Annotated in this window: 48 protein-coding genes and 1 pseudogene (2 of these 49 cut by a window edge); 28 read left to right on the top strand and 21 right to left on the bottom strand. The window is 56.6% G+C overall.

Translation table 11 applies throughout. From position 1 onward, the window contains the following. Positions 1–361, top strand: the final stretch of a protein-coding gene (locus tag AB4Z35_RS07175; protein ID WP_442096454.1) for an 8-oxoguanine DNA glycosylase. Its footprint begins 473 nt before the window's first position; only the last 361 of its 834 coding nucleotides appear in the window; the start codon falls outside the window, past its left edge; the stop codon is at positions 359–361. Here the strand turns inward: AB4Z35_RS07175 and AB4Z35_RS07170 are convergent. The 4 genes from AB4Z35_RS07170 to AB4Z35_RS07155 are packed head-to-tail and all read right to left on the bottom strand — an operon-like array spanning position 296 to position 3,108. Next, on the bottom strand, positions 296–976 hold the full coding sequence (locus AB4Z35_RS07170) for a nitroreductase family protein (protein WP_442096453.1): 681 nt from the start codon (positions 974–976) through the stop codon (positions 296–298). The genes AB4Z35_RS07175 and AB4Z35_RS07170 overlap by 66 nt on opposite strands. After that, complete coding sequence (locus AB4Z35_RS07165; protein WP_103396095.1) at positions 954–1,559, bottom strand: 7-cyano-7-deazaguanine synthase; 606 nt, start codon at positions 1,557–1,559, stop codon at positions 954–956. Before AB4Z35_RS07165 ends, AB4Z35_RS07170 begins: the two co-directional genes overlap by 23 nt. After that, on the bottom strand, positions 1,556–2,767 hold the full coding sequence (locus AB4Z35_RS07160) for a PfkB family carbohydrate kinase (protein WP_442096452.1): 1,212 nt from the start codon (positions 2,765–2,767) through the stop codon (positions 1,556–1,558). Before AB4Z35_RS07160 ends, AB4Z35_RS07165 begins: the two co-directional genes overlap by 4 nt. A 20-nt stretch (positions 2,768–2,787) precedes the next feature. Next, complete coding sequence (locus tag AB4Z35_RS07155) at positions 2,788–3,108, bottom strand: hypothetical protein (protein WP_442096451.1); 321 nt, start codon at positions 3,106–3,108, stop codon at positions 2,788–2,790. A gap of 217 nt (positions 3,109–3,325) precedes the next feature. Between AB4Z35_RS07155 and AB4Z35_RS07150 the strand changes: the two genes are divergently transcribed. Continuing rightward, entirely contained in the window at positions 3,326–3,724 is a 399-nt protein-coding gene (locus AB4Z35_RS07150) for a hypothetical protein (protein WP_442096450.1), read from the top strand. A gap of 171 nt (positions 3,725–3,895) precedes the next feature. Here the strand turns inward: AB4Z35_RS07150 and AB4Z35_RS07145 are convergent, their stop codons facing one another. The 13 genes from AB4Z35_RS07145 to dnaA form a co-directional block, all read right to left on the bottom strand. Continuing rightward, positions 3,896–5,032, bottom strand: a complete 1,137-nt coding sequence (locus AB4Z35_RS07145) for a hypothetical protein (RefSeq protein WP_442096449.1) — start codon at positions 5,030–5,032, stop codon at positions 3,896–3,898. A gap of 192 nt (positions 5,033–5,224) precedes the next feature. After that, positions 5,225–6,310 carry a nuclease gene (locus tag AB4Z35_RS07140; protein WP_442096448.1) on the bottom strand — a complete coding sequence of 362 codons (1,086 nt, stop codon included), beginning with the start codon at positions 6,308–6,310 and terminating at the stop codon, positions 5,225–5,227. Positions 6,311–6,347: 37 nt separating this feature from the next. After that, positions 6,348–8,063, bottom strand: coding sequence for a restriction endonuclease subunit S (locus tag AB4Z35_RS07135; RefSeq protein WP_442096447.1), 1,716 nt, complete (start codon positions 8,061–8,063; stop codon positions 6,348–6,350). Next, the gene (locus tag AB4Z35_RS07130; RefSeq protein ID WP_442096446.1) at positions 8,060–9,529 is read right to left on the bottom strand and encodes an N-6 DNA methylase; all 1,470 of its coding nucleotides are present in this window, start codon (positions 9,527–9,529) and stop codon (positions 8,060–8,062) included. Before AB4Z35_RS07130 ends, AB4Z35_RS07135 begins: the two co-directional genes overlap by 4 nt. A gap of 88 nt (positions 9,530–9,617) precedes the next feature. Continuing rightward, positions 9,618–11,981 carry an EcoAI/FtnUII family type I restriction enzme subunit R gene (gene hsdR / locus AB4Z35_RS07125; RefSeq protein WP_442096445.1) on the bottom strand — a complete coding sequence of 788 codons (2,364 nt, stop codon included), beginning with the start codon at positions 11,979–11,981 and terminating at the stop codon, positions 9,618–9,620. Positions 11,982–12,713: 732 nt separating this feature from the next. Next, complete coding sequence (locus tag AB4Z35_RS07120; protein WP_442096444.1) at positions 12,714–14,513, bottom strand: helix-turn-helix domain-containing protein; 1,800 nt, start codon at positions 14,511–14,513, stop codon at positions 12,714–12,716. Between the two features lie 46 nt (positions 14,514–14,559). Then, complete coding sequence (locus AB4Z35_RS07115) at positions 14,560–15,489, bottom strand: TniB family NTP-binding protein (RefSeq protein ID WP_442096443.1); 930 nt, start codon at positions 15,487–15,489, stop codon at positions 14,560–14,562. A 1-nt stretch (position 15,490) separates the two neighbouring features. Further along, positions 15,491–17,452, bottom strand: a complete 1,962-nt coding sequence (locus AB4Z35_RS07110; RefSeq protein WP_442096442.1) for an integrase — start codon at positions 17,450–17,452, stop codon at positions 15,491–15,493. After that, on the bottom strand, positions 17,433–18,071 hold the full coding sequence (locus AB4Z35_RS07105; protein ID WP_442096441.1) for a TnsA endonuclease N-terminal domain-containing protein: 639 nt from the start codon (positions 18,069–18,071) through the stop codon (positions 17,433–17,435). Before AB4Z35_RS07105 ends, AB4Z35_RS07110 begins: the two co-directional genes overlap by 20 nt. Positions 18,072–19,109: 1,038 nt before the next feature. After that, positions 19,110–21,527 carry a DNA topoisomerase (ATP-hydrolyzing) subunit B gene (gyrB, locus tag AB4Z35_RS07100; RefSeq protein WP_007985070.1) on the bottom strand — a complete coding sequence of 806 codons (2,418 nt, stop codon included), beginning with the start codon at positions 21,525–21,527 and terminating at the stop codon, positions 19,110–19,112. Between the two features lie 5 nt (positions 21,528–21,532). Further along, entirely contained in the window at positions 21,533–22,636 is a 1,104-nt protein-coding gene (gene recF, locus AB4Z35_RS07095; protein ID WP_007985068.1) for a DNA replication/repair protein RecF, read from the bottom strand. A gap of 20 nt (positions 22,637–22,656) precedes the next feature. After that, the gene (gene dnaN / locus AB4Z35_RS07090; RefSeq protein ID WP_007969885.1) at positions 22,657–23,760 is read right to left on the bottom strand and encodes a DNA polymerase III subunit beta; all 1,104 of its coding nucleotides are present in this window, start codon (positions 23,758–23,760) and stop codon (positions 22,657–22,659) included. A gap of 39 nt (positions 23,761–23,799) precedes the next feature. Beyond that, positions 23,800–25,323, bottom strand: coding sequence for a chromosomal replication initiator protein DnaA (gene dnaA / locus AB4Z35_RS07085; RefSeq protein WP_008002312.1), 1,524 nt, complete (start codon positions 25,321–25,323; stop codon positions 23,800–23,802). Between the two features lie 566 nt (positions 25,324–25,889). Between dnaA and rpmH the strand changes: the two genes are divergently transcribed. The 21 genes from rpmH to glmS all read left to right on the top strand — a co-directional run bounded on the left by rpmH (position 25,890) and on the right by glmS (position 46,173). Next, positions 25,890–26,024, top strand: coding sequence for a 50S ribosomal protein L34 (rpmH, locus tag AB4Z35_RS07080; RefSeq protein ID WP_003213577.1), 135 nt, complete (start codon positions 25,890–25,892; stop codon positions 26,022–26,024). A 16-nt stretch (positions 26,025–26,040) separates the two neighbouring features. Then, positions 26,041–26,442 carry a ribonuclease P protein component gene (gene rnpA, locus AB4Z35_RS07075; RefSeq protein WP_015097448.1) on the top strand — a complete coding sequence of 134 codons (402 nt, stop codon included), beginning with the start codon at positions 26,041–26,043 and terminating at the stop codon, positions 26,440–26,442. Next, on the top strand, positions 26,435–26,680 hold the full coding sequence (yidD, locus tag AB4Z35_RS07070; protein ID WP_010207715.1) for a membrane protein insertion efficiency factor YidD: 246 nt from the start codon (positions 26,435–26,437) through the stop codon (positions 26,678–26,680). Before rnpA ends, yidD begins: the two co-directional genes overlap by 8 nt. Positions 26,681–26,682: 2 nt before the next feature. Then, positions 26,683–28,362, top strand: coding sequence for a membrane protein insertase YidC (gene yidC / locus AB4Z35_RS07065; RefSeq protein WP_008002313.1), 1,680 nt, complete (start codon positions 26,683–26,685; stop codon positions 28,360–28,362). Positions 28,363–28,441: 79 nt separating this feature from the next. Beyond that, positions 28,442–29,812, top strand: coding sequence for a tRNA uridine-5-carboxymethylaminomethyl(34) synthesis GTPase MnmE (gene mnmE, locus AB4Z35_RS07060; protein WP_442096440.1), 1,371 nt, complete (start codon positions 28,442–28,444; stop codon positions 29,810–29,812). A 550-nt stretch (positions 29,813–30,362) separates the two neighbouring features. Next, positions 30,363–32,261: a tRNA uridine-5-carboxymethylaminomethyl(34) synthesis enzyme MnmG gene (mnmG, locus tag AB4Z35_RS07055; protein ID WP_442096439.1), complete on the top strand. Its 1,899-nt coding sequence runs from the start codon at positions 30,363–30,365 to the stop codon at positions 32,259–32,261. Further along, on the top strand, positions 32,258–32,902 hold the full coding sequence (gene rsmG, locus AB4Z35_RS07050) for a 16S rRNA (guanine(527)-N(7))-methyltransferase RsmG (protein WP_007969895.1): 645 nt from the start codon (positions 32,258–32,260) through the stop codon (positions 32,900–32,902). The genes mnmG and rsmG overlap by 4 nt, the downstream gene beginning before the upstream one ends. Before the next feature lie 18 nt (positions 32,903–32,920). Next, positions 32,921–33,718 carry a ParA family protein gene (locus AB4Z35_RS07045; protein WP_008002319.1) on the top strand — a complete coding sequence of 266 codons (798 nt, stop codon included), beginning with the start codon at positions 32,921–32,923 and terminating at the stop codon, positions 33,716–33,718. 9 nt (positions 33,719–33,727) lie between these two features. Continuing rightward, positions 33,728–34,600 carry a ParB/RepB/Spo0J family partition protein gene (locus tag AB4Z35_RS07040; protein WP_102700984.1) on the top strand — a complete coding sequence of 291 codons (873 nt, stop codon included), beginning with the start codon at positions 33,728–33,730 and terminating at the stop codon, positions 34,598–34,600. Positions 34,601–34,748: 148 nt separating this feature from the next. After that, on the top strand, positions 34,749–35,156 hold the full coding sequence (locus tag AB4Z35_RS07035) for a F0F1 ATP synthase subunit I (protein WP_007985054.1): 408 nt from the start codon (positions 34,749–34,751) through the stop codon (positions 35,154–35,156). A gap of 16 nt (positions 35,157–35,172) precedes the next feature. Further along, positions 35,173–36,042 (top strand): F0F1 ATP synthase subunit A, encoded by an 870-nt coding sequence (gene atpB / locus AB4Z35_RS07030; RefSeq protein WP_442096438.1) that lies wholly within the window; start codon positions 35,173–35,175, stop codon positions 36,040–36,042. A 133-nt stretch (positions 36,043–36,175) separates the two neighbouring features. Continuing rightward, positions 36,176–36,433, top strand: a complete 258-nt coding sequence (gene atpE / locus AB4Z35_RS07025; RefSeq protein ID WP_003097235.1) for a F0F1 ATP synthase subunit C — start codon at positions 36,176–36,178, stop codon at positions 36,431–36,433. Positions 36,434–36,491: 58 nt separating this feature from the next. Then, a complete protein-coding gene (locus AB4Z35_RS07020) occupies positions 36,492–36,962 on the top strand; it encodes a F0F1 ATP synthase subunit B (RefSeq protein ID WP_007934339.1) in 471 nt (156 codons plus the stop codon). A gap of 12 nt (positions 36,963–36,974) precedes the next feature. Continuing rightward, a complete protein-coding gene (locus AB4Z35_RS07015; protein ID WP_008002325.1) occupies positions 36,975–37,511 on the top strand; it encodes a F0F1 ATP synthase subunit delta in 537 nt (178 codons plus the stop codon). A gap of 21 nt (positions 37,512–37,532) precedes the next feature. Continuing rightward, entirely contained in the window at positions 37,533–39,077 is a 1,545-nt protein-coding gene (gene atpA / locus AB4Z35_RS07010; protein WP_008045678.1) for a F0F1 ATP synthase subunit alpha, read from the top strand. A gap of 50 nt (positions 39,078–39,127) precedes the next feature. After that, positions 39,128–39,988, top strand: a complete 861-nt coding sequence (gene atpG, locus AB4Z35_RS07005) for a F0F1 ATP synthase subunit gamma (RefSeq protein ID WP_007934344.1) — start codon at positions 39,128–39,130, stop codon at positions 39,986–39,988. 27 nt (positions 39,989–40,015) lie between these two features. Beyond that, positions 40,016–41,395, top strand: a complete 1,380-nt coding sequence (gene atpD, locus AB4Z35_RS07000; protein WP_008002330.1) for a F0F1 ATP synthase subunit beta — start codon at positions 40,016–40,018, stop codon at positions 41,393–41,395. Positions 41,396–41,440: 45 nt separating this feature from the next. Continuing rightward, positions 41,441–41,866 carry a F0F1 ATP synthase subunit epsilon gene (locus AB4Z35_RS06995; RefSeq protein WP_007985046.1) on the top strand — a complete coding sequence of 142 codons (426 nt, stop codon included), beginning with the start codon at positions 41,441–41,443 and terminating at the stop codon, positions 41,864–41,866. Positions 41,867–41,979: 113 nt separating this feature from the next. Further along, complete coding sequence (gene glmU, locus AB4Z35_RS06990; protein ID WP_442096437.1) at positions 41,980–43,347, top strand: bifunctional UDP-N-acetylglucosamine diphosphorylase/glucosamine-1-phosphate N-acetyltransferase GlmU; 1,368 nt, start codon at positions 41,980–41,982, stop codon at positions 43,345–43,347. A gap of 215 nt (positions 43,348–43,562) precedes the next feature. After that, a complete protein-coding gene (locus AB4Z35_RS06985; RefSeq protein ID WP_442096436.1) occupies positions 43,563–44,339 on the top strand; it encodes a DeoR family transcriptional regulator in 777 nt (258 codons plus the stop codon). Between the two features lies 1 nt (position 44,340). After that, entirely contained in the window at positions 44,341–46,173 is a 1,833-nt protein-coding gene (glmS, locus tag AB4Z35_RS06980) for a glutamine--fructose-6-phosphate transaminase (isomerizing) (RefSeq protein WP_442096435.1), read from the top strand. 45 nt (positions 46,174–46,218) lie between these two features. Here the strand turns inward: glmS and AB4Z35_RS06975 are convergent, their stop codons facing one another. Genes AB4Z35_RS06975 through AB4Z35_RS06960 form a run of 4 tightly spaced genes read right to left on the bottom strand, consistent with a single transcriptional unit; the run spans position 46,219 to position 51,022 of the window. Continuing rightward, the gene (locus AB4Z35_RS06975) at positions 46,219–47,244 is read right to left on the bottom strand and encodes a DUF2955 domain-containing protein (RefSeq protein ID WP_442096434.1); all 1,026 of its coding nucleotides are present in this window, start codon (positions 47,242–47,244) and stop codon (positions 46,219–46,221) included. Beyond that, positions 47,234–48,346, bottom strand: coding sequence for an HlyD family secretion protein (locus AB4Z35_RS06970; RefSeq protein WP_442096433.1), 1,113 nt, complete (start codon positions 48,344–48,346; stop codon positions 47,234–47,236). The genes AB4Z35_RS06975 and AB4Z35_RS06970 overlap by 11 nt, the downstream gene beginning before the upstream one ends. Beyond that, complete coding sequence (locus tag AB4Z35_RS06965) at positions 48,339–49,850, bottom strand: efflux transporter outer membrane subunit (protein ID WP_442096432.1); 1,512 nt, start codon at positions 49,848–49,850, stop codon at positions 48,339–48,341. The genes AB4Z35_RS06970 and AB4Z35_RS06965 overlap by 8 nt, the downstream gene beginning before the upstream one ends. A gap of 14 nt (positions 49,851–49,864) precedes the next feature. Beyond that, the gene (locus AB4Z35_RS06960) at positions 49,865–51,022 is read right to left on the bottom strand and encodes an AI-2E family transporter (RefSeq protein ID WP_442096431.1); all 1,158 of its coding nucleotides are present in this window, start codon (positions 51,020–51,022) and stop codon (positions 49,865–49,867) included. Positions 51,023–51,607: 585 nt separating this feature from the next. On the opposite strand from AB4Z35_RS06960, the gene AB4Z35_RS06955 reads away from it, so the two are divergent. From AB4Z35_RS06955 to AB4Z35_RS06935, 5 genes and pseudogenes are all read left to right on the top strand, one after another. Beyond that, on the top strand, positions 51,608–52,510 hold the full coding sequence (locus tag AB4Z35_RS06955; RefSeq protein ID WP_442096430.1) for a LysR family transcriptional regulator: 903 nt from the start codon (positions 51,608–51,610) through the stop codon (positions 52,508–52,510). Between the two features lie 127 nt (positions 52,511–52,637). After that, the gene (locus AB4Z35_RS06950; RefSeq protein ID WP_442096429.1) at positions 52,638–53,264 is read left to right on the top strand and encodes a glutathione S-transferase family protein; all 627 of its coding nucleotides are present in this window, start codon (positions 52,638–52,640) and stop codon (positions 53,262–53,264) included. A gap of 63 nt (positions 53,265–53,327) precedes the next feature. Continuing rightward, a pseudogene (locus AB4Z35_RS06945) lies at positions 53,328–55,352 on the top strand (pyridoxamine 5'-phosphate oxidase family protein); the annotation flags it as partial. Between the two features lie 155 nt (positions 55,353–55,507). Then, positions 55,508–56,704: a DUF3142 domain-containing protein gene (locus tag AB4Z35_RS06940; protein ID WP_442096428.1), complete on the top strand. Its 1,197-nt coding sequence runs from the start codon at positions 55,508–55,510 to the stop codon at positions 56,702–56,704. Beyond that, positions 56,691–57,671: the beginning of a hypothetical protein gene (locus AB4Z35_RS06935; RefSeq protein ID WP_442096427.1), read on the top strand. Its footprint extends 1,134 nt past the window's final position; only the first 981 of its 2,115 coding nucleotides appear in the window; the start codon lies at positions 56,691–56,693; its stop codon lies off the right edge, out of view. The genes AB4Z35_RS06940 and AB4Z35_RS06935 overlap by 14 nt, the downstream gene beginning before the upstream one ends.

Raw genomic sequence — 57,671 nt, 5'->3', positions numbered from 1 at the left:
GGATATTCCAGGAATTGGTTACAAGACCGCATCGTGGGTTGCCCGTAACTGGCTGGATGCGGACGATGTGGCAATCCTGGACATCCACATTCTCCGTGCCGGGCTACTGGGTAGGTTCTTCGAGAGTAACTTGACCGTTGAGCGCCACTACTTGGAGCTCGAAGAGCAGTTCATCCGCTTCAGTAAAGGGCTTGGCGTCAGGGCATCGGAACTCGATGCCCTGATGTGGTTGGAGATGATGTCATCGCCCGCCACGGTGCACAGCATCATGGGCATGGGGCACCACGCACCTGAATCAGGTACTCGTAGCAGACCCAAGAAGAGCAAGGCCAACCCCGGCCAACTTTCCCTGATCGGCTAGGGCACTGGCCCAAGGCTCACCGGTGATACCCAGCGGACAGAAGTTGAGTCCCTGGGCTGTCGCAGTTAATGCCATGACCGCGAGTAGCGCCCCCGCGTCACGCCAAACAAGGCTGCAACCATCCTGATATTTACCTAAGGTTTTTCCGGGCTCGGCCAGAAACAGAATGCGTGTTGCCTCATCACCGTCCAGAACCTGCAGACTGAATTCATAAAGGCCTGCAAGCTTGCCGGTCGCATGTCGGAGCTCCATCAATTGGTGGGCCCTGGGCTCATACATCCACCATCGATCATCTTCGGGCCGCTTAACGACGATGTGTATAGGGTGGATCGCGCCAGCCGAGGGGGCAGCTCGATGCTCCAGATCAAAACCCAGGTTTGACGTACCGGAACCTCGAGTTCTGCAGGCATGCCAGAGGAAGGCTCCGAGCTGCTGGTCATGGACGACGCCGAACTCGCGATGCGACGCACGCGCATCCAAAACCTCGCCGAACGGCCGGGCTAATGCCTCCGAGGAAGCAGGGAGCGGGCAGACATCACCCATTTCCCACTCGAGAGGCTCATACCGCTCAGGAGCCTGCCTTGGAATAGGGTCACCCAAGTCGATCCAAGTCATACCCCACCTCTTGGAACACTTCCATGTACTTGTTGCAGCCGCGGCAGTTGCCACATGCAACATGCGACTTGTGGCAGCTGTGCGCCCAGGCCAGGAGACTCGCAGGGATACCCGATTTGCGGACAAGCTCAGCAGTAGAAAGCTCAATTGCAGGAGCCTCCACCACCATTCCGCCCTCCTGCAGGGAAAGCAGATGGCTGATCGCCGACATGAACTCTGGGGAGCCATCCCTATGGAAGCCATCCGATTTCACGGTACCCAACCACAGGTGCGTCACACCGAACGAGATTGCCTTCATCGCCGCCAGCGTAACCAGCATCTGGTTCCGGTACGGCCACCAATCCGAGGCTGGAGCCAAGCTGTCGGCTTGGCTACCTGCCATGTCTCCCGAGCCCAGCTGGCGGCAGTCAATCTCAATCACATGATGAGGGATTTCCAACTGTTGGCAGATCGTCCTTGAAGCCTCGATTTCGGCCTGCGCCGCGAGCTGACCGTAGTTCAGGGTGAACGCGATGTCCGGCCGTTTCCACCAGGCAATCGTCAAGGAGTCCATCCCGCCGGACAACAATAATCCCGTCTTCATAGCACCACCGCTTCCCAGACCGTCTGATAGATCGCACTGACGTAGTCATCGGTGATGCGACAGTCGGAGCCCTCCATCATTTTCTTGTCCTGTTCGGACTCATTTTCCGCGTAGAAAACGACAGGTTTGTTCAATGCCCGAGCGTAGCCAATCTCGTAGATTGTGCCCGAGTCGAGCCCATCACCAATCGCAAAGAGAACGTCGCAATCACGCACCCCTTCAAGGTCCTTTTCGACCACGTCCTCAGCAGAGCCAAGACCGACGTCATGGTATGGGGAAAATACATCCAGCCCCATTGCCAGCAGGTCTCTGCGAGCCTGCCCGACCATCCACAGCTCTGCGAGGGTGAAGAATGGCCCTGCGAGGTACACCTTAGGGGCGTAGCCATCGCGATACCGAGCTGACAGTTGCAGTGGGTACGGCTTGAAGCCAGCAAGCAAAGCCTGGTCGGGGAAGCCTTGATTTTCGCAATAAAAGGCCGTCGCAATGGAGGCAACCGAGGCTGCATCGTGAGCCGAAAGACCTTTGTCCATCCAGCCCAGTGCGAAGTGGGCGGCGAAGGTATCTCCCGAGCCGATCTTCCATACCCGCTCAGTGCGGTATGCAGGTACCGTCGAGATTGCGCCGTTGTCATACACCAAGGCACCCAGCGGCCCCATCTTGATGACAACCACCTCCGCACTCTCTTGCTCGGCAAGCACGAATGCGAGCTCTTGTGCGGTCAACCCACTGGAAGAGGACACCAACAGATTGGCTTCGTGACGGTTCAGGACCAGAGCCAGGTGCTTTGCTTCAGAGCCATTGGCCCTGAAGGACTCCGTACCGTCGGCATTCTGTGGGTCAAACACCGCGTACTCAGCATCAACTACTGCCGTTCCATCGATCATGCCGAATCGAAGCACCTTCTCGGCGCTAACCTGCAGCTGCGATTTAACGTGAATGCCACGTCGAATATCTGGATTGGCGAGGCCATGGATGTACTCGAAAGTCACCCCCGCCGGCGCAACTGTGGCATTGAACTGGAAACCTTCCGCGGCTGCGCGGGCATCAACGACGATCTGGGTGTTGCTATCTACACAGGCGTGTAATTCCGCCTGCCCGCCGAAACGGGCAATCGCCGTTGCTGCCCGTCCTGCCGAACCATAAATATCGTCCCACGCCGGGCGCATGCACCGCTCTCGGTAGACCCCTCCTACAATGGTGATCATAGAGCTCTCCTTGCTCGCAATTAGATGTGATAAACCCGAAGGCGTACTTGCCCGCCACCAATGTGCAGCACGCGTGCCTGGTACTGTTCGCCCTGGCTCATGCAGCTTCGCAATTGGTTCAGATGTGGGTCGACAATCCCTCCTGCCTCAGCGCCGTTCCACAGTGCGGAGACGACCTGCTGATTGCCAGACTGCGAAAAGGCAATGTCGAGGATGTCGTTGATGCTCAACTGTCTAACCACCTGCGCTTTCGGTGAAGCAAGCTGGGTATCAAACTGCAGTGCTGTGCAGGAAGAGGTGGGTGTGGAGGGACCCAGATAGCTACCGCCAGAACCAGACATTCGCATTTCCTTTCGCTAGTCAAATTGAGAGCAAAGCAATATCACATCCGAAAGGCAAAAGGCCATGGTGAATCGCCCCTCGTTTTTCTGGGCACATCCACCAGCATGGCCAGCCCCCTTCAAAAACCCTCCCCAACTACTGGTTAAATATACAGATAGCCCCCATCTTGTGTTGAAGGGCCAGCGCACCGCTGTCACCCACAGTGAGGAAAGACCTATGCGTTTGATGCTTCAGGCTGTGTTTTCGTTGGCTGTTCCCCTGGCTATGCTCGCTGGCACCAGTGAAGCGAGCGAAATCGCACGTGTTGAGTTTCCATCGAATCAAGGGAATTACGTTCAGGCCTATGAGAGCGGTGGGACCAAATGGATCGAGCTCGTAACTATCGAGGCCAACGGCCACCGTCGTATTGCTAAAGGGACGGTTTCGCCCGAACAGGGTGCTGACTTCTCCAAGCGGCTTTACGAGGTCTCAGCTGATTTTGGTCCATGTGGTACAGGGAAACTGATGCAGCCGGACTACGTCGGTACAACTGTTTACTTTGAGGGCTTTAAGAATGGGACCGGTGAATGTGAGATCCAGAATCCTCCCTATGAACTCCAGCGGATCATCCGTTAAGTCGACTGAGAACTCCCCAGTTTCATTGACGAGAGTCGCTGACGGTCTGGTAACTTTCTAGTCAATAGCGACAAAGAGAAAGGGGCGCAGCTTATAGGCGAACTCTTTCTCCTCGAGGCACGTTAGGCGCACATCGGAGCGACTAACGTGCCTTGCAGAAACACACCTTGCCTATCGAGGAATCACAATTTCTTCGTCTAACACGTCCACCACACCCGGTTTGAGGGGATCAATCCAGTCCGCTTTGGCGTGTCCCCAACGGAGTAGTTCGAGTTGCTCCATAGAAAGCTCCTGCCGTTCGGCGCTTTGCTCCAGAGCATTGAGATACTCACGAATGGCTTGCGCACGCCGCCAGTTCTGCGCATCAACTTCAAGTTTCGCCAACCGCTGCTTTTCGGTGTCTTGTCGACGTTTTCGCTCCAACGCAATGTCGCGAACTCGCTGGCGCTCGGCATCTTCAACTGCCTGACGCTCTTTGCGGACTAAAAACTCCACCGCTCTGGCGGCCATTAGCCCAACCAGTTTATTGAGCTGCAACTCCACTGGCCGGCCGTCTGAGTCAACAATTTTCCCTCCGTAACCTTCATTGACCAAAACCTGCAGCCTGCCGGAGGGTATGAACTGCCATTTCGCCCAATAGCTCCATTCCCCTTTGGCCTGGGCCGCTAGTTCTTTGGCGGTGGGTTCATATGGGGAGCGCACTGACGCTTCAAACAACCGTAAATGCAGGACATGGTCAAACATCAGAATCTCAACACGGTGCTTGCCTTGTTGAACGGTATACCCCCGTTTCTCCAAGGCTTTTAGCAGCGTGTCCGCCACTTTCAGTGCGCGACTCTGTAACGCGGGAGAAACTGAAATATTCAACCCGTTGCCGCGCGTCTGCGGCATTCCGCGCTGATCGATGATCGGTCGAGCCAATGCCTCGCGAGCAGCAGTCACCACCGGATGCCACACCTTGATGCGCTCCGGTACCACAATCTGGTTTTCCGGCTGCTGCTCAAGACTCAGCACGCGCTGAAGTCGGCTGTCGACGACTTCAGCGACCGGATCCTGAACAGAGGGTTGTGCGGCGGGGCGATACAAATAACCGGGATGGCCGGTGTATTCGCACAGCTTGGGGCGCGGGGACACGCGCTTACCAGCCTTGACCTTGGCCCAATGACCCCGTGGCGGCGTGGCGAGTTGCAGGCGCGAGCAGAGCTTTTTCAGCCCCACGTCGGACAGCCCGTAGCGGGGCGCCACCACCTGCACGGGCTCGGACCAAACGTCCTCCAGCAGCTTTACCCGGTCATAGCGTTCCACCATTTAACCGATCCTCCGATTATGCGCAGCGCGGTTCGACTCCGCCTGGCCCCGAGCCCAGTGACTTATCGGAGTAGCGGTCAAGACCTTCGGGAAAGGCGCCAGGTTACAGGCGCTGTAATCGCAGGTAACCGACCTGGAGCGAGTGATGAGAATGCAATGACAAGTAGAGCCTTCCTTAGATCGTTACTCTACTCATAGTGATATTTGGAAACGCTCTTTCAACCGCTCAATCGTCCAGCGCCATTTTGGGGTGGTCGGGCGACAGACGGTGTTCTGGTTACCGAACATACCGACCTCCTTGATGGCTTGTTCGACCGGCACTGTACGTAGCCATTCTATCGGCACGAAATATTCGGACAGATCAGGGTCATTGATGTGCTCGACATGGTAGGTGCCATGTAGGGCCGCTTGCATAACCGGTACATCAATACCGTTCTGTTTCACGGTGAAGTCCGCCGCTGCGCTGGCCAAACCGGTTACTCGACCGACACCTACATAACCTTGCTGCGGAATGTTCACCCATACTCGGTCACCTGGTGCGAGCATCTTCAGGCTTTTGCTGTACCAGGTGCCGCCGCCACCACAGATAAAACCAAACGCCAAGGCATCCTGCCAAGCACGCGTGGTGCTGTGGCCGAAAGAGCAGTAGTACTCGCCATTCCAGGGTTCGCTTTGCCCGCCCCCACTACCACTACTGGCGTTGACCTGGGTTTCTGCCGGGTCGATCAACCATGAGCGGCTGATCAGCTGCTGTTCGCCAAGCTGGAACACCTGAAAACACAACACGTTGATCGCTACATCCCGCTCGCTGAGATAGGCCACGATACGCTCCGTACTTGCATCCAGCCCCGAGGCGACGATGATGATCTGATGGCTCTGGTTGAGTGCATCCTCATCCAGCGGCATGCCGAAGTGCATGCGAAAATCGGTAGCCAGATCCGCTCCTATATTGAAGCGCTTGTAGATAGCAGCAATGTCCTCGGCCTCCAAGCGTTCCACCCAGGAGGCATAATCCAGTGCCTGTGCCACCACATCACGAGGTGTACGGTCGCGTTTGAGTTCGATAACGACCAGCGAGGCATCCGGCGCGATGGCCAGCAGGTCGATCCGGCCACCCAGGCCTGTGCTTTCCTGGCGGCCGATCAGCATCCACTCATCTGACAGCACACGCGGCGCATTTACGATCATGTCTTCCAGCAATTGCTCGCTGGGTAGAATGCATTCTTTGAGCTGGTGGGACTGACCGTTTACTGTCCAGAGTTGCGTCTTGATGGCCATGGGAGTGTCCTAACCTGAAATCCTTGATGGCTGTGCATTACGCGACAGCTTGCTCGACTAAGGTGCTGGCCAGCTGTTCGTTGATTAGGCGGGCTTGGGTCAGGCGAGTTTTTAGTTGGTCGCAGAAGGTCATGAGCTGATCGACTTTAGCGACGATACGATGTTGCTCGGCAACTGGAGGCAGAGCAAAAGGCATATTTGCGACTTGATTGGTCGAAATGTGTGGGACGCCGTTACTCCGTCCTGGATCGATGGAATCAACGAAAAATCGCGACTTCAACCACACCACTAGATAACCGACTGTTACCGCTCCTGAGTATGGGGCCAGTTTGGCAACCCGCTGCAACAGCAAACAGGGCAAATCGCATTGTCGAATGACGGCATACTTTAAGCCTGTTGAAATGATCGGACGATCAAGAGTCAGTACAACGTCATTTTCCGCTAGTTGAAAGCCATCAAACTCACTAGCTAACTCTTGGGAAATACGAGCCGAATCGCTCCAGTTTGCAATCCCGTGTGAAACATTGACATTGCGTAGGAGTCGAACGCCTTCAGGCCTAAACCATTCGCTTTTGAAGGCATAGCCATTCAAGAAATTGAAAATATTTGCCTTGCGTACCCACTCCCATCCTGGCGGCAGATCAAATTGTTTCTCTTCTTGGCTAATTTCCGCCAGCGTCTTCTGCTTCTTGAGCTTGCCGACCTTAACTAAATGCGCTTTCTCTTCGGTAACGCGCTTAAGCAGTTCGCGAGCCGGTTCATCGCAGGAGTCTTGCGGCACGAGCTTACCCATGACTGCCAATTGCAGCAGGGTCTGCTTGAGGGCATCGATACTGGACTCGGTGGTGAACAGGATATGGAAGTATTCGGCCAGACGCTGCCAGCTAGCGGCGAAGTCGGTGGCATCGCTAGCTTGGGTCAGGCTGTCGAGCAATGCCTGCACCAGTCGAGCGTGAGCGCTTTCAGCGTCGACCTGCTGGGCTTCCAGGCGGTCGCACAGGGCCATCAGTTCATCGACTTTGGCGCCGATTCGATATTGCTCAGTGAGAGGCGGGATGGAGATGAGCAATTGAGTTGATTGGCTCAAGTACAAACACGGCTGGGCGCTCTGCTTTACTCCCGCCCAGATAGACCGCTGAACGGTAGGCGACTTCATTGCTAATGCTAGATATCGAACGTTAATCATCAACGGCTTGATGAGCGTAACGCTACGGACAATCACCATTTCTTGATTTGTCGGAACGATAGTCAGGCGCCCAAGGGTTGCACCAACCGACACCATCATGATGTCCCCCTGCTCGGGACAACAACGCTCCCAGCACTTCTCTGCGACGGAGCGCACTACAAAGTCAGTCGTTGTATAGTCCATGTACCCATCACGGACGTTCTTGGCTGTAACCAACGGAATTTGGGATACATCTGGCGTGCGAGGAGGTGTTAGATGTTCTCCGTCAGTAACCTGCGTTGAGCAGTCACTAAGTCGCCCCCACTCCCATCCTTCTGGCAACTCAAACGGACTTTCTTCCGCGCCAATCTCCGCCAGCGGCTTCTGCGTCTTGATCTTGCCCTCAGCCATCAGCCGCGCCTTTTCCTCGGCAATCCGCTTAAGCAACTCCCTAGCCGGTTCATCACTTGGATCCTGTGGCACCAACTTGCCGCGCACCGCCAGTTCCAGAATCAGCTCCCGCAGCTTCTTGATACCATTAGGCGCACCAGCCAACAGGGGCAAATTGTCGGTCATTAACGCAGTCATGCCTGGCGCACCAGGGCTTCAGCGAGGACGGCCTTCAGTTGGTCGCGCAAGTCTCTGATTTCACCAGTCAACTTAGCGTAATCACTCAACAACTTATCCGGGTCGTGGCATATCTGCTCGCCGATATGCGGGTTTTTGTAATCCAGGTTCCAATTGCGCATCTGCAGTTCATCGACGCTAACCTTCCAAGCGAATTCGTTTTCCACCCGTGCGGCGAAACTATCGACCTCGCTGCCCCACCATGCCTCTTCCACGGCGAACTCTTCAATGCGCATGGGTCGGGTTTTGCTGTAGTTCTTCACACCCGCCGGGTACTGGTGCTCGTAGAACCATACATGCTTAGTCGGCGAGCCCTTGGTGAAAAACAGCAGGTTGGTCTTGATGCCAGTGTAGGGGTTGAATACACCGTTGGGCAGGCGAACGATGGTGTGCAGATTGCACTCGGTCAGCAGCTTTTCCTTGATACGGTTTTTGATGCCTTCGCCGAACAGAAAGCCATCGGGCAGCACCACGGCGGCGCGGCCACCGTCCTTGAGCAGTTGCATGATCAACACCAGAAACAAGTCGGCCGTTTCGCGAGTACGGAAGGCCGCGGGGAAGTTGGTTTCGATGCCATCTTCTTCCATACCTCCGAATGGTGGGTTGGCGACGATGCAGTGCACACGCTCACTCGGCCCCCAGCTGATTAGCGGCTTGCTCAAGGTGTTGTCGTGGCGGATCTGGTTGGGTACCTCGATGCCGTGGAGGATCATGTTGGTGGTGGCCAACAGGTGCGGCAGTGGCTTTTTCTCTACGCCGAAGATGCTGGCTTGAAGGGTGCGCTCATCTTCGGCGGTTTTTACATAGCGGCTGCGCTTGTGCTCAATAGCACAGGTGAGAAAGCCGCCGGTGCCGCAGGCCGGGTCCATGACCTTTTCGTCCAGTTTGGGGTCGACCATGCGCACCATGAATTCGGTGACCGGGCGCGGGGTGTAGAACTCGCCGGCATTGCCAGCGTTCTGCAGGTCACGCAGCAGTTGTTCGTAAAGGTTGCCGAACTCGTGGCGCTCTTGGGCCTTGTTGAAGTCCACCCCTTCCTGAATCTTGTTGATCACCTGGCGCAGTAGCTGGCCCGACTTCATGTAGTTGTAGGCGTCCTCGAACACACTACGGACCACGAAGGCGGAAGGTGTGGTGCTGTATTCGTGGAGGCTTTGCAGCTGCGGGAACAGGTTGTTGTCGATGAAATCCTTCAGGGTATCGCCGGTCATGCCTTCCGGGTTGGCGGCCCAGGTGCGCCAACGGCAGCTATCGGGGATCGGCGAGCGGTAGTGGTCGTCCATCAACTCCCATTCCAACTCACGATCGTCGAAGATCTTCAGGAACAGTAGCCAGACCAATTGGCCGATGCGCTGGGCGTCGCCATCTACACCCACGTCTTTGCGCATGATGTCCTGGATGGATTTGATGGTGCTGCTGATGGACATGGGAATCTCGCTGGCTTACTACAAAACAGATGGTTCAAGGCACAGGCAGCGTGGTGCTGCCTATGCCGAAAATGCGGGGGCTGGCAGCTTAACTGGCGTAGAGCTCATCTTCCAGTTCATGGATGGCTTTGTTGTAACCGGCCTTGCCGCCAAATGCCTGGACCAGCTCGACGGGTGCACCGATCTGGCTGAAAGGGTCAAGCTGGAGGATCTTGATGTCTTCGATATGCTCGATACCTGTGTCGGCATACTTGTCGAGCAATGCCTCCAGCACTTGACGTGCGGCGCCTGAATACTTGCCGAAGTAGTTACGCTTTTTCACCTGCTCGGCGCGCTCCCTGCGGGAAAGCGCGGGCTGGTCGAAGGCCACATGGCAGACGAGGTCGAATGGGTCGAGGACCTTCCCCTGTTTCTTTTCCACCTCCTCGGCCAGGGCTTCCCACATCACACCCTGGGTGGCCATTTCCTCGATGATAACCTTCTTCTGATCGGCATCGCTCCAGCGACGCAGAAAGTCGTCCAGCGAGGCAAACTGCTTTTGCACGCAGACACGGGTGTAGTCGTGCAGGGATTCAGTGATCAGCCGGCCATCCGGGCCGTAGTACTGCACACGTTCGGCGATGACGTAGATCTGGACGTTGTCGATGATGTATTTGATGCGCTTTTTGTCATCATCACCGGTGAACTCAAGGTCGTCGATTTCTGCCGTGGTGCCAGCGGTGATGCCATCTTCATCCGTCGCCAGGTCATCAGGTGGTACGGGAGACTCTTCACCTTCCGGGGCATAGATCACGACGGGGTCACCATCGAAAGCCGGATCGGCAAACAGTTCGGTGGCCTTCTTGAAGTCCATGATGGTGAACCAGTACTTGCCGAAGTCTTCGTTGATGCGGGTGCCACGCCCGATGATCTGCTTGAACTCGGTCATCGACTTGATGTGCTGGTCGAGCACGATCAGCTTGCAGGTCTGGGCATCAACGCCAGTAGTCATCAACTTGCTAGTGGTGGCAATGACTGGGTAACGCTCTTCTGGGTTGATGAAGTTGTCCAGCTCGGCTTTGCCTTCCTGGTCATCCCCGGTAATGCGCATGACGTACTTGCGGTTCTCCGCAATGCGCTCCGGGTTGAGGTTGACCAGCGCCTGGCGCATGCGCTCGGCGTGGTTGATGTCGTCGCAAAAGATGATGGTTTTCTGGAATGGATCGGTCGCCTTGAGAAACTCGGTAACCTTTTGCGCTACCAGTTGGGTTCGCGCCTCGATGACCAGGGTGCGGTCCATGTCCTTGAGGTTGTAGATGCGGTCTTCGATCAGCTCGCCATTTTTGTCGAGCATGCCCTTGGGCGGCCGCCAGCCTTGTAGATCTTTGTCGAAGTCGATGCGCACCACTTTATAGGGGGCGAGGAAGCCGTCTTCGATGCCCTGCTTGAGGGTGTAGCTGTACACCGGCTCACCGAAGTAGGTGATGCTGGACACCTCTTTGGTTTCCTTCGGCGTGGCGGTGAGGCCGACATGGGTGGCGCTGGAAAAGTAGTCGAGAATCTCGCGCCAGGCGGAATCCTCGGCGGCGCTGCCACGGTGGCATTCGTCGATCACGATCAGGTCGAAGAAGTCGCGCGAGAACTGCTTGTAGATGTTCATTTCTTCTTCAGTGCCCGTCACGGCCTGATAGAGCGACAGGTAAATCTCGTAAGAGGTGTCGATCTGGCGTTTGGCGATCTTGGTCATCGCTTGGCCGAAGGGTTTGAAGTCGTTGTTCTTGGTCTGGTCGACCAGGATGTTGCGGTCGGCCAGGAAGAGAATTCGTTTTTTCTGCTTGGACTTCCACAGCCGCCAGATGATCTGGAAGGCGGTGTAGGTCTTGCCGGTGCCGGTGGCCATCACCAACAGGATGCGTGACTGCCCCTTGGCGACGGCCTCGACGGTACGATTGATCGCATTGGTTTGGTAATAACGCGGCATGCGCCCGGAGCCGTCATCGTAGTAGGGCGACTCGACCTTTTGGCGGGCATCACCGTTCAAACCTTTCCATTGGCAATAGCGCTGCCACAGCTCGTCAGGGGAGGGGAACTGGTCAAGGTTCAGCTCAGTTTCGACCTGTGTACCGGTGCCGGTACGGTCGTGGAATAGAAAGCCATCACCGTTACTGGAGAACACGAACGGTACGTCCAGTGACTCGGCATAACCGAGGGCTTGCTGCATGCCAGAGCCGATATCGTGTTTGTTGTCTTTCGCTTCTATGACAGCGATCGGCAGGTTGGTCTGGTGATAGAGAATAAAGTCGGCACGGCGGGATTCGCCACGGCTATGCAATTTGCCACGGACGATGATGCGTCCCTTGGTAAAGCTGACTTCTTCGCGTACTTGCTTCTGGATATCCCAGCCGGCTAACAGGATCGCAGGCGCGATGAACTTGGTGCAAATGTCCCGCTCGGTAAGCGACTTTTTGTCCATACCCCAATTCCCTTTCAAGCCGGCATGATCGCTCGATCCCAGCAGTGCTGACCTTATTTGATAGGCGTAAATGTACCTTGAATAGCACTGCTTGGGTGAAGTGCAGCTGCTCCCCCTCTCATAGCGCTTTAAGGCGTCAGGTGCTGCGCAGTTAGTGAGATCAAAAGCAGCGCGGTGGTCAGTGGTTGCGAAGTCTTGATATCTACTTATCCACCACTACGGTGGATACATCTGTGGATAAAGCTCTACGCGCATTAAGATGCATGACTGCGATGTGTTGATCAAAAAACAATCAAAATCAGGGCCAATTGCGCAGCTTGACGCCAACGCCGAATTGACCCACCTCCAAATCTACACAAACTCAGCAAAGGCAATGGTTCGCGAGGAACAGACTGGATCAGTGACATCTCGGCAACTGGGTCAATTTGCCGTCGGTGCCAACAGTCAGTGGTTGCGAAGTCTTGAATCTAGTTATCCACCGAAACGGTGGATACCACTGTGGATAACGCTCTATGCGCCTCAAGAAGCATGACTGTATGAGTTGATCAACAAACAATCAAAATGAAGGCCAAGTGTGCAGCCCCTCAGCCGTACAGAATTGTCCCGCCTCGCCGCAAGAAGCCTCATCGAACACGTTGTAAACCTGCTTTTTGCACTGTTAACCACTGCGGTTAACAAGGTAAAAAATAGTTTTCACTCGCACCAGAGTGGCTGATGTTCAGTCGCACAGACTCACCCCTCTCCGAAATTTGAAATTAAGAAATCGTATAGTTTGTCAGTTCGTTTCCAAATGTAGTGCCTACACGGGTGGTTTAAAACATGCGGCCCTGCTGCTGGCCTAAACTTATCTTCCGAAAGACAAGCCACTACCATCTTCGGAGACATGCGAAATTGATCAGCTATTTCACGATTGAATACATACTTTTCACGAAATTGCTTAAGCGCGGATGGCTTGACCATACGCTGCTTGCCAACGACCACATGCGCAAGTAGACCATTGTTAATCATCGCATAAACTACATTGTCTTTAACGCCTAATACGCTAGCAACCTCCCGGGCACTCAGAGATTTCGTTGTATGATGTTTTTTTAGCCATTGACACTTCCAAGAAAAATAGTCACTTGCAATTAATTTATAATCAGCAAATGATGTGTCTTCCGTACCGCCATACAACACCACTTCCCCTCTTATAACAGATTTTATAAAATCTAAAAACTGAGTCTCCTCTCGCAGATGAAAAGTTAGAATCTTACGTATTGTAAGACACTCATCACCATCAGTTGTCATAGCCGACAACGAAAATTTATTGAGAAATTTATCACAGTCTAGAATCCATGGAGCTTGAGATTTAGTATTTGAACGATAGCCAACAAGTAAATCACCGTTAACGAGTGATCTAACTCTACGTTCATTGATCCCCAACTGCTTTGCGGCATCCTTCAAGCTTCGTGACCTGGCAGCATTCTCCACAAAAGCTTTAGCTTCTTCAATATCTACTACAGTGGATATTTTTCCGCAGTCATGACGGAGTGTGCTGGATGAGACAAGCCCCTTTTCCAGAAGTACTTTAATTTTTGAGGGAGCCAATCCTAGAGAGTTAGCAACCGCTTTGATCGGTTTCCAACGATGAGATTGAATGGTCTCAGATGAAAATGTAGTAGCCCTGGGATTGAGCGGTCCTCGCCAGTTTGAAAGTAAGTAATTCTCAAATTCCTCCCGAAGAAAATCGTAGGCATCGCTTTTCAGTTTCTGGAAAGAAATCCGGTATATTTTGCTATAACAGGTCTTTGGGTGCCATTTGTCGTTACCTACACTACCTTGGCAAATATACAAATAGTCGTAAAATGAACCAGGCCAGCCAAAAGCAATTTCCCCCGCGCTGTGGCTGATTTTGGAGAGTTCTGATGACATGAACACGTCATTACACCTTTTCCCCTTAAGATTTGAAACAATGAAACCTAGATTTAGAAACAGCTCATGCAAATTCAAAATCGATAGCTTGCACAAAATAGAATCATTCAGCGGAGGCCTGGAAAGCGCCCGATTTTCCAATAACTTTGAGAACCAAACATCTGAAGTCGAGGCCAGCGAGCAAGTTTGATTTTTACGAATGTCCCGATGACATAAACTGCACCGAAATGTGGTAAATGCCGCAAAACATAACCTCATCCCGCAGTGATGACAGGTATCAACCAATTGCATCGAATGCTCAACACAAAAATTATAAAGCTTAAGCCCCCACACGTACTTCCAATATCGCCCCTCACTTAAACATTTCGGACAATGCTTTGGGCAGTAAGCTGACAGAGGATCAAGGCTGCCTCTGGTTTTGCTTAACGCTTTAATCGAAGAAACCCATACGAAGGGCACATCGTTTTTTCTGTAAAACGACTCCACCTCTTCATCGGTTAACTCCCTGCACTTCTTTATCAGAAAAGAATGAGAAAAACCATTGGCAGTGGCTAAACGGCCTAAGAATCCGACCAGGCTTTCATCATGATGCGGGAGCACTTTTACTGGTAAATTAAGCATATTATCCTCAAAGTGGTCGCTAGAAGAACCTAGCGCCCCACCAACGCTACTTAATTATTTCGTAAGGCTCATCTGGAGCAATCAACGGCTGGTAATTAAACTCAGCATCAAACGGGTTGCGATTCCTTGGGGCCAATTGCCAGACTTCATCTTTGAATGCTGTACCCAATGCGGCAAGATTTACACCATCGAATTGCCCTCTCCTCACCAAACGAACCGCTCTTTCCAATACTTTTACGAGATAGTCCAATATACCAAAGGAAGCGAAATAGAGCCTCTGTATCATGTCATCGGTTACTAAACTCACTGAGTCGACTGCCATCATTTTTTGCAGGGCCTTTATAACTCCAGCAAATTCTGGCCAAAATTCGCTGCCTGGTTCGAATGGCACAAGGGTGTACGATGCAGAAAACCTCCTGCGAAATTGGGAATTAGCTTTTTTTAAGCGTTCTAGGCGTGTCATTCCGATCAACACAACGGATACTTCCGAAGTATTCAACAAGCTCTTTATCCAGTCCCCCGCCTCGAGCATATCGCTATACTTATAGTCCACCAAGTGTTGAGCCTCATCCAAAATAACGAGTTCTACATTCAAGTTTTTCAACAATGTAACCACACGAGAAAATTTTGCCTCGGCTGACTCACTATTGGTATTCGCATAGGGGTCTTTCATAGCTTTCAGTAACGTAGAACCGAGATTCTTTTTCGTAGGTCCAGATGGCATATCCAAATACAGAATAGGTAAGCGTTCCATTTCAATAGCACGTTCGGTATTCACTGAATCAACGTACTTCTTCACTAAAGCACTTTTTCCAACACCACTTGGACCCATGAGGAGAAATCCCTGATTGGTCCCCGTTCGTAGGTTTTCGTTATGGATATCCATTAGCCTTGAAGCGGCTGCCCTCGCTATTGAGGTATTTATGAAAACGTTTCGGAGGGAAGTATCATCAATACCATTCAATGACTCGTTCATTTCACACCCTCCTGTCTAGCCAGGATTTGCGGCTCGTGGTTTCGACGACCAGGTCAGGGATTTCAGATAGATTCGCCCCAATTGGTATAGGCACATTCTCGAGCACCGTGGCAGAGTCGATAGGCGCTACCGGTACACCACTTCGATGACGAGCCAAAGCAGCATTTCGGCGTCGATCAGAAAGCCGCTTGGAGTCTTTAGCACGCTGAATGTCCTGTTGTATTTCCCGCGAAGCGCGGAGGAGGGCATCTACATCGGGATTGAGAACGCCACTCTGACGGAGTTGCTTTTTAGCCTCGTTGTACAAGTCTCGGCTCACACCAACCAGGCGCTTATCTTTACAGGGCACTTGGAAAAATATTTTTCGCAGGTCGTCATACACCCAAACGTGACCCATATCATCACGGTAACGGGCGTCTACAGAAAACGGGTTGTTGTGCTGTAGTTTCATATCCGCGAGCAAATCCGAGTGATAATACTGGCCGCCAACCTCGATACCATAGTGATGTAACTTCGGGTTTTTTCGGCAGGCAAGGATTGCTTCCAGTGCGTCCAGGTCTACAGGCATCTGAAGCACGGCCTTAGCCTCTGCCCCACGCCACACCTGGTCAGGTGTTCTGTCCTCCAACCCCCGATGTGGGCTCTGATGATAGATATCCACAATCCATTTCATTACCAATGCGTCGAGATCTTCGAATGTGAGGCATGCGTTGGCCACTGAGTCGTACTCTCCCTTCTCCTCAATATTCGCAAAAGTGGTCCCGGGCAATCGATGGACGAACCCCCGCGCAGTGGTACCAAAAAATCGCTCCACTGCGCCCTTCATTTGTGGCCCGCGCGACCTGGGGTACAAAACTTCAATTCCCAAATCATCGAAAGCCACCATCAGGTCTCCTGCATGGAACTCCGCCGCATTGTCAGGAACAATCTGACGGGGAAGCCCTTGCGCCGGCCAACTGCAAACCACTTTTGGATAGTTCTGGAGTATTGCTTCCTTGGGACAAATGGCTTTCTCGATCACCGTCAGCACGCTCTCCGTATTGGGAGCTGCAAAATGCAGGAGATAAGCCATCACCATTCGGGAAAAACGGTCCAGAACCACCGTCAAATAAGGCCGACCGATTACTAGACCCGTCTCAGGGTCAATCAGCATTACATCCAAGTGGGTGTGGTCGATTTCCCAGCGATGACATAGTCCAGATACCTGAAGCTGACCAATTGCACGCCGGTGTTTTTGATTGGCCGTATGCTTACCTAATCTGGCGGAGTCGACCAAATATGGGTCTAGCCTTTGTATATATCGATACACCGTCATGCTAGAGGGACAAGATAAATGTTGAGCACTCAACTTTTTCAGATTGTGCTCTTTAATCCTGCCTTTGAATTCTTCAATGACTGTGGTAACCGGCTCCCTAGTATCATCCAAGTAATGCTCGTTAATCACACCCAAGAGCAACTCTTCGAGCTCCCCATATATTAATCGGTGGCGACCTTTTTGCTCATGCAGGGGAACTAGCGCTGTGACAGACTTCCATTTATATCTGCTTAACCAGCGTTTAACAGTATCAACAGAAGGCGCCTTGGCACTGCTTTTAACTTCCTCCCACACAGAGGCGATGACCTCCTTGAGTTCTTCCTTTCCAGGAAGCTTTCCAGAGTAGGCCAGCAGGGCTTCTACGTATGGTCGCCGTCTTAAAGCCTCCTCCTTATGCTCAGGCAGATAAGTGGAGAGGTCTCGTGGCGCATTTTTTTGAAGCGGAATATATCCGAGCTTTGGTTGATCAGGAGTTACACATATTGATCGTTGAACATAGCCCACATAAAAGTCTTTCTCCTTCATTAGAACGGGCTCGCCCAGCTCATCCGCAAAATTAAGCCGCCGATCCACAAGGCGTGATCGAAACACCAGGTACCGATCATTCATTGTTACAGCCAAGCCTGGTTTAAGAGTAAAAATCTGCATGGCGATGCCCTCCCTCAATGTAGATAGGAGATTTAGAACTGAGCGTTTTTTCCAGATCGACACCAATTTTCCCGAGGCCCAAAAGGCGCCAAGCCTGAGCTTCACCCACTACCAAGCACAGTTCCGCGATGGTCTGTGGGCTTTCGATCTTGATCCGTGAGAAAAGGCCCAGCCACTGAGGCGTCGTGAGGCTAGGCCCGCGGCGATGGTAGAGAATCTCCAGCACTGTGGTGCTCCGCGGCTCAGCCCAAATAACTTCATCTGTTACCACTTCGAAGCGACGGTTCGTGACACTGAAATGGGTCGCGGCTGCATCCAAACGAGCGGCTGTGGCGTGATTTTTCGTGTGCGGTGCTGGTTTGATTTCCACCCAAATCCTATTGCCGTCATACAGTTCTACTTCGACATCTGGTACGTACTGAGCAGGCTCGCCTTCGATTTCGAAAGACTCACGAACCGGCTGCACTTCATAGCTGCGCACGTCCGGTGAAAGCTCCAGCAAACGGAAAAATCCACTTTCCAGGATTGATTCAAAGGGTACGGAATGGCCATTCTTGAGGGACGGGAAGTACCCTCTGAAATGCCAAGATCTTCGGGTGACAACCTTGCGTACTGCCATGTCACTTTCCTCTAAGCGATCGAGTTTCCGAGCGGCACGGGGCGTGGCGCTCAACAGGAACGTAGGAGTTTCCTGAAGAGAACACTCCCCCCTCGAGATCACTCGCTACAGTCGAAATGATGGGAAGGGATTGACAGGGCAAGAAAAAAAGAAGAAATTGCGCGTGTTGTGGTCTAAGCAACGACGCGCTGGGTTTGCTCTTTCTGTTGCCTTATCAGCCCTAAGCTGAGGTTTTCTACATTTGGTTTGCTCCTTTTGTAGTGAAAATAGAGATCAGTTACTTAGCGTAAGCGACTTATGATTTTGCTCGAACAAAATCGTTTAAGTGCTTGAATAAAGCGAGCTTCCGGAAACGGAGCTCGCTTTATTTTTAACCGCCCGATTCTAATCCAGTCTATTAAACCGCGCAAACTTTCGCGCGGCAGATTTTCATTCAGAAAACCCTAAACCTAATAGGGAAATCACAGACAAACTTACGTCGAATGATTAACAACTAACACTAATAGGATTAGTCTTACGTGTAGTCGACATAAGTTGTAGATAGTTAGTATCGGCTTTTTGCGCTCAACGAAGTTTTCGCCTCATGAGTTGAGCTGTCGCACAAATGCCCTCACCCATGACTTAGCGGCTTCTATCGCCCAGCTGTAAACCTGCGCCATGCCAGGGCATGCGTAAATTTCTTCAGTAGCCCTCCAGCATTTCCCCAAAACTGAACACCTTCAAACGCCTACCACCACGCGGTCCCACTGAATTGCTTCCGACACATTTATCCAGCCGAAACGCCTATCGGAATTCCCAGCACGATCACGTCATCAGTGATTATCCCAATGAATCTTGGGGAATGAAGGCGAGGCGCCTATACGAGAAATTGTCAGTCTGCATAAACTGCTCAATCCAACGGGCAGGGCTCTTGGGCGAGGAGGGCTCCAGCTAGCTCCTCAAAAAAAGGCCAACCCGCGTGGGTTGGCCTTTTTTCAAGCGCGGCGAAGCAGCATATTGTGATTTTCAGCAGCTTTTTTGTGAACCTACACCACCGGATCAGAAGTCCAGGTTGGACACCGCCAGGGCGTTGCTTTCGATGAAGTCACGGCGAGGCTCGACCGCATCACCCATCAGGGTGTTGAAGATCTGGTCCGCGCCAATGGCGTCTTCGATGGTCACTTTCAGCATGCGGCGCGAGCCCGGGTCCATCGTGGTTTCCCACAGCTGATCCGGGTTCATCTCGCCCAGACCTTTGTATCGCTGGATGGTGTGGCGCTTGGTGCTTTCGGCCATCAACCACTCAAGGGCTTCCTTGAACTCGGTGACCGATTTACGGCGTTCGCCACGCTGGATGTACGCGCCGTCGTCCAGCAAGGTGCTCAGTTGAGCGCCCAGGGAAACCACAGTCTTGTAGTCGTTGCTGCCGAAGAAGTCGCGGTTGAAGGTGACGTAGTTCGACAGGCCGTGGGAGATCAGTTCGACCTCTGGCAGCCAGACGTTTCGCTCACGGTCTTCACGCAGGCTGGCCTTGTAGACCAGACCCGACTTTTCGACGGTGCGCAGACGCACTTCGTACTGGGCCAGCCAATCCTGCATCGCTGCGTGATCGGACAGTTGATCCATGCTGACCGCCGGCAGGTAGATGAAGTGCTCGGTCAGTTCCTGTGGGTACAGGCGCGACAGGCGCTTGAGGGTCTTCATCACCAGACGGAAGTCATTCACCAGACGCTCAAGGGCTTCGCCGGAGATACCCGGTGCTTCCTCGTTCAGGTGCAGGCTCGCATCTTCCAGGGCCGACTGCGTCATGTACTCTTCCATGGCGTCGTCGTCTTTGATGTATTGCTCTTGCTTGCCTTTCTTCACTTTGTACAGCGGCGGCTGAGCGATGTAGATGTAGCCACGCTCGATCAGCTCCGGCAATTGACGGAAGAAGAAGGTCAGCAGCAGGGTACGGATGTGCGAACCGTCGACGTCAGCATCGGTCATGATGATGATGTTGTGATAGCGCAGCTTGTCGATGTTGTACTCTTCGCGACCGATGCCGCAGCCCAGCGCGGTGATCAAGGTGCCCACTTCCTGGGAAGAGATCATCTTGTCGAAGCGTGCCTTCTCGACGTTCAGGATTTTACCCTTGAGGGGCAGAATCGCCTGGGTCTTGCGGTTACGTCCCTGCTTGGCAGAGCCGCCCGCGGAGTCACCTTCCACGAGGTACAGTTCGGACAGGGCAGGGTCCTTTTCCTGGCAGTCGGCCAGTTTGCCCGGCAGGCCGGCGATGTCCAGCGCGCCTTTGCGGCGAGTCATCTCGCGGGCTTTACGCGCCGCTTCACGGGCACGGGCCGCGTCGATCATCTTGCCGACGACCAGTTTGGCTTCGTTCGGGTTTTCCAGCAGGAAGTCGGAGAAGTACTTGCCCATTTCCTGTTCGACCGCGGTCTTCACTTCGGAAGAAACCAGCTTGTCCTTGGTCTGGGAGCTGAACTTCGGATCCGGCACCTTCACCGAAATGATCGCGGTCAGGCCTTCACGAGCATCGTCACCGGTGGTGGCGACCTTGTGCTTCTTCGCCAGACCTTCTGCTTCGATGTAGGTGTTGAGGTTACGCGTCAGTGCGGAACGGAAACCCACCAGGTGAGTACCGCCGTCGCGCTGTGGAATGTTGTTGGTGAAGCACAACAGGTTCTCGTTGAAGCTGTCGTTCCACTGCAGGGCGATTTCCACGCCGATGCCGTCTTCACGCTGGATGTTGAAGTGGAACACCTGGTTGACCGGAGTCTTGTTGGTGTTCAGGTATTCAACGAACGCACGCAGGCCGCCTTCGTACTTGAACAGTTCTTCCTTGCCGCTGCGCTCGTCCTTGAGGACGATGCCGACACCGGAGTTGAGGAAGGACAGTTCGCGAATCCGCTTGGCCAGGATGTCCCAGCTGAAGTGGATGTTCTTGAAGGTTTCGCTGGAAGCCTTGAAGTGAATTTGGGTACCGGTGGTTTCGGAGTCACCGACGATTTTCATCGGCTCTTGCGGAACACCGTGGACGTAAGTCTGTTCCCAGATCTTGCCGCTACGGCGAACGGTCAGGACCAGCTCTTCCGACAGGGCGTTGACTACCGACACACCCACACCGTGCAGACCACCGGAAACCTTGTAGGAGTTGTCGTCGAATTTACCGCCGGCGTGCAGCACGGTCATGATGACCTCGGCTGCCGAAACGCCTTCTTCTTTATGCACGTCTACCGGGATGCCACGGCCGTTGTCGCGAACGGTGATGGACTCATCCGGGTGGATGATGATGCTGATGTCGTCGCAGTAGCCGGCGAGCGCTTCGTCGATCGAGTTGTCGACCACCTCGAACACCATGTGGTGCAGGCCGCTGCCATCGTCGGTATCACCAATATACATACCGGGACGTTTGCGTACGGCATCCAGGCCTTTCAGCACTTTAATGCTCGTTGAGTCGTACGTATTTTCTTCGCTCAATGCCTTCACTCCCGATGGTCGTGGGTCTGGGTGATACGGCCCTGTTCCACGTGGAACAGAGCGACTGGCGTTTCCGTCTGCCAGCCTTCCCTCAATAATTCGTGATCTACACAGGTGATAAATACCTGGCAGCGTAAGTCTTCCAACAAGCGGCAAAGGGCGCGACGGTGGTGCTCGTCCAGCTCGGACGGCAAGTCATCCACCAGATAAATACACTGACCGCGTCGAGCCTGGCTGACCAAGTGCCCTTGGGCAATCCGCAATGCGCAAACCACCAACTTCTGCTGGCCACGGGACAAGATGTCCGCAGCGTTGTGCGCGCCCAGTCTGAGACGCAAATCAGCACGTTGTGGTCCGGCCTGGGTATGCCCCATTTGCTGGTCCCGCTGCAAAGACCCGGCGAGCACAGCACTCAGTTCACGGTCCTTGTCCCAGCCGCGGTAATAGCTGAGCGTCAAGCCTTCAAGCTCAACCAGATCGCTCAAGGTTTGTTCAAAGACTGGTTTCAAGGCTTTGATATAAGCGCGGCGGTATTCATCAATTTCAGCGCTGGCCTGGCACAGTTCCCTGTCCCAAACCGCTTGCGAAACGGCGTCAAGTGTACCATGCCGCAGCCAAGAGTTTCTCTGGCGCAGGGCCTTCTGCAAGCGCTGCCAGGTTGACATGAAGCGCGGTTCCACGTGGAACACACCCCAGTCGAGAAACTGTCGGCGAATCTTCGGCGCACCTTCCAGCAATCGAAAGCTGTCCGGATTGATCAGCTGCAGCGGCAGGATCTCGGCCAGTTGCGCGGCGCTGCGCGCGTTCTGTCCATCGATACGGATCTGAAATTCGCCTTGGCGATCACGGGAAATGCCCAAGGCGCTATGCCCACCCTCCGCCAGCTCAACCTGGCCAAAGACCGTGCACGCCAGTTGTTCGTATTGAATGACCGGCAACAGGCGGGTGCTGCGAAACGAACGGGCAAGCCCCAGCAGATGGATGGCTTCCAGAACACTGGTTTTGCCGCTGCCGTTGGCGCCGTAAAGAATATTGATGCGGGGGGAAGGGGAGAAGGTCACCGGGTGCAGATTGCGCACCGCGGTGACCGAGACGCGACTTAAGGACATCTAGCTTCTGCTGAGCATGATTACAGACGCATCGGCATGACAACGTAGGCCGAGTCGTCGTTATCCGATTCCTGCACCAGCGCACTGCTGTTGGAGTCGGACAGGATCAGACGAACCTGCTCGGTGGTCATCACGCCCAGCACGTCGAGCAGGTAGCTCACGTTGAAGCCGATTTCCAGAGAGCCGCCGTTGTATTCAACGCCCACTTCTTCTTCCGCTTCTTCCTGCTCCGGGTTGTTCGCCTGGATCTTCAACTGACCGCTAGCCAGTTGCAGACGGATACCGCGGTACTTCTCGTTGGACAGAATCGCGGTACGGCTGAACGCTTCGCGCAGAGCCTGACGATCACCCAGAACCAGCTTGTCGCCACCTTTAGGCAGAACACGTTCGTAGTCCGGGAATTTGCCGTCTACCAGTTTCGAGGTGAAGGTGAACTCACCGGTGGTAGCACGGATGTGATGCTGACCCAGCACGATGCTGACATTGCCGTCCGGCTCGGTGAGCAGGCGTGCCAGTTCGAGGATACCTTTGCGCGGCACGATGACCTGATGACGATCCGGCTGACCGATATCGGCCTGCATGGAGCACATGGCCAGACGGTGACCGTCGGTGGCTACGGCGCGGATCACGCCTGCGGACACTTCAAGCAGCATGCCGTTGAGGTAGTAACGCACGTCCTGCTGGGCCATGGCGAAGCTGGTGCGTTCGATCAGACGACGAAGCTTGCTTTGCTCCAGGCTGCAGGTCAGCGAGCCCGGGCCTTCTTCCACGGTAGGGAAGTCGTTGGCCGGCAGTGTAGACAGGGTGAAGCGGCTACGGCCAGCTTTGACCACAAGCTTCTGCTCATCGACCTTGATGTCGATCAGCGCATCGTTTGGCAGGCTTTTGCAGATGTCCATCAGCTTGCGCGCTGGCACGGTGATGGAACCCGGATCCGCCGGCTCTTCGAGTTGAACACGACCAACCAGCTCGACTTCCAGGTCGGTACCGGTCAGCGACAATTGCTGGCCTTCGACAACCAGCAGCACGTTGGAGAGCACCGGCAAGGTCTGGCGGCGTTCGACGACGCCTGCGACCAGTTGCAGGGGTTTCAACAGGGCTTCGCGTTGAATGGTGAAATGCATGGTCTAGTCCCTTGCCTTAATAAGCTGCGCTGGTGTTCATCAAGTGGTCAGTGTACGCAGCAGGTTCTTGTAGTCCTCGCGGATGTCCGCGTCGGATTCCTTAAGTTCGTTGATCTTGCGGCACGCGTGCAAAACCGTCGTATGGTCGCGACCGCCAAACACATCGCCGATTTCCGGCAGGCTGTGGTTGGTCAATTCCTTGGACAACGCCATGGCGACCTGCCGTGGACGAGCGACCGAACGCGAACGGCGTTTGGACAGCAAGTCGGAGATCTTGATCTTGTAGTACTCGGCGACAGTGCGCTGAATGTTATCCACAGAGACCAGTTTATCCTGCAACGCCAACAAGTCCTTCAGGGATTCGCGAATCAGCTCGATGGTGATATCGCGGCCCATGAAGTGCGAGTGGGCGATCACGCGTTTGAGCGCGCCTTCCAGCTCACGGACGTTGGAGCGAATGCGCTGGGCAATGAAGAACGCGGCGTCGTGAGGCAACTCGACTTTGGCCTGATCGGCCTTCTTCATCAGGATCGCCACCCGGGTTTCCAGCTCCGGCGGCTCGACCGCTACGGTCAGGCCCCAGCCAAAGCGGGATTTGAGGCGTTCTTCAAGGCCTTCGATTTCTTTCGGGTAGCGGTCACTGGTGAGAATGACCTGCTGGCCACCTTCGAGCAGGGCGTTGAAGGTGTGGAAAAACTCTTCCTGGGAACGCTCTTTGCGGGCGAAGAACTGAATGTCATCGATCAGCAACGCATCTACCGAACGGTAGAAGCGCTTGAACTCGTTGATCGCGTTCAGTTGCAGGGCCTTGACCATGTCCGCCACGAAACGCTCGGAATGCAGGTACACCACCTTGGCATTCGGGTTCTTCTTTAATAGATGGTTACCCACAGCATGCATCAAGTGGGTTTTACCCAGGCCAACACCACCATAAAGGAAGAGCGGGTTGTAACCGTGCTTGGGGTTGTCCGCCACCTGCCAGGCGGCGGCGCGCGCCAACTGGTTGGATTTACCTTCAACGAAGTTCTCGAAGGTAAAGGTACGGTTCAGATAACTGGTGTGCTTGAGCGCACCTTCGACCTGCACGGTACGTTGCTCGGCGCGCACAGGAGCCTGTTGAGAACTGGCGCCGGCCATTGGATCGAAGCTGTCACGGGAAGGTTCTTCCTCGGTGACCTCTGTCACTTTTTGCGTGGCACGTTTGGTCGAAGCGGCGGCTGGTGCTGACGGCGGCGGGCTGGCGGGCGCTTGAGCAGCCTGCGCCTGGGAAGCCGCGGCAGCCAGGGGAGCATTTGGCGCAGCCCGGGGTGCCGAACTGCGTTTGCTGCCTATTAATAAGGAAAGCGCAGGCGCCATGCCATTCCCGTGCTCATCGAGCAGCTCGAGAACACGCCCCAGGTATTTTTCGTTGACCCAGTCCAGAACAAAACGATTGGGCGCATAGACACGCAACTCGTCGCCTTCGGCTTCGACCTGTAGTGGACGGATCCAAGTGTTGAATTGTTGGGCAGGCAGCTCATCGCGCAAAAGCTCCACGCACTGCTGCCAAAGTTCCACTGACACGGATATCCCCTAAGTTGAAAGCCGGTGAGGCAAAAACAAGCGGCCATTGTAGCGACCAGACGCCGACTTATCCACACGAAGGTGGTTCATCGACCAAGAAGAATCGTCGTTTTATACGCAAACAAGGCGACCAGTGGTCTGTGCATAAGCTCTGTGGATAACCTGGCTTAAGGTCATTGCACAAGTGGGGGCGAAACCCGGTGGATAACCAGCCTGTGGATAAACCGACCTTCCACACACAGGTTATCCGACAGCGCAGCACAGGCTGAACACTGTTTTCCACTGTAGTTGTCATTCTCTGTACATCAGGTAAAACAAGGGCCCGATCGAGTTATCCACAGAAGGTGGCGAGCCTAGCTTTTATAAGCTTTACAGAAAAGCTTTAAATACTTTCCTTTCTTATTTCTATATTTACCGGCGGTTCGTACAGCGCAAAACGTCTGGAGATCTATTTATAAGGAAACGCTGGTTGGAAATTGACCTGAAGGCTTGCTTTCTCTAGAATCCCCGGTCTCTTAAAACGGGGGCCATTCCGGCCCGTTGTGGACGAACCAGGTAACACGACAATGAAACGTACTTTCCAACCAAGCACTATCAAACGCGCTCGTACCCACGGTTTCCGTGCTCGCATGGCTACCAAGAACGGTCGTGCCGTACTGTCGCGTCGTCGCGCCAAAGGTCGTGCGCGTCTGGCAGTTTGATAAGCCGGCACTGGAGGTGAGTCAGGACTTCAGTCGGGAAAAGCGTCTGCTTACTCCCCGGCATTTCAAGGCAGTCTTTGACTCCCCTACCGGCAAGGTTCCGGGGAAAAATCTCCTGCTCCTTGCGCGCAACAACGATCTTGATCACCCCCGTCTCGGGTTGGTTATCGGGAAAAAGAGCGTAAAGCTCTCCGTCGAGCGCAATCGCCTCAAACGTCTGATGCGCGAATCGTTTCGCCTGAACCAGGATTCGCTGGTCGGTTGGGACATCGTTATCGTCGCGCGCAAAGGTTTGGGTGATGTAGAAAACCCCGAATTGATTCAGCATTTCGGCAAACTCTGGAAACGCCTGGCTCGCAGTTCGCCGGTACCAGCAGTCAAAACCGAAACTGTAGGGGTAGACAGTCCAGATGCGTAAACTGGCACTCGTTCCGATCCAGTTTTATCGCTATGCCATTAGTCCCCTGATGGCCAGTCACTGTCGTTTCTACCCCAGTTGTTCCTGCTACGCGTTAGAAGCCATCGAAAATCATGGCCTTCTTCGCGGTGGCTGGCTGACCTTTCGTCGTTTAGGTCGCTGTCATCCGTGGAATCCCGGTGGTTATGACCCGGTTCCACCTATCCCTACCTCCCGTTCTTCTTCGATGGCCGAGTAATCATGGATATCAAACGCACGATCCTGATCGTCGCCCTGGCAATCGTGTCCTACGTTATGGTTCTTAAATGGAACCAGGACTATGGTCAGGCTGCCCTGCCGACTCAGAATGTTGCCACCAATACGACTGCATCGGGCCTGCCGGATACGGCATCTGGCTCCAACGCTTCTGCCAGTGACGACATTCCACGTGCTGCAAGCGACACCAGCGCACCTGCCGAAACTCCGGTGGCTGTGAGCAAGGACCTCATCCAGATCAAAACGGATGTACTGGACCTGGCTGTCGACCCACAAGGTGGCGATGTTGCCCAGCTGACCCTGCCGCTGTATCCGCGTCGTCAGGATCACCCGGAAATTCCGTTCCAGCTGTTCGATAACGGCGGCGAACGTACTTATCTGGCGCAAAGCGGTCTGATCGGTAGCAACGGTCCGGATGCAAATCCTGCCGGTCGTCCGGTTTATTCCTCGGAGAAGAAGGTCTATCAGCTGGCTGACGGTCAAGACCAATTGGTCGTGGACCTGAAGTTCAGCAAGGACGGCGTCAACTACATCAAGCGTTTCACCCTGAAACGCGGCCTGTATGACGTAACCGTTTCCTACCTGATCGACAACCAGAGCGCTCAGCCCTGGACGGGTGCGATGTTCGCGCAATTGAAGCGTGACGCCAGCGCCGATCCTTCGTCGACCACGGCTACCGGCACTGCGACTTACCTGGGCGCTGCCCTGTGGACAAGTTCCGAGCCGTACAAGAAAGTGTCCATGAAGGACATGGACAAGGCGCCGTTGAAGGAAACCGTCACTGGCGGTTGGGTTGCCTGGTTGCAGCACTACTTCGTGACCGCATGGATTCCGGCCAAGGGCGAAAACAACGTCGTCCAGACCCGTAAAGACAGCAAGGGCAACTACATCATCGGCTACACCGGCCCATCGATGAGTGTAGCGCCGGGTGCCAAGGCTGAAACCAGCGCTGTTCTGTACGCCGGTCCGAAAAGTCAGGCCGTGCTGAAAGAGTTGTCCCCAGGTCTGGAATTGACCGTCGACTACGGCATTCTGTGGTTCATCGCCCAACCAATCTTCTGGTTGCTGCAACACATCCACGCCATTGTGGGTAACTGGGGCTGGTCGATCATCTTCCTGACCATGCTGATCAAAGGGATCTTCTTCCCGTTGTCGGCTGCCAGCTACAAATCCATGGCGCGCATGCGTGCAGTGGCTCCGAAACTGGCCGCGCTGAAAGAGCAACATGGCGATGACCGGCAGAAAATGTCGCAAGCCATGATGGAGCTGTACAAGAAAGAGAAGATCAATCCGCTGGGTGGTTGCTTGCCAATCCTCGTGCAGATGCCGGTTTTCCTCTCACTGTACTGGGTTCTGCTGGAAAGCGTTGAAATGCGCCAGGCGCCGTTCATGCTGTGGATTACTGACCTTTCGATCAAGGATCCGTTCTTCATTCTGCCGATCATCATGGGTGCAACCATGTTCATCCAGCAGCAGCTGAACCCGACTCCTCCGGATCCGATGCAGGCCAAGGTGATGAAGCTGATGCCGATCATCTTCACCTTCTTCTTCCTGTGGTTCCCGGCAGGTCTGGTGCTGTACTGGGTAGTGAACAACTGCCTGTCGATCGCCCAACAGTGGTACATCACTCGTAAGATCGAAGCGGCTACCAAAGCAGCTGCCTGATTTACACTGTGGATAACCACTCAAAACGCCCCCTAGTGGGGCGTTTTGCTATCTGTCACTTTTGTCTGGATACCGGTTTATGAGCGTTCCTCGTGAAACCATCGCCGCCGTCGCCACCGCTCAAGGTCGCGGTGGTGTAGGCATCGTGCGTATTTCCGGGCCGTTGGCCAGCATTGCGGCCAAGGCCTTCAGTGGTCGCGAGCTCAAGCCGCGATTTGCTCACTACGGTCCATTTTTCGGTGAAAACGACGAGGTGCTGGACCAGGGCATTGCCTTGTATTTCCCTGGCCCGAACTCGTTCACTGGCGAAGATGTGCTGGAGTTGCAAGGCCATGGCGGTCCGATCGTTCTGGATATGTTGCTCAAGCGCTGCCTGGAACTGGGTTGCCGGCTCGCCCGACCGGGGGAATTCAGTGAGCGCGCCTTCCTGAACGACAAACTGGACCTCGCCCAGGCCGAAGCCATTGCCGACCTGATTGAAGCCAGTTCTGCCCAGGCTGCGCGAAACGCGTTGCGCTCCCTGCAGGGGGCTTTCTCGTCACGTGTGCATAACCTCACCGAGCAACTGATCGGCCTGCGAATCTATGTCGAAGCGGCCATCGATTTTCCGGAGGAGGAAATTGACTTCCTCGCCGATGGCCACGTCCTGAGCATGCTCGACAAGGTGCGCGACGAGTTATCCACCGTCATGCGCGAAGCCGGGCAGGGCGCCTTGCTGCGTGACGGCATGACCGTAGTCATTGCCGGTCGTCCGAATGCCGGTAAATCCAGCCTGCTCAATGCCCTGGCCGGGCGTGAAGCGGCGATCGTGACCGAAATTGCCGGCACCACCCGCGATGTGCTTCGTGAACATATCCACATCGATGGCATGCCGTTGCACGTAGTAGATACCGCCGGTCTGCGCGATACCGATGATCATGTGGAAAAAATCGGCGTCGAGCGTGCCTTGAAAGCCATCGGCGAAGCGGATCGGGTTCTGCTGGTGGTCGATGCCACGGCACCGGAAGCCCTCGATCCATTCGCACTCTGGCCGGAGTTTCTGGAAATCCGTCCCGATCCCGCGAAAGTCACCCTGATCCGCAACAAGGCCGACCTCACGGGCGAAGCCATTGCCCTGGAAGTCAGTCAAGACGGTCACGTCACCATCAGCCTGAGTGCCAAGTCTGGTGGTGCGGGCCTGGATTTGCTGCGTGATCACCTCAAGGCCTGCATGGGCTATGAACAAACGTCCGAAAGCAGCTTCAGCGCTCGCCGGCGACACCTTGAGGCGCTACGTCATGCCAGTGCTGCCCTCGAGCATGGTCGTGCCCAATTGACCCTGGCCGGTGCGGGCGAGTTGTTGGCCGAGGATTTGCGCCAGGCTCAGCAATCGCTGGGAGAAATTACCGGCGCGTTCAGCTCCGATGATCTGTTGGGGCGAATTTTTTCCAGTTTCTGTATCGGTAAATAGCCCTCCTGTTGTTCACAGACAGGCCATTCGTGCCTGTCTGCTCTCTCCTTTTCAGAATAACCCCTCCAGTGCCGAGCTGACTTTGTCTGCTTGAGCGGAATTCCTGTACCTGAATTTCGAGCAAACGGCAGTTTTCTGTGGATTAAGCCCTGTGAATAACCGCCGCTAAGGTCAGTTGATAACAGGGCTCGAAAACTGAACATAACCACCTCTGTGGATAACCACCCCTTTAATCCACAGGCTTACACCGGTTATCCAATGGCCTCATTGGCACATGAACACAGGGTTTTGAATCTCTGTACACATTGAAAACAAAGGCCTGTATCAATCTATCCACAGAAAGGCAGGTGCATAGAAATAAACATAAAAACAAAGATTTAATAAATTTCTCTCTTTTTAATTTCTATAACTCCGTCTTTTCCACAGCTGGTTAATTTTTGTGCAAAGGGTTCTTTAGGAAGGGCGAAGTCCCTATACTTGTCGACCAGGTCCAAAAACCTGAGCTCAAACTATTCCTGAATTACCTACTTAAGCAGGCACGAGGTGCGTGGTGGATTTCCCTTCCCGTTTTGAAGTGATCGTCATCGGCGGCGGTCATGCCGGTACCGAGGCAGCACTGGCCTCAGCACGTATGGGGGTCAAAACCCTGTTGCTGACGCATAACGTGGAAACCCTCGGTGCCATGAGTTGCAACCCGGCCATCGGCGGGATCGGCAAAAGCCATCTGGTCAAGGAAATCGACGCCTTAGGCGGCGCGATGGCCATGGCTACCGATAAAGGCGGCATCCAGTTTCGCGTGTTGAACAGCCGTAAAGGCCCGGCCGTACGCGCTACTCGCGCACAGGCAGACCGGGTTCTGTACAAGGCCGCTGTCCGCGAAATCCTGGAAAACCAGCCGAACCTGTGGATATTTCAACAAGCTGCTGACGATCTGATCGTCGAACAGGAACAAGTCCGTGGTGTTGTCACGCAAATGGGCCTGCGTTTCTTCGCCGACTCCGTGGTGTTGACCACCGGTACGTTCCTCGGTGGACTTATCCACATCGGTTTGCAGAATTTCTCCGGTGGTCGCGCCGGTGATCCGCCATCGATCGCGCTGGCTCACCGTCTACGTGAACTGCCACTGCGTGTCGGTCGTTTGAAAACCGGTACTCCGCCGCGTATCGACGGCCGGTCTGTGGATTTCTCGGTGATGTCCGAGCAACCGGGTGATACGCCGATCCCGGTGATGTCGTTCATGGGCAACAAGGAACAGCATCCACAGCAAGTCAGCTGCTGGATTACCCACACCAATGCCCGCACCCACGAAATCATTGCTGCGAACCTCGACCGTTCGCCGATGTATTCCGATGCAGGCGAGATCGAAGGCATCGGTCCACGTTATTGCCCGTCGATCGAAGACAAGATCCATCGCTTTGCCGATAAGGAAAGCCATCAGGTGTTCATCGAACCGGAAGGTTTGACGACGAACGAGCTGTATCCGAACGGGATATCCACAAGCTTGCCGTTCGACGTGCAATTGCAGATCGTGCAATCGATCCGCGGCATGGAAAACGCGCACATCGTGCGTCCGGGCTACGCGATCGAGTACGACTACTTCGATCCACGCGATTTGAAATACAGCCTGGAAACCAAAGTCATCGGCGGCCTGTTTTTCGCCGGGCAAATCAACGGCACCACCGGTTACGAAGAAGCCGGCGCCCAGGGTTTGCTGGCCGGGACCAACGCCGCACTGCGTGCGCAAGGCAAAGATGCCTGGTGCCCGCGTCGCGACGAGGCCTACATTGGCGTGTTGGTCGACGACCTGATTACCCTCGGCACCCAAGAGCCGTACCGGATGTTCACGTCCCGTGCCGAATACCGTCTGATCCTGCGCGAAGACAACGCCGACCTGCGCTTGACCGAAAAAGGTCGCGAATTGGGCCTGGTGGATGACGTGCGTTGGGCCGCTTTCTGCAAAAAACGCGAAAGCATCGAACTGGAAGAGCAGCGCCTGAAAAGCACCTGGGTACGTCCGGGCACCGAACAAGGCGATGCGATTGCCGAAAAGTTCGGCACGCCGCTGACCCACGAATACAACCTGCTGAATCTCTTGAGTCGTCCGGAAATCGACTACGCTGGTCTGATTGCCGTGACCGGTGGGGGCGCAGAAGATCCACAAGTCGCCGAACAGGTCGAAATCAAGACCAAGTACGCCGGCTACATCGATCGTCAACAGGATGAAATCGCACGCCTGCGCGCCAGCGAAGACACCAAACTGCCTGTGGATATCGATTACACGAACATTTCCGGTCTCTCCAAAGAGATCCAGAGCAAGCTCGGTGCGACCCGTCCAGAGACATTGGGCCAGGCGTCGCGTATCCCGGGCGTTACGCCTGCAGCGATTTCGCTGTTGATGATTCATTTGAAAAAACGCGGCGCGGGCCGTCAGTTGGAGCAAAGCGCTTGAGTTCGTTGGTCACTTCGCAACACGCAGAAGAGTTATCCACAGGTGCCCGCCAACTCGGTGTCACGCTGACAGAAACCCAGCACGCACAACTGCTGGGTTACCTGGCCCTGTTGATCAAGTGGAACAAGGCTTACAACCTCACCGCCGTGCGTGATCCGGACGAAATGGTTTCCCGTCACTTGCTCGATAGTCTGAGTGTGATGTCGTTCATCGAAAACGGTCGCTGGCTCGACGTCGGCAGCGGCGGCGGCATGCCCGGCATTCCGCTGGCCATCCTGTTTCCCGAGTCCCAGGTGACTTGCCTGGACAGCAACGGCAAGAAAACCCGCTTCCTGACCCAGGTCAAACTCGAACTCAAACTGGATAACCTGCAAGTTATCCACAGTCGCGTCGAAGCGTTCCAGCCTGCCCAGCCGTTCAACGGGATCATTTCCCGGGCGTTCAGCAGCATGGAAAACTTCAGCAACTGGACTCGCCACCTCGGCGATAGCGAAACACGCTGGCTGGCAATGAAGGGCGTTCATCCGGCCGATGAGCTGGTAGCATTGCCGGCAGACTTCCACCTCGATAGCGAACACGCCCTGGCCGTACCTGGTTGCCAAGGCCAACGCCATCTGCTGATACTGCGCCGCACGGCATGATTGGGAACACAAGCAAGAATGGCTAAGGTATTCGCGATAGCGAACCAAAAGGGTGGCGTGGGCAAAACCACCACCTGCATCAACCTCGCAGCATCCCTGGTCGCGACCAAGCGCCGGGTGCTGTTGATCGACCTCGATCCACAGGGCAACGCCACCATGGGTAGCGGTGTGGATAAACATGGCCTGGAAAACTCGGTCTACGACCTGCTGATCGGCGAATGTGACCTGGCCCAGGCCATGCATTTCTCCGAACACGGTGGTTACCAATTGTTGCCGGCCAACCGCGACCTCACCGCGGCCGAAGTGGTGCTGCTGGAAATGCAGATGAAGGAAAGCCGTCTGCGCAGTGCGCTGGCGCCGATCCGGGAAAACTACGACTACATCCTGATTGACTGCCCGCCGTCGCTGTCGATGCTGACATTGAATGCACTGGTTGCCGCCGACGGGGTAATTATCCCCATGCAATGCGAGTACTTCGCTCTTGAAGGCTTGAGCGACCTTGTGGATAACATCAAGCGCATCGCCGAACTGCTGAATCCGAACCTCAAGGTCGAAGGCCTGCTGCGTACGATGTACGACCCGCGCCTGAGCCTGATGAACGATGTCTCGGCGCAGCTCAAGGAGCACTTCGGCGAGCAGCTCTACGACACCGTCATTCCGCGCAACATCCGTCTGGCCGAAGCGCCAAGCTACGGCATGCCGGCGCTGGCGTACGACAAATCATCGCGGGGCGCCGTTGCCTATCTGGCATTGGCGGGCGAAATGGTTCGTCGTCAACGCAAAAACTCACGCATCGCCGCTGCTCAGGCAACTTAAGGAATCCCCATGGCCGTCAAGAAACGAGGTCTCGGACGTGGACTGGATGCTCTGTTGAGTGGTCCGACTGTCAGCTCGCTGGAAGAACAAGCGGCGCAAGCCGATCAGCGTGAGCTGCAGCACCTTCCCCTGGATCTGCTCCAGCGCGGCAAATACCAGCCGCGTCGTGACATGGATCCGCAGGCGCTCGAAGAACTGGCGCAGTCGATCAGGGCCCAGGGCGTCATGCAGCCCATCGTGGTTCGCCCGATCGGCAGCGGCCGCTTTGAAATCATTGCCGGCGAACGCCGCTGGCGCGCCAGCCAGCAAGCCGGGCAGGAAACCATCCCGGCGATGGTTCGCGATGTACCCGATGAAACCGCGATCGCCATCGCGCTGATCGAGAACATCCAGCGCGAAGACCTGAACCCGATTGAAGAAGCGGTGGCCCTGCAGCGTTTACAGCAGGAGTTCCAGCTGACCCAGCAACAGGTGGCCGAGGCAGTGGGCAAGTCCCGGGTGACCGTGGCTAACCTGCTGCGCCTGATTTCCTTGCCGGAAGTCATCAAGACCATGTTGTCCCACGGCGACCTGGAAATGGGTCATGCCCGCGCTTTGCTCGGTTTGCCGGAAAATCAACAGGTTGAAGGGGCGCGACATGTTGTCGCACGCGGACTGACCGTGCGCCAGACTGAGGCACTGGTTCGCCAGTGGTTGAGTGGCAAACCGGAGCCTGTTGAACCGGCAAAACCGGACCCGGATATCGCTCGTCTCGAACAGCGCCTGGCCGAGCGCCTAGGCTCTGCGGTGCAGATTCGCCACGGTAAGAAGGGTAAAGGGCAGTTGGTGATTGGTTACAACTCCCTCGATGAGCTTCAAGGTGTACTCGCACATATCCGCTGAAACATTTCCTCATGTAGCGTGCAGACGGAAATCACTACCTGACAGTTGAATAGGGGCAGAACCGCCCCTATACTCTGCGCGCATTTTGTCGGCACAAATTATGCCAAGTTATTGAATTTCGGCAGCCGACCATTGGAGAGTAAAAGTGATGGAAACCCGCACGCCAAACCGCTTGCCGTTCCATCGCCTGGCAGTTTTTCCGGTGTTAATGGCTCAATTTGTCGTTCTGCTCATTGCCGCTTTGGCGCTCTGGCAACGGTATGGAGTCGTTGCCGGGTACTCGGGACTTTGCGGGGGCCTGATAGCCTTGCTTCCCAATGTTTATTTCGCTCACAGGGCATTTCGGTTTTCCGGCGCCCGGGCAGCTCAAGCCATCGTCCGGTCATTTTATGCCGGCGAGGCGGGCAAACTGATTTTGACGGCGGTGCTTTTTGCATTGACGTTCGCAGGTGTGAAGCCATTGGCGCCGCTAGCTGTATTCGGCGTCTTCGTGCTGACCCAACTGGTCAGCTGGTTCGCTCCCCTGCTGATGAGAACAAGACTTTCGAGACCTTAGGGCGTTTGAGGCAACCATGGCAGAAACAACCGCTTCGGGCTATATCCAGCACCACTTGCAGAACCTGACCTTCGGTCAGCTCCCTACCGGCGGCTGGGGCTTTGCCCACACCGCAGCAGAAGCCAAGGAAATGGGCTTCTGGGCTTTCCACGTCGATACCCTCGGCTGGTCGGTCGCATTGGGTCTGATCTTCGTTCTTCTTTTCCGCATGGCGGCCAAGAAAGCGACTTCGGGTCAGCCAGGTGCTTTGCAGAACTTCGTTGAAGTTTTGGTCGAATTCGTCGATGGCAGCGTGAAAGACAGCTTCCATGGCCGTAGCCCGGTGATTGCACCGCTGGCACTGACCATCTTCGTCTGGGTGTTCCTGATGAACGCCGTCGACCTGGTACCGGTCGACTGGATTCCTCAGCTGGCCATCCTGATCTCCGGCGACCACCACATCCCGTTCCGCGCCGTGTCGACCACCGACCCGAACGCTACTCTGGCCATGGCCTTCACGGTGTTCGCGCTGATCATTTTCTACAGCATCAAGATCAAGGGCCTCGGCGGCTTCATCGGCGAGCTGACCCTGCACCCGTTCGGCAGCAAGAATATTTTCCTTCAGGCTTTGCTGATTCCGGTGAACTTCCTGCTGGAATTCGTGACCCTGATCGCCAAGCCTATCTCCCTGGCTCTGCGTCTGTTCGGCAACATGTATGCCGGCGAGCTGGTGTTCATTCTGATCGCTGTGATGTTCGGCAGCGGCCTGCTCTGGCTGAGCGGCCTGGGCGTTGTTCTGCAGTGGGCGTGGGCTGTGTTCCACATCCTGATCATCACCCTGCAGGCGTTCATCTTCATGATGCTGACCATCGTCTACCTGTCGATGGCGCACGAAGAAAACCATTAAGACCAGTCTCGACTAGTCTGATGTCCTTCCCGGTCAAACGGGAAGGGGCTCTTCACGGGGCCTCTGAAACGATTTGTTTTACCGCTTTAATCTAAAAAACCTAAACCATACGACGTAAAAGTCGGGAGGAAAGATGGAAACTGTAGTTGGTCTAACCGCTATCGCTGTTGCACTGTTGATCGGCCTGGGCGCACTGGGTACCGCAATTGGTTTCGGCCTGCTGGGCGGCAAGTTCCTGGAAGGCGCAGCGCGTCAGCCAGAAATGGTTCCAATGCTGCAAGTTAAAATGTTCATCGTTGCCGGTCTGCTCGACGCCGTAACCATGATCGGTGTTGGTATCGCTCTGTTCTTCACCTTTGCGAACCCGTTCGTTGGTCAAATCGCTGGCTAATTACTCGGATCTTCCGGGTAATTTGGTGTGATGGACAACGTAACTGCGAGGTGTTGGCGTGAACATTAATGCGACCCTGATTGGCCAGTCCGTTGCGTTCCTGATTTTTGTACTGTTCTGCATGAAGTTCGTATGGCCTCCGGTCATTGCGGCACTGCACGAACGTCAAAAGAAGATCGCTGATGGTCTGGACGCTGCCAGCCGAGCAGCTCGCGACCTGGAGTTGGCCCAAGAGAAAGCGGGTCAGCAACTGCGCGAAGCGAAAGCTCAGGCAGCTGAAATCATCGAGCAAGCCAAGAAACGCGGTAATCAGATTGTCGAAGAGGCTGTTGAAAAAGCCCGTGTCGACGCTGACCGTGTGAAGGTTCAGGCTCAAGCCGAGATCGAACAGGAACTGAACAGTGTCAAAGACGCGCTGCGTGCCCAAGTGGGCTTGCTGGCAGTCGGCGGCGCCGAGAAGATCCTGGGTGCCACAATCGATCAAAACGCGCACGCAGAGCTGGTTAACCAACTGGCTGCTGAAATCTAAGCGAGGGCGATCATGGCAGAACTGACCACGTTGGCCCGACCTTACGCTAAGGCGGCCTTCGAGCACGCTCAGGCCCACCAGCAACTGGCCAATTGGTCAGCCATGCTCGGCCTGGCAGCACTGGTGTCGGAAGACGACACCATGCAGCGTGTGCTCAAGGCCCCGCGACTGACGAGCGCAGAAAAGGCCGCCACGTTCATTGACGTGTGCGGCGACAAGTTTGATGTGAAGGCACAGAACTTCATCAATGTCGTTGCCGAAAACGACCGTCTCCCGCTGTTGCCGGAGATCGCCGCTCTGTTCGACCTGTACAAGGCCGAGCAAGAGAAGTCGGTAGACGTTGAAGTGACCAGTGCTTTCGCATTGAACCAAGAACAGCAAGACAAACTCGCCAAGGTTCTCAGTGCACGACTCAACCGGGAAGTGCGCCTGCAAGTTGCGGAGGACGCTGCCCTTATTGGTGGTGTCGTCATTCGCGCCGGCGACCTGGTTATCGATGGCTCGATTCGCGGAAAAATCGCGAAACTTGCCGAAGCATTGAAATCTTGAGTTTGAAGGGGCAGCAGAGCAATGCAGCAACTCAATCCTTCCGAAATAAGTGAAATTATCAAGGGCCGCATCGACAAGCTCGATGTGACCTCCCAAGCCCGTAACGAAGGCACTGTCGTCAGCGTATCTGACGGTATCGTGCGGATTCACGGTCTGGCCGACGTAATGTACGGCGAGATGATCGAGTTTCCGGGCGGCGTCTTCGGTATGGCCCTCAACCTGGAGCAAGACTCCGTAGGTGCCGTTGTATTGGGCGCATACCAGTCTCTGGCTGAAGGCATGAGCGCCAAGTGCACTGGCCGCATCCTGGAAGTTCCGGTTGGTAAGGAACTGCTGGGTCGCGTAGTCGACGCACTGGGTAACCCTGTTGACGGCAAAGGTCCACTGGGCAACACCGAGACCGACGCGGTCGAGAAAGTTGCTCCAGGCGTGATCTGGCGTAAGTCGGTAGACCAGCCTGTACAGACTGGCTACAAGGCTGTCGATGCCATGATCCCTGTCGGCCGTGGCCAGCGTGAGCTGATCATCGGTGACCGTCAGATCGGTAAAACCGCTCTGGCGATCGACGCGATCATCAACCAGAAAAACAGCGGCATTTACTGCGTCTACGTAGCGATCGGTCAGAAACAATCGACCATCGCCAACGTGGTTCGCAAGCTGGAAGAAAACGGCGCCCTGGCCAACACGATCATCGTGGCTGCCAGTGCTTCGGAATCTCCTGCGCTGCAATTCCTGGCACCGTACTCCGGTTGCACCATGGGTGAATTCTTCCGCGACCGCGGTGAAGACGCGCTGATCGTTTATGACGATCTGTCCAAGCAAGCAGTGGCTTACCGCCAGATTTCCCTGCTGCTGCGCCGTCCACCAGGCCGTGAAGCTTACCCAGGCGACGTGTTCTATCTCCACTCCCGTCTGCTGGAGCGCGCATCCCGCGTTTCGGAAGAGTACGTAGAGAAGTTCACCAACGGCGCAGTGACCGGCAAAACCGGTTCCCTGACCGCACTGCCGATCATCGAAACCCAGGCTGGCGACGTTTCCGCGTTCGTTCCGACCAACGTGATTTCCATCACCGACGGTCAGATCTTCCTGGAATCGGCCATGTTCAACTCGGGCATCCGTCCTGCAGTGAACGCCGGTGTTTCGGTATCCCGTGTGGGTGGTGCCGCTCAGACCAAGATCATCAAGAAGCTGTCCGGTGGTATCCGTACCGCTCTGGCTCAGTACCGTGAACTGGCGGCATTCGCCCAGTTCGCTTCTGACCTGGACGAAGCGACCCGTAAGCAACTTGAGCATGGTCAGCGCGTTACCGAGCTGATGAAGCAGAAGCAATACGCACCAATGTCGATCGCCGACATGGCGCTGTCGCTGTATGCCGCTGAGCGTGGGTTCCTGACTGACGTTGAAATCGCCAAGATCGGCAGCTTCGAACAAGCGCTGATTGCTTTCTTCAACCGCGATCACGCCGACTTGATGGCGAAGATCAACGTGAAGGGTGACTTCAATGACGAAATCGACGCTGGCATGAAAGCCGGTATCGAGAAGTTCAAGGCCACCCAAACCTGGTAAGCCGCAGCGGGAGCCGCAAGGCTCCCGCTTGCTAACCTGATAGGTGTTACATGGCAGGCGCAAAAGAGATTCGCAGTAAGATTGCGAGCATCAAAAGCACGCAAAAAATTACCAGCGCCATGGAAAAAGTGGCGGTCAGCAAAATGCGCAAGGCACAAATGCGCATGGCTGCTAGCCGTCCTTATGCGGAGCGCATCCGCCAGGTTATTGGCCATCTGGCCAACGCTAACCCGGAATATCGCCACCCGTTCATGATCGACCGTGAAGTAAAGCGCGTCGGTTATGTCGTAGTGAGCAGTGACCGTGGTCTGTGTGGTGGCTTGAACACCAACCTGTTCAAGGCTTTGGTCAAGGACATGGCGGTAAACCGCGAAAACGGCGTCGAGATCGATCTGTGTGTAGTGGGTAGCAAGGGTGCGGCCTTTTTCCGCAACTTCGGCGGCAACGTCGTAGCAGCTATCAGCCACCTGGGTGAAGAGCCGTCGATCAATGACTTGATCGGCAGCGTCAAGGTGATGCTGGATGCCTACCTGGACGGCCGTATTGACCGCCTGTCCGTGGTATCCAACAAGTTCATCAACACCATGACGCAACAGCCTACCGTGGAGCAATTGATTCCACTGGTGGCAACCCCGGATCAGGAACTCAAGCACCACTGGGACTATCTCTACGAACCGGATGCCAAAGAGCTGCTTGACGGCTTGATGGTCCGCTACGTTGAGTCGCAGGTCTACCAGGCGGTGGTCGAGAACAACGCGGCTGAACAAGCTGCGCGGATGATCGCGATGAAGAACGCTACCGACAACGCCGGTGATTTGATCAGCGATTTGCAGCTGGTCTACAACAAGGCGCGTCAGGCTGCGATCACCCAAGAGATCTCGGAAATCGTCGGCGGCGCTGCCGCGGTTTAACGGTTCAAATATTCAGAGGATCCAGCTATGAGTAGCGGACGTATCGTTCAAATCATCGGCGCCGTTATCGACGTGGAATTTCCACGCGACAGCGTACCGAGCATCTACAACGCGCTGACAGTACAAAGCGCGGCCGGGACCACCCTGGAAGTTCAGCAGCAGCTGGGCGACGGCGTGGTTCGTACCATTGCGATGGGTTCCACCGAAGGCTTGAAGCGCGGTCTGGAAGTTACCGACTCTGGCGCAGCCATCTCCGTACCGGTCGGTAAAGCGACTCTGGGCCGGATCATGGACGTTCTGGGCAACCCGATCGACGAAGCTGGCCCTATCGCCACTGAAGAGCGTTGGGGCATTCACCGTCCAGCGCCTTCGTTCGCTGAACAAGCAGGCGGCAACGACCTGCTGGAAACCGGCATCAAGGTTATCGACCTGGTTTGCCCGTTCGCCAAAGGCGGTAAAGTCGGTCTGTTCGGTGGTGCCGGTGTAGGCAAGACCGTAAACATGATGGAACTGATCCGTAACATCGCCATCGAGCACAGCGGTTATTCCGTGTTCGCCGGTGTGGGTGAGCGTACTCGTGAGGGTAACGACTTCTACCACGAGATGAAGGATTCCAACGTTCTGGACAAAGTGGCACTGGTTTACGGTCAGATGAACGAGCCGCCGGGTAACCGTCTGCGCGTAGCTCTGACCGGCCTGACCATGGCCGAGAAGTTCCGTGACGAAGGTAACGACGTTCTGCTGTTCGTCGACAACATCTATCGTTACACCCTGGCCGGTACTGAAGTATCCGCACTGCTGGGCCGTATGCCTTCGGCAGTAGGTTACCAGCCGACCCTGGCTGAAGAGATGGGCGTTCTGCAAGAACGTATCACTTCGACCAAGGAAGGTTCGATCACTTCGATCCAGGCGGTATACGTACCTGCGGATGACTTGACCGACCCGTCGCCAGCGACCACCTTCGCCCACTTGGACGCTACCGTCGTTCTGTCCCGTGACATCGCTTCCCTGGGTATCTACCCGGCGGTCGATCCACTCGACTCGACTTCGCGCCAGCTGGACCCGAACGTGATCGGCCAGGACCACTACGACACCGCTCGCGGCGTTCAGTACGTTCTGCAGCGTTACAAAGAACTGAAGGACATCATTGCGATCCTGGGTATGGACGAGCTGTCGGAAGCCGACAAGCAGTTGGTAAACCGTGCTCGTAAGATCCAGCGCTTCTTGTCGCAGCCGTTCTTCGTGGCTGAAGTCTTCACCGGTGCATCGGGTAAATACGTTTCCCTGAAAGACACCATTGCTGGCTTCAAAGGCATCCTCAACGGTGACTACGACCACCTGCCAGAACAAGCGTTCTACATGGTTGGCGGCATCGAAGAAGCGATCGAGAAAGCCAAGAAACTGTAATCCCGGCGCCCGGCAACGGGCGCTAATTTAGGTTGAGGCAATCAGATGGCTATGACAGTCCATTGCGATATCGTCAGCGCGGAAGGAGAAATCTTTTCCGGGCTGGTCGAGATGGTGATTGCGCACGGTGCACTGGGTGATCTTGGTATCGCCCTGGGTCACGCGCCGCTGATCACTAATCTGAAGCCAGGTCCGATCCGCCTGGTCAAGCAGGGCGGGGAAGAGGAGGTGTATTACATCTCCGGTGGTTTCCTCGAGGTTCAGCCGAACATGGTCAAGGTTCTTGCCGACACCGTGCAACGTGCTGCCGACCTGGACGAAGCCGCAGCTTTGGAAGCCGTTAAGGCTGCCGAGAAAGCCTTGCATGAGCGAGGCGCGGAATTCGATTACGGTTCTGCTGCCGCACGTCTGGCCGAGGCTGCAGCTCAGCTGCGCACCGTCCAGCAGATCCGCAAGAAGTTCGGCCACTAAGGCTGCACTTGTTGTGTGATTGATAAAAAAGGGTAGCCTCGGCAACCCATTTTTCTTTTCCGATTTTTACAACCTGGTCGCAGCCGCTGACCACCCAGGATTGGTAGCCAGTCATGTCTCTTGAAATCGTTATTCTCGCTGCTGGCCAAGGCACGCGTATGCGTTCAGCTTTGCCGAAAGTTTTGCACCCGATTGCCGGCAACTCCATGCTCGGCCATGTTATCCACAGCGCCCGGCAACTTGATCCACAGCGCATCCACGTGGTGATCGGTCATGGTGCCGATGCCGTGCGCGAACGCCTGGCGGCGGATGACCTGAACTTCGTTCTGCAGGATAAGCAGTTGGGTACCGGTCACGCCGTTGCTCAAGCCGTGCCGTTCATTCAGTCCGACACCGTACTGGTGCTCTATGGTGATGTGCCGTTGATCGAAGTCGATACCCTGCAACGTCTGCTCAAGCAGGTGGGGCCAGAGCAATTGGCCTTGCTGACCGTCGAGCTGGATGACCCGACCGGTTACGGCCGCATTGTTCGTGATGTGCAGGGCAAGGTCTCGGCCATTGTCGAGCAGAAAGATGCCAATGAAGCCGAGCGCAAGATCACCGAAGGCAATACCGGCATTCTGGCGCTACCGTTTGCCCGTCTTGGCGACTGGATGAGCCGACTCTCCAATAACAACGCCCAGGGCGAGTACTACCTGACCGACATCATTGCCATGGCAGTGAGCGATGGTCTGGTGGTGGCCACCGAGCAACCGCACGACGCCATGGAAGTGCAGGGTGCCAATGACCGCAAGCAGCTTTCCGAACTGGAACGGCATTATCAATTGCGCGCCGGTCGTCGTTTGATGGCTCAAGGTGTGACACTGCGCGACCCGGCTCGTTTCGACATTCGCGGTGACGTCACGGTTGGCCGCGACGTGCTGATCGATATCAACGTGATCCTCGAAGGCAAGGTCATCATCGAAGACGACGTGGTGATCGGCCCGAACTGTGTGATCAAGGACAGCACCCTGCGCAAAGGCGTGGTCATCAAGGCCAACAGCCATATCGAAGGTGCCATTCTGGGTGAAGGCAGCGATGCCGGCCCGTTCGCGCGTCTGCGTCCAGGTACCGTGCTGGAAGCCCGGGCGCATGTGGGTAACTTCGTCGAGTTGAAAAACGCGCACCTGGGCGAAGGCGCCAAGGCCGGTCACCTGACTTACCTGGGCGATGCCGAAGTCGGGGCGCGCACCAACATTGGTGCTGGCACCATCACCTGCAACTACGACGGCGCCAACAAGTGGAAAACCGTGTTGGGCGAAGATGTGTTCATTGGTTCCAACAACTCGTTGGTGGCGCCTGTGGATATCCTCGCCGGTGCGACCACGGCGGCCGGCTCGACCATTACCTCGACTGTGGATAAATCCCAGCTGGCCATCGGCCGTGCTCGTCAGAAAAACATCGACGGCTGGAAGCGGCCGGAGAAGGTCAAGAAAGGCTGAGTTATCCACAACTCCCTTGTAGGAGCGAGCTTGCTCGCGATGGACGTGAACGATGACGCATTCTTTCTGGAAAAATGCGTAGCTCTCTTATTTCTCGCGAGCAAGCTCGCTCCTACAAGTTATCCACAGCTCTTTTTGTCGCATGGCGCTTGACGAAGTTTCGCCGATAGGTTTTGATTGCTTCCGTTATCTTTCGAATCGAAACTTACCAGCTCATGTCGAAGCGCAACACACCTCAGCGTCGTCACAACATCCTCGCCTTGCTCAATGAGCAGGGCGAAGTCAGTGTGGATGAGTTGGCCAAGTGCTTCGAAACGTCGGAAGTTACGATTCGCAAGGATCTGGCGGCACTTGAAAGCAATGGCCTGTTGCTGCGTCGTTACGGCGGGGCGATCACCATGCCTCAGGAACTGGTCGCGGACCTTGGTCAGCCGGTTTCCAAATACAAACAAGCCATCGCCCGTGCCGCCGTCGCGCGGATTCGCGAGCATGCGCGCATCATTATCGACAGTGGCAGTACCACCGCCTCCATGATCCCGGAACTCGGCCAACAACCCGGCCTGGTGGTGATGACCAACTCGCTGCATGTCGCCAATGCCCTGAGCGAACTTGAGCACGAACCGGTGCTGTTGATGACCGGTGGTACCTGGGACCCGCATTCCGAGTCCTTTCAGGGGCAGGTCGCCGAGCAGGTACTACGCTCCTACGACTTCGACCAGTTGTTTATCGGGGCCGACGGCATCGATCTGGTTCGCGGTACAACCACCTTCAACGAACTGCTCGGACTGAGCCGGGTCATGGCCGACGTCGCCCGCGAAGTGGTCGTGATGGTGGAGGCCGACAAGATCGGCCGCAAGATTCCCAACCTGGAGCTGCCATGGAGCAGTGTCCATACCCTTATTACCGATGAACGCCTGCCGCTTGAGGCTCGCGATCAGATTCAGGCCCGCGGCATCACTTTGATTTGCGCGGCTGTCAGTCAGGAGAAATAGCATGTGTGGAATTGTCGGCGCAGTCGCAGAACGTAACATCACCGCCATCCTCGTCGAAGGCCTGAAACGTCTCGAATACCGTGGGTATGACAGCGCTGGCGTGGCGGTCTACACCAACGATGAAAAACTCGAGCGCCTGCGTCGTCCGGGCAAGGTCAGTGAGCTGGAGCAGGCGTTGGCCGCCGAGCCGCTGGTCGGTCGGCTGGGCATTGCCCACACGCGCTGGGCCACCCACGGTGCACCGTGCGAGCGCAATGCTCACCCGCATTTCTCCGGTGACCTGGCGGTGGTGCACAACGGCATCATCGAAAACCACGAAGCCCTGCGTGAACAACTCAAAGCCTTGGGCTATGTGTTCACCTCGGACACCGACACTGAAGTCATCTCCCACCTGTTGAACCACAAACTCAAGGATCTGCGCGATCTGACCGTGGCCCTCAAGGCGACCGTCAAAGAGTTGCACGGTGCTTACGGCCTGGCGGTGATCAGCGCGCAGCAACCGGATCGCCTGGTAGCGGCCCGCAGCGGCAGCCCGCTGGTGATCGGCCTGGGCCTTGGGGAAAACTTCCTGGCATCCGACCAGTTGGCCCTGCGTCAGGTCACCGACCGTTTCATGTATCTGGAAGAAGGCGATATCGCTGAAATCCGCCGCGACAGCGTGCAGATCTGGGACGTTGACGGCCAGGCTGTCGAGCGCGAAGCCGTGCAGTATCGCGACGGCGCGGAAGCCGCTGAAAAGGGCGAGTTCCGCCACTTCATGCTCAAGGAAATCCACGAGCAACCGTCCGTGGTGCAGCGCACGCTGGAAGGTCGCTTGAGCCAGAACCAGGTACTGGTACAGGCATTCGGCCCACAGGCGGCCGAGCTGTTCGCCAAAGTGCGCAACGTACAGATCGTCGCGTGCGGCACCAGTTACCACGCCGGCATGGTCGCGCGTTACTGGCTCGAAGAGCTGGCCGGCATTCCTTGCCAGGTCGAAGTCGCCAGCGAATTCCGCTACCGCAAGGTGGTGGTGCAGCCGGACACCTTGTTCGTGACAATTTCCCAGTCCGGTGAGACCGCCGACACCCTGGCCGCGCTGCGCAACGCCAAGGAACTGGGCTTCCTCGCCAGCCTGGCGATCTGCAACGTCGGCATCAGCTCGCTGGTGCGTGAATCCGATCTGACCCTGTTGACCCAGGCCGGTCGCGAAATCGGTGTGGCTTCGACCAAAGCGTTCACCACGCAATTGGTTGGCCTGTTGTTGCTGACGCTTTCCCTGGGCCAGGTTCGTGGCACTTTGGCCAAAGGCGTCGAAGCGACGCTGGTCGAAGAACTGCGTCGTTTGCCAACCCGTCTGGGCGAGGCGCTGGCCATGGACGGCACCGTGGAAAAAATCTCCGAGCTATTCGCCGAGAAACACCACACGCTGTTCCTCGGCCGTGGCGCGCAATTCCCGGTGGCGATGGAAGGGGCACTCAAGCTCAAGGAAATCTCCTACATCCACGCTGAAGCCTATCCGGCCGGCGAGCTCAAACATGGCCCGTTGGCGCTTGTGGATAACGACATGCCAGTGGTGACCGTGGCGCCGAACAACGAGCTGCTGGAGAAGCTGAAGTCAAACCTTCAGGAAGTCCGCGCCCGTGGTGGCCAGTTAATCGTTTTCGCTGACGAGAAGGCCGGCATGACCAACGGTGAAGGCACTCACGTGGTGCATATGCCGCACATCCACGACATCCTGTCGCCGATCCTCTACACCATCCCGCTGCAGCTGCTGTCGTACTACGTCGCCGTACTCAAAGGCACCGACGTTGACCAGCCGCGCAACCTGGCGAAATCGGTCACAGTGGAATAAGTTATCCACAATGAAAAACCCCCTTTTCAGGGGGGGTTTCTGTTTCTAGGTGGACTGAATTCGCCGTTGCCGCCGCGTGTCGAGCAAATACACCATCGCACAGGCATACAAGGTCACCAGTATGAACAGGCCCATGCGAATGGCGAAGGCGGTGTAGACGTCCTTGCCCGCTGCGCTGTCCTGTACCGATTGGCCGAGCAGAATGATCAGGGTCGCCAGGCTGTTGAGCCAGAAACTCGGTGGTTGTCGGGTTTTGGCCAGGCCGTAAAGTTTTCTGGCCACCAGCAGGCCGAACAGCAACATCCACAGAAAGAACATCCACAGGTTGACGAACAGGCTCAACGCGCACCAGAAAAGGATCGCCATCAGGCCGCCGAGCAGGGTTGAGCCGAGCAATTCCTGGCCGGCGGTGCGGGCGCTGGTCGCGCAGCTTTGTTGGCCGAGGCTGACGGCTTTCATGATGATCGGCAGGTAGCTGGCCGGGTCGACCATGGCCAGCAGGAAAGTCGGCAGCACCACCAGCGTGGCCCGTAGGGCCAGCCAACCGCTTTCGGTGGGAGAAAGACTCGGGCCGGGTTTTGCTGCGGGGGCACTGGCGGGGTCGGGAAACAGCCAATGGCTGATGGTCAGTGTCGTGACGGCCAGGAACAGTCCCTTGACCAGGGCCACGATCACCTCCAGTGCCAGGGCGAATTCAGCGGTTCCGGCCGCACTGATCAAGGTCAAGCCCACCACCAGGAACGTCGCCACCAACGGGTTGCCGCCGCGCAGGCCGTAACCAAACGCCATGAACAGGCACAGCCCGACCAGCAACACGCCGCTAAGCGGGTAGTAACGCAGCAGAGGAATGAGCAGCAGGCCGGTCCCGGTGGTCAACATCAGGATCAGGATCAGACCCAGGCTGGCCTTGAACGGCAACGGTCGGTTCATTGCCGCCAGCATCATCAGCGCCAGCATCGGCGCGAGGAAGGGAATGGGCAGGGCCAGACCGAAGCTCGCCGCCAGGCACAGCGCCGTGCCGAAGCCCAGGCGCAGGGCGCGCTGAACCCGGGCTGGGCGCTCAATACGCATAGGACATCCAGCTCATCAGACGCAGGAACAGGCGACCCGGAATATTCAGCGGGTTACCTTCACTCGGGAACGCCATGACTTCGGCTTGCCCGCCGGACCGGATACCTTGTGGGCTGGTCAACTCACCGGGCTCGAACTCGATGATGACCGGAAAGCGCTGGGCAGGGCGTAGCCAATCGCGGCTGTTCTCCACTTTTGGCAGGCTGCCCGGCTGGGTGGTCTGGCCGACATCGACGCCATAGCCGACGCTGCGCACATGGCCTTTGAAAATTTTCCCTGGCAGGGCGTCGAGAACGATGGACACCGGCGTCCCGGGCTGGACGCTTCCCAGGTTGTTTTCGGTCATGTCGGCGCTGATCCAGACATCGTGGATGGCGATCAGAGTCATCACCGGAGCACCGGCGCTGGCGAACTGGCCGACATCGGTGCGCAGATCGGTGATCAGGCCGGCCGAGCGCGCGTGGACCTTCGTATTGCTCAAGTCCAGCTCGGCTTTTTCAAGGTTGCTGGCGGCGCTGAGCATCTGGGCGTTGTCTTCTTCATTACCGCCCTGTTGTTCCCGTGCCCGTTGCACTTCGGCCTTGGCTGCAGCGACCTGGCTGATGGACTCTTCCAGGGTGGCGCGGGATATCTCCAGGCGTCGCAGGGAGATGGTGCCCGGGTCTTCGCGGTACAGGCGTTCAAGCCGCTGGATGTCCTGGCGTGCCTTGAGCTCGTTGGCCTGGGACGCGCGCAGGGACGCTTGCTTGGAGTCGACGCCGGCGGTGTTGGCGCCCACCTGGCGACGGGTCGACTCAAGGTCGGCACGGGCGCGATCGACGGCAATCTGGTACTGCTCTGGATTGACTTCAAACAGCAATTCGCCGGCCTTGACGTCCTGGTTGTTGCGTACATGCACCTTGGTCACCCGGCCCGATACCTCTGCCGCCACCGGCACAATGAAGGCCTGCACCCGTGCTTGTTGCGTGTAGGGCGTGTAGCGGTCGGCCAACAGGTACCAGACCAGGCTCAGGATGATCAGCAACACCACCCAGTTGATCGCTTTTCTGGCCGGGTCGGCGGGCACCGAGGTGTTCTCGACCGGTTGTTGGCTGTCAGTCATGGGCACTTTCCTTCGGTTCGTCGAGCAGATCGCCCCAATCGGTCCGTTGTTGCATTTGTTGGCGGGTGGCCGGGTCGATCATCGGCCGGTCGCTGTACCAGCCACCGCCCAGGGCCTTGTACAGGGCAATCAGGCTGTTGACGGCGGTGCCACGGTTAACCAGGTAGATATCCTGCTGGGCAAACAGGGCGCGCTGGGCATCCAGCACGCGCTGGAAATCCGAATAGCCTTCGCGGTATTGGGCATTGGCCAGGGTTACCGAACGTTCGGCGGCCACCGATGCTTCGCTGAGGATCTGGTCGCGCTCCAGCGCCTTGATCAAGCCGGTCGCGGCATCGTCGGCCTCGCGCGCGGCCTGGCGCACGCTGTCCTGGTAGATAACGATCAACTGCTGCAAGCGGGCATCCTGCACCCGGACGTTGTTGGTGATCCGGCCATGGTCGAAGATGTCCCAGCGCAGACTGGGGCCGGCCACCAGGTCGAGGGTATTGGATGCACCGTTGAGCGAGCTGGCAGACCAGACGATGCTGCCCAGCAGACTGATGGAGGGGTACAGGTCGGTCTCGGCCACACCGATCAACGCCGACTGTGCCGCCACTTGCAACTCGGCAGCGCGAACATCGGGGCGCCGCACCAACAGGTTGGCAGGCACATCCTGCAAGACCGCGGTATCGAGCAGTGGCACCACCCCGGTGTAGCGATCAAGGTCAGGGATCGTGCCGGGTGGCTGGCCGATCAGGGTGGACAACGCATTGCGCAAGCTCGCCACCTGGCTTTCGAAATCCGGGATGGTACTGAGGGTGCCCAGGTACTGGGTCTTAGCTTGTTGCAGATCGAGTTCGGCTTCGGCCCCGCTTTTGAACAGGCGCTCGGTGATCTCGAAGCTGCGCTTTTGCAATGCGGCGTTACTGCGGGCGATGTGCAGGCGCGCCTCGGCGGTGCGCAAGGCGTAGTAGGTTTGCGCCAGCTGCGCGTGCAACAGCACCAGGGCATTTTCATAGTTGGCCTGGGCGGCAAACCAGGACGCGTCGGCTGACTCGATGGCACGGCTGAAACGCCCCCAGAAATCCAGCTCCCAACCAATATCGAAACCGGCGCTGTATTGCCAGAAATGCGTGTCCTGAGGGTTGGCACCGCCCGATTGTCGACGGTTCAGGTAGAGGCTGTCGGCGCTGGCCTGCTGCAATTGCGGGTAGCGTCCACTCAGGGCGATACCCAATTGCGCGCGGGATTCCATGACCCGCAGGCCAGCAACCAGCAGGTCAGCGTTGTGGGCATCGGCTTCGGCGATCAAGTGGTCCAGCACCGGGTCGTCGAACACGCGCCACCATTGACGGCTGTCCGGTTGCACCCGCTTTTGCCCGGCGATTTCCAGGGCCGGGCTGTTCCAGTGTTCGACCCAGGGCTGGGCCGGTGACTGGAAATCCGGGCCCAGTTGCACGCAGCCACCCAGAACGACAGTGCCACAGAGCAGCAGCCGGCTGATGCGAGCAGGGCATGGCATCAAGCGCAAACTCCTCAGACGGGACGCTGATCGTTCATTGCCTCGATTTTCGGAGTCTCGTTCTCCGCGTCGATCTGGGGAGTCTCGTTCAGTACCTCGGCCGACGGTTGGTCCTGGACCCATTGCCAGAACAGTTGGTAGCCCACCGCCAGCGCTACCGGCCCGATGAACAAACCGATGAAGCCGCCGCTCACCATGCCGCCCAGAGCGCCAATCAGAATCACCGGCATCGGGACATCGACGCCACGACCCAGCATCAATGGCTTGAGGACGTTGTCGGCCATCCCGGCAATCAGGCTGTAGATGCCAAACACGATGGTGCCCAAGGTGGTGCCATCGGTGGCGAAGACATAGGCGATTACCGGAAGGGTCACCAGCAGCACCGGTAATTGCATGATCCCCATCAACAGCGCAACCATCGCCAGCAGCCCGGCACCGGGGACGCCCATGAGTACGAAGCCCACGCCGACCAGCAACATCTGAATGAACGCGATGCCCACTACGCCTTGGGCGACTGCACGGATGGTGGCAGTGCACAGCTCGGTAATGCGTGGGCCACGTTCCGGTCCGGAAAGGCGCGAGGTGATGGCCAGGGCGCTTCTTTCACCGTTTTCGCCATAGGCCATGAACACGCCGGCAATGATCAGGGCGCCGATGAACAACAGAAAACCCACACCAACGTCGGCCATTTTGCCCAACAAGGTCAGGCCGATTGACTTGATATAGGGCATCAGCTTCATGAACACGCTGCTCATGTTGGTGGCGGCCTGCATCCAGTAGTCATAGAGCGGCTGGCCAATTAGCGGCAGGGACGCGATTTTTTCGCCGGGTAGCGGAATCTGCAGCGAATCGGACTTGAGGATAGCCAGGGTGCCCTGGATCGACTCACTGATCGAGGTGCCCAGCAGGTAGATCGGCACCATCAACAAAGCCAGGGCGACCACCACGATCAGGGTGGCGGCATGACCGTCCTTGTTGACCAGCTTGCGCTTGATGAGCGCATGCAGTGGATACAGGGTAATGGCCAGAATCAATGCCCAGAGCATGAGGTTGAGGAAGGGGTGAAAGATCTGGAAGCAGAACAGTACCAGCACCGTAATGAGCCCGGCGCGAATCAGTACATCGAGCAAACCACCGGACAGTGCTCTAGCGGGAATGTTAGTGCGCAACATTTTCGAACTCCTTGCTGTGTCACACAGGTTGGCCAGCCAGTTGAAGTTCAACTCTTCCCCCACTACGTGAATCCTGAAAACAGGATCGACGGACAGCCGTCCAAGCGTTAACAGCCCAATTACGCTTTACTTCAAGTCGGGAAAATTTCAACGAGGTACCTACCAAAACTCAATAGGTAACAGGGTGGCTTGTAGTATAGGAGCAGTCGTATATTCCGCCTGTTTACGCAGACCGGCATCGTGCTGCAGTTGATGGTGCCCGCTGATGAGCCTTTACCTGGAGATCGGTTTGACGCAGTGCCAATGGCTCGTTTTTCCTGTCAGGTATTAACCGTTGCAGCAGGCTGGTCCGGATAATTGCGAACAGTTGCACTCGTCGCAAGATAATAATCCTCAATAATTATCAATAATCCGCGGTCCGTTTTTTGAGGTGTGTGACACGCCTGGTTTTTACTGCGCAGGCGCTAGAGTGCAGTAGCCCATTGATTTACTTGATGGTCGGACGCTCAACTATGTTGTTGAACTCTTGCGCTTAACATTCCGGCCTTCGGTTGCGATTTATCTATCTGAAATGAGGACATGCCCATGGACCGCTTCCAGGAAATGCAGGTCTTCGCAGCCGTCGCCCAGGACCAGGGTTTTTCGGCGGCGGCGCGGCGTTTGGGCCTGTCGGCGGCCAGTGTCACCCGAGCGGTGGCGGCGCTGGAGAAACGCATTGGCACGCAACTGCTCACACGTACGACGCGCAGCGTGTATTTGAGTGAGGCCGGTCAGCGATATCTGGAGGACTGTCGGAGAATTCTCGCCGAGGTGCAGGAAGCGGAGGACTCGGCAGCGGGTAGCCATATCCATCCCCGTGGGCAGCTGACCATCACCGCACCGGTTTTGTTTGGAGAGCTGTTTGTCACGCCGTTGATGGTGAGCTACCTGACGCAGTTCCCCGAGGTTTGCATCAACGCGATGCTGGTGGACCGGGTGGTGAGCGTGGTCGAGGAGGGCGTCGATGTGGCCATCCGCATCGGCGAACTCCCTGACAGCAATCAGCATGCGATCCGCGTGGGCGAGGTGCGGCGGGTGATCTGCGCATCGCCACAGTTTCTGGCCAGCCATGGCCGGCCCAGGCATCCACAGGAACTGGCCCAGGCGCCGATCATTGCGACATCGGCCATTGGCCAACTCAGGAGTTGGCCATTCATTGAAGATGGCGAAACCTTGAGTGTGCGGGCTGAACCGCGGCTGGTGGTGACGGCGAATCAGGCGGCCATCACGGCAGCCTGTTTGGGGTTGGGATTCACGCGGGTGCTGTCTTATCAAGTGGCGAGCAAGGTGGCCGCCGGTGAGCTGGAAATCATTCTGGCCGACTTCGAACTGCCGCCATTACCCATCCATGTGGTCTATCAGGGCGGACGTAAAGCGCCGGCCCGGGTGCGCAGTTTTGTTGATTTCGCGGTGAAGACGTTGCGCGAGCATCCAGCGCTCGAGCGTTGAGTTGTTTCACCCAGTGAAATAATGGATTGCGTTTGCTGGTGATTCTGTTGTTTTGGTTGTCAGTGGAAGATACGCCCCATCGGCGCTGCTCTCTCCTGAACAGCACCACTGACCTGAGGTGTCGACCATGCAAGCGATCAAACTCTACAACTTCCCGCGTTCCGGCCACGCTCATCGTGTCGAGTTGATGTTGTCCCTGCTGAAATTGCCGACCGAATTGATCTTCGTTGACCTCGCCAAGGGCGAACACAAGCAACCGGCGTTCCTTGCGCTCAATGCATTCGGTCAGGTGCCGGTGATTGATGACCAGGGCGTGGTGCTGGCCGATTCCAATGCGATTCTGGTTTATCTGGCGCAAAAGTACGGCAATGGTCGCTGGCTGCCGACGGATCCGTTGGGGGCCGCCAAGGTCCAGCGCTGGTTATCGGTGGCTGCCGGTCCGATTGCCTTCGGCCCTGCCCGGGCACGATTGATCACCGTGTTTGGCGCGCCTTACAACGCTGAAGAAGTGATTGCCTACGCCCACACCGTGCTCAAAGTGATCGATCACGAACTGGCCAATACGCCGTATCTGGCTGGCAGCGAGCCGACGGTGGCCGACGTCGCGGCCTACAGCTACATCGCCCATGCGCCCGAGGGCAATGTGTCGCTGGACGAGTACGCCAATATTCGCGCCTGGCTGGCCCGCATCGAAGCCTTACCGGGTTTTGTCGGCATGCCGCGCACCGTCGCCGGTCTGCAAAAAACTGCCTGATGCTGGCGGCCCGGAGTTGCCGGGCCGTACCGTTCTGCGCCACTGGCGCAGGGGAGAAGCCATATGGACCGTTCACCCTGGCATGCCGGCGAGAAACAATTGCAGGCGCATGTAGGCGTTGCCGAACGAATGGAAGTTTTCGGTCGTAAGGTGATTCGCAGCGAGATGCCGGACCAGCATCGCACCTTCTATCAGCAATTGCCGTTCATGCTGTACGGAGCGGTGGATGCCGACGGTCATCCCTGGGCCAGCATCCTTGAAGGCCAGCCCGGTTTCGCACACTCGCCAGAACCGGGCTTGCTGCAATTTCGCAGCCTGCCGACCTTTGATGATCCCGCGCAGTTGAGCGACGGCTCGGCCATCGGCCTGTTGGGCATCGAGTTGCACACCCGTCGTCGCAACCGCATCAACGGGCATGTCCGCGCCATGACCACAGGCGGTTTCGCGGTGACGGTGGATCAGTCCTTCGGCAATTGCCCGCAGTACATTCAGTTGCGCCAGTTTCACTCGGTGCCGCTGGCCGACCCCTCGACGCGTGTCGTCCAGCATTTCAGCGGGCTGGATGATGCGGCCAAAGCCATGATTGCCGAGGCGGACACGTTCTTCGTTGCCAGTTATGTGGATGTCGACGGCGAGCGCTCGGTGGATGTGTCTCACCGTGGCGGTCAGATCGGTTTCGTACAGGTGGAAGGCAATCGCCTGACCATTCCGGATTTCGCCGGCAACCTGCATTTCAACACCTTGGGCAACCTGCTGCTCAATCCCCGGGCGGGATTGTTGTTCATCGATTTCAATAGTGGTGATTTGCTGCAGCTCAGCGGGCGTACTGAAATCATTCTGGAGGGCCCTCAGGTCGAGGCGTTCCAGGGGGCCGAGCGTCTGTGGACAATCGATGTCGAGCAAGTGGTTCGTCGCCCCGCCGCCCTGGCGTTGCGCTGGCGTTTCGACGGCGTTTCACCCACCAGTTTGCTCACCGGCACCTGGGAGCAGGCCACGGCGCGTTTGCAGGCCAAGGCCCTGGGCGATCAATGGCGGCCGTTGCGGGTGACGCGGATTGAAGCGCAAAGCCACAGCATTCGCTCGATATACCTGGAGCCCGCCGATGGAGCCGGCTTGCCACTGTTTCAGGCCGGGCAGCATTTGCCCCTGCGCTTCAACATTGACGGCGAAGTACATATCCGCACGTACAGTTTATCGAGCGCTCCGTCCGATGATTTTTTCCGCATCAGCGTGAAGCGTGACGGGCGGGTGTCTACGCATTTGCATGAGCAGATTCGTGTCGGCGACCTGTTGGAGGCGCGGGCACCGCAAGGGCACTTCACCGTGGCGCCCCATGAGCGTCGGCCACTGGTGTTGCTGGCGGCCGGGGTGGGTATCACGCCGCTGCTGTCGATGCTGCGCGAGGTGGTTTACCAGGGATTGCGCACCCGCCGTATCCGCCCGACGTGGTTTATCCAGAGTTCGCGCACGCAGGCCGACCAGCCGTTTCGCCGGGAACTGGATCGCTTGCTCGAGGACGCCGGTGACGCGGTGCGGGTGGTGCGTTTGCTCAGCCAACCGGAAGCCGAGGCGGTGCAAGGAGAGGACTTCGACCTCAGTGGACGGATCGACGTCGCGCTGCTCAAGGATCTGCTGACGGTCGAGGATTACGATCAGCTGGATTTTGTCGTCTGTGGCCCCGGAAGTTTTACCCAGGCGCTGTACGACGGCCTTCGCGAACTGGACATTCGCGATTCGCGGATTCATGCCGAAACCTTCGGCCCGTCGACCTTGCGCCGGCGTCCGGACCCCGATGCGGTGGTCATCGAGCAACCGCCAGCCGCCACCACGTCCGTACCCGTGGTGTTCCAGCGCTCGGCCAAGGAGGCTCGCTGGCAGCCGGAGGGCGGCAGTTTGCTGGAGTTGGCGGAAAGCCGGGGCCTGCGTCCGGAGTTCAGTTGTCGGGGTGGCTCCTGCGGCACCTGCAAGACGCGGCTGGTCAGCGGTCAGGTGCATTACCCACTGCCGCCAGCCGAGGTGCCGGATGACGGACACGTACTGATTTGCTGTGCGATTCCGGCGCAGGGGGCGCAGCCGTTGGTGCTGGAGCGCAGCAGTCGTAAAATCAGAGTTCGCGGTACGTCAGAGAGATCGTGCAAGCCGGATTTACGACTGCTGCGCAGCCGGACGCAGGCTGCGCCAGCTGCTACAGGATCGGCATTAGCCGCAGAGGCCCTTTCTGCACTTCAGGAACAGGCGTTTCAATGGTTTTTTTCACTCGCTCGATCGCCTTGCTTCTGGCGCTGGTGCTGACCGCCGGATGCGAAAGGCACGACGCACCGCCGCTGGATCAGCAACTCTACATCTGGCAGCGGCAGTGGACGCCGGCCCACGACGCCGCCCTCAGGGACAGCCGCGCCGATTTTTCGACGTTGCGGGTGCTGGCCTTGCAGGCCTTTCCCAACGCGGGCTGGAGTCGGGCCCGAATTGATCCGGTATTGCTCAGGCGCGATGGTCGGCCGGTAATTGCGGTGGTGCGCCTGGATGGGCAGCTCAATGCGCTCGATCAGGATGAGATCACAGCGCAAATCCGGCTAGTGATCAGCGATTGGCAGGGGCAAGGGGTGAACCTTGCTGGCATTGAAATCGACCACGACGCCGGTAACGCCCGGCTACCGGCGTACCGCGAATTTCTGGCGCATTTGCGCGTAGCGTTGCCGACTTCGCTGCCCCTGAGCATCACCGCATTGCCGTCCTGGCTCGACAGTCGTGAACTGCCGGCGCTGTTATCCACCGTCGACAGCAGCGTGCTGCAGGTGCACGCGGTGAGTGATCCGCGTCGCGGTTTGTTTGATGCCGATCAGGCCCGGCAATGGGCGAAGGCCTGGAGCCGTATCACGACGAAACCGTTCTATCTGGCGCTGCCGGCCTATGGCGTGGCGTTGCTGCCATCGGTGGACGGCGCACCGGTTGTGGAAAGCGAAGTGACGCTGGAGCGCGAAGGCCTGCGCCGGGAATTACTCGCCGATCCGCTGTCGTTGCGCACCCTCGGTAGCGAGTTGCGTGCAGATCCACCCGAACATCTGGCGGGCCTGATCTGGTTTCGCCTGCCATTGGCCAACGACCGTCGGGCCTGGAGTTTGACCACCTTGCGTGCCGTGGCTCGCGATGATGTCCTCGACAGTCGATTGACGCTGAAACTCTCGGCCGACAAAGGCCTCTATGACATCGGCATCAGCAACCAGGGCAATCTCGACAGCGCCTGGCCCGAGCGCCTGACACTGGCGGTCAGCGGCTGTGAGGGTGCCGATGCCTTGGCCGGTTATGCTTTGCAACAGCGTCCGGATCTGCTTACCTTCACCCGCCTGCGCGATGGCCGAATACCGGCCGGCGGGCAGCGTGCCATTGGTTGGGCTCGCTGTGCACAAATTGATCAAGGAGGTTCGAATGTTCACCCGTAACTGGCCGCGTCATTTGCTTTGTCTGAGCCTCAGCCTGCCGCTGGGTTCGGTGCTGGCCTGCGGCCCGGACTTCCCCATGCGCCTGCTGGATAACCGTGGCCAGTCGCTGGCGGAACTGCCGGAAGGCAACTTCAGCTTTGAAATCAGCCGCCTCGGCCACGCCATCAACGGCTTGAAGAACGTCACTGCTGGCGCCAACTACAGCGATGAACCTGACCTTGTAGCGCAACGGGATCAGGCCGAGCAGGCAGGACTTTCCGCTGAGCAACAAGTGTTGGTGAAACACCTGCGCAGCCTGACGGATGCTCATCAGGTTGAAACCGAAGGAGCGCAATTGACGCCCGAGCTCAGGTTGTACCTGGCGGGCGCCGTGGCATTTGGTACGGGTGATCCTGCCTTGGCCGCCGGGTATTTCAAGAAAGTGCTGGCCTTGCCCGCCGAGCAACGGGCCTCGCGCAGCACCTGGGCGGCTTACTCGCTGGGGCGCGCGTTGTTCGCCATGAGCACCGAAGCCGATGCGACTCCAGATCTGCTCAAACAATCCGCAAAGGCCTTTGAGCAAACCAGGCAGTTGAGCATCGACGGCTTCAGCGATCCGCTGGAACTGGGTGTCGCCAGCCTCGGTGAAGAAGCCCGGGTGGCGCGTACCTCCGGCGACTGGAACAGCGCCATTGAGCTGTACACCACACAGAGTCTGCACGGTTCTGCGGTGGGCTACGAATCGCTGAAGCTATTGATGGCGGACCTGATGACGCTGCCGGAGGATCAAGTGGCCGAGTTGCTCAAGGGCCAGCCCGTGCAGCAGTTAGTGACCGCGTCGTTGATCAGCCGCTTGGGCTGGTCGTTTGGCGATCAACCACCAAGCGAACAAAAAATGATCAAGCTGTTGCAAAACAGCACCCGCGGCAGTCTCGAAAACGCCGACCGCCTGGCGGCGATGAATTATCAACAGGGCGATTACGCCAGC

It is taken from the genome of Pseudomonas sp. KB_15 (assembly GCF_052114525.1).
Taxonomy (GTDB): Bacteria; Pseudomonadota; Gammaproteobacteria; order Pseudomonadales; family Pseudomonadaceae; genus Aquipseudomonas.
The sequence above is the reverse complement of the archived record's forward strand: the minus strand, read 5'-3'. Positions and strand labels throughout refer to the sequence as shown.

Excerpts from the sequence above, each read along its gene's own strand:
- AB4Z35_RS07170 (WP_442096453.1), bottom strand. The coding sequence starts at position 976 with ATGACTTGGATCGACTTGGGTGACCCTATTCCAAGGCAGGCTCCTGAG.
- AB4Z35_RS07165 (WP_103396095.1), bottom strand. The coding sequence starts at position 1,559 with ATGAAGACGGGATTATTGTTGTCCGGCGGGATGGACTCCTTGACGATT.
- AB4Z35_RS07160 (WP_442096452.1), bottom strand. The coding sequence starts at position 2,767 with ATGATCACCATTGTAGGAGGGGTCTACCGAGAGCGGTGCATGCGCCCG.
- AB4Z35_RS07155 (WP_442096451.1), bottom strand. The coding sequence starts at position 3,108 with ATGTCTGGTTCTGGCGGTAGCTATCTGGGTCCCTCCACACCCACCTCT.
- AB4Z35_RS07150 (WP_442096450.1), top strand. The coding sequence starts at position 3,326 with ATGCGTTTGATGCTTCAGGCTGTGTTTTCGTTGGCTGTTCCCCTGGCT.
- AB4Z35_RS07145 (WP_442096449.1), bottom strand. The coding sequence starts at position 5,032 with ATGGTGGAACGCTATGACCGGGTAAAGCTGCTGGAGGACGTTTGGTCC.
- AB4Z35_RS07140 (WP_442096448.1), bottom strand. The coding sequence starts at position 6,310 with ATGGCCATCAAGACGCAACTCTGGACAGTAAACGGTCAGTCCCACCAG.
- AB4Z35_RS07135 (WP_442096447.1), bottom strand. The coding sequence starts at position 8,063 with ATGACTGCGTTAATGACCGACAATTTGCCCCTGTTGGCTGGTGCGCCT.
- AB4Z35_RS07130 (WP_442096446.1), bottom strand. The coding sequence starts at position 9,529 with ATGTCCATCAGCAGCACCATCAAATCCATCCAGGACATCATGCGCAAA.
- hsdR (WP_442096445.1), bottom strand. The coding sequence starts at position 11,981 with ATGGACAAAAAGTCGCTTACCGAGCGGGACATTTGCACCAAGTTCATC.
- AB4Z35_RS07120 (WP_442096444.1), bottom strand. The coding sequence starts at position 14,513 with ATGCTTAATTTACCAGTAAAAGTGCTCCCGCATCATGATGAAAGCCTG.
- AB4Z35_RS07115 (WP_442096443.1), bottom strand. The coding sequence starts at position 15,489 with ATGAACGAGTCATTGAATGGTATTGATGATACTTCCCTCCGAAACGTT.
- AB4Z35_RS07110 (WP_442096442.1), bottom strand. The coding sequence starts at position 17,452 with ATGCAGATTTTTACTCTTAAACCAGGCTTGGCTGTAACAATGAATGAT.
- AB4Z35_RS07105 (WP_442096441.1), bottom strand. The coding sequence starts at position 18,071 with ATGGCAGTACGCAAGGTTGTCACCCGAAGATCTTGGCATTTCAGAGGG.
- recF (WP_007985068.1), bottom strand. The coding sequence starts at position 22,636 with ATGTCCTTAAGTCGCGTCTCGGTCACCGCGGTGCGCAATCTGCACCCG.
- dnaN (WP_007969885.1), bottom strand. The coding sequence starts at position 23,760 with ATGCATTTCACCATTCAACGCGAAGCCCTGTTGAAACCCCTGCAACTG.
- rpmH (WP_003213577.1), top strand. The coding sequence starts at position 25,890 with ATGAAACGTACTTTCCAACCAAGCACTATCAAACGCGCTCGTACCCAC.
- yidD (WP_010207715.1), top strand. The coding sequence starts at position 26,435 with ATGCGTAAACTGGCACTCGTTCCGATCCAGTTTTATCGCTATGCCATT.
- yidC (WP_008002313.1), top strand. The coding sequence starts at position 26,683 with ATGGATATCAAACGCACGATCCTGATCGTCGCCCTGGCAATCGTGTCC.
- mnmE (WP_442096440.1), top strand. The coding sequence starts at position 28,442 with ATGAGCGTTCCTCGTGAAACCATCGCCGCCGTCGCCACCGCTCAAGGT.
- AB4Z35_RS07045 (WP_008002319.1), top strand. The coding sequence starts at position 32,921 with ATGGCTAAGGTATTCGCGATAGCGAACCAAAAGGGTGGCGTGGGCAAA.
- AB4Z35_RS07040 (WP_102700984.1), top strand. The coding sequence starts at position 33,728 with ATGGCCGTCAAGAAACGAGGTCTCGGACGTGGACTGGATGCTCTGTTG.
- AB4Z35_RS07035 (WP_007985054.1), top strand. The coding sequence starts at position 34,749 with ATGGAAACCCGCACGCCAAACCGCTTGCCGTTCCATCGCCTGGCAGTT.
- atpB (WP_442096438.1), top strand. The coding sequence starts at position 35,173 with ATGGCAGAAACAACCGCTTCGGGCTATATCCAGCACCACTTGCAGAAC.
- atpE (WP_003097235.1), top strand. The coding sequence starts at position 36,176 with ATGGAAACTGTAGTTGGTCTAACCGCTATCGCTGTTGCACTGTTGATC.
- AB4Z35_RS07015 (WP_008002325.1), top strand. The coding sequence starts at position 36,975 with ATGGCAGAACTGACCACGTTGGCCCGACCTTACGCTAAGGCGGCCTTC.
- atpA (WP_008045678.1), top strand. The coding sequence starts at position 37,533 with ATGCAGCAACTCAATCCTTCCGAAATAAGTGAAATTATCAAGGGCCGC.
- atpG (WP_007934344.1), top strand. The coding sequence starts at position 39,128 with ATGGCAGGCGCAAAAGAGATTCGCAGTAAGATTGCGAGCATCAAAAGC.
- atpD (WP_008002330.1), top strand. The coding sequence starts at position 40,016 with ATGAGTAGCGGACGTATCGTTCAAATCATCGGCGCCGTTATCGACGTG.
- AB4Z35_RS06995 (WP_007985046.1), top strand. The coding sequence starts at position 41,441 with ATGGCTATGACAGTCCATTGCGATATCGTCAGCGCGGAAGGAGAAATC.
- glmU (WP_442096437.1), top strand. The coding sequence starts at position 41,980 with ATGTCTCTTGAAATCGTTATTCTCGCTGCTGGCCAAGGCACGCGTATG.
- AB4Z35_RS06985 (WP_442096436.1), top strand. The coding sequence starts at position 43,563 with ATGTCGAAGCGCAACACACCTCAGCGTCGTCACAACATCCTCGCCTTG.
- glmS (WP_442096435.1), top strand. The coding sequence starts at position 44,341 with ATGTGTGGAATTGTCGGCGCAGTCGCAGAACGTAACATCACCGCCATC.
- AB4Z35_RS06975 (WP_442096434.1), bottom strand. The coding sequence starts at position 47,244 with ATGCGTATTGAGCGCCCAGCCCGGGTTCAGCGCGCCCTGCGCCTGGGC.
- AB4Z35_RS06970 (WP_442096433.1), bottom strand. The coding sequence starts at position 48,346 with ATGACTGACAGCCAACAACCGGTCGAGAACACCTCGGTGCCCGCCGAC.
- AB4Z35_RS06965 (WP_442096432.1), bottom strand. The coding sequence starts at position 49,850 with ATGCCATGCCCTGCTCGCATCAGCCGGCTGCTGCTCTGTGGCACTGTC.
- AB4Z35_RS06960 (WP_442096431.1), bottom strand. The coding sequence starts at position 51,022 with ATGTTGCGCACTAACATTCCCGCTAGAGCACTGTCCGGTGGTTTGCTC.
- AB4Z35_RS06955 (WP_442096430.1), top strand. The coding sequence starts at position 51,608 with ATGGACCGCTTCCAGGAAATGCAGGTCTTCGCAGCCGTCGCCCAGGAC.
- AB4Z35_RS06950 (WP_442096429.1), top strand. The coding sequence starts at position 52,638 with ATGCAAGCGATCAAACTCTACAACTTCCCGCGTTCCGGCCACGCTCAT.
- AB4Z35_RS06940 (WP_442096428.1), top strand. The coding sequence starts at position 55,508 with ATGGTTTTTTTCACTCGCTCGATCGCCTTGCTTCTGGCGCTGGTGCTG.